Annotated in this window: 46 protein-coding genes and 1 riboswitch (2 of these 47 cut by a window edge); of the genes, 24 read left to right on the plus strand and 22 right to left on the minus strand. The window is 70.6% G+C overall.

Going from position 1 to position 57,671, the window contains the following annotated elements; all coding sequences use genetic code 11:
- The 4 genes in view from zwf to eda are tightly spaced (each overlapping or abutting the next) and all read left to right on the plus strand, a layout consistent with a single transcriptional unit that may run on beyond the window.
- A protein-coding gene (gene zwf, locus ACGFIV_RS23115; RefSeq protein ID WP_392837646.1) for a glucose-6-phosphate dehydrogenase crosses the window boundary here: on the plus strand, positions 1–227 show its 3' end. The gene continues 1,255 nt to the left of window position 1, outside the view; the window shows 227 of its 1,482 coding nt (coding positions 1,256–1,482); its start codon lies beyond the left edge, outside the window; the stop codon is at positions 225–227.
- Positions 224–2,245, plus strand: coding sequence for a phosphogluconate dehydratase (edd, locus tag ACGFIV_RS23120; protein WP_392837550.1), 2,022 nt, complete (start codon positions 224–226; stop codon positions 2,243–2,245). The genes zwf and edd overlap by 4 nt, the downstream gene beginning before the upstream one ends.
- A complete protein-coding gene (glk, locus tag ACGFIV_RS23125; protein WP_358555446.1) occupies positions 2,242–3,312 on the plus strand; it encodes a glucokinase in 1,071 nt (356 codons plus the stop codon). Before edd ends, glk begins: the two co-directional genes overlap by 4 nt.
- Complete coding sequence (gene eda, locus ACGFIV_RS23130; protein WP_358555449.1) at positions 3,309–3,932, plus strand: bifunctional 4-hydroxy-2-oxoglutarate aldolase/2-dehydro-3-deoxy-phosphogluconate aldolase; 624 nt, start codon at positions 3,309–3,311, stop codon at positions 3,930–3,932. The genes glk and eda overlap by 4 nt, the downstream gene beginning before the upstream one ends.
- Here the strand turns inward: eda and ACGFIV_RS23135 are convergent.
- Both ACGFIV_RS23135 and ACGFIV_RS23140 read right to left on the minus strand, forming a co-directional pair.
- Positions 3,929–5,371 carry an MFS transporter gene (locus ACGFIV_RS23135; protein WP_392837553.1) on the minus strand — a complete coding sequence of 481 codons (1,443 nt, stop codon included), beginning with the start codon at positions 5,369–5,371 and terminating at the stop codon, positions 3,929–3,931. The two genes, eda and ACGFIV_RS23135, sit on opposite strands and share 4 nt — an antisense overlap.
- A gap of 15 nt (positions 5,372–5,386) precedes the next feature.
- Complete coding sequence (locus tag ACGFIV_RS23140) at positions 5,387–6,850, minus strand: MFS transporter (RefSeq protein ID WP_358555455.1); 1,464 nt, start codon at positions 6,848–6,850, stop codon at positions 5,387–5,389.
- Between the two features lie 309 nt (positions 6,851–7,159).
- Between ACGFIV_RS23140 and ACGFIV_RS23145 the strand changes: the two genes are divergently transcribed.
- Positions 7,160–7,816 carry a choice-of-anchor C family protein gene (locus ACGFIV_RS23145; protein ID WP_358555458.1) on the plus strand — a complete coding sequence of 219 codons (657 nt, stop codon included), beginning with the start codon at positions 7,160–7,162 and terminating at the stop codon, positions 7,814–7,816.
- A 229-nt stretch (positions 7,817–8,045) separates the two neighbouring features.
- Positions 8,046–8,816 (plus strand): hypothetical protein, encoded by a 771-nt coding sequence (locus tag ACGFIV_RS23150; protein ID WP_392837556.1) that lies wholly within the window; start codon positions 8,046–8,048, stop codon positions 8,814–8,816.
- Between the two features lie 92 nt (positions 8,817–8,908).
- Here ACGFIV_RS23150 and ACGFIV_RS23155 read toward each other — a convergent pair whose 3' ends face one another.
- Together ACGFIV_RS23155 and ACGFIV_RS23160 are read right to left on the minus strand one after the other, a co-directional pair.
- Entirely contained in the window at positions 8,909–9,823 is a 915-nt protein-coding gene (locus ACGFIV_RS23155; RefSeq protein ID WP_392837558.1) for a carbohydrate kinase family protein, read from the minus strand.
- A gap of 442 nt (positions 9,824–10,265) precedes the next feature.
- On the minus strand, positions 10,266–10,721 hold the full coding sequence (locus ACGFIV_RS23160) for a hypothetical protein (RefSeq protein ID WP_392837560.1): 456 nt from the start codon (positions 10,719–10,721) through the stop codon (positions 10,266–10,268).
- 80 nt (positions 10,722–10,801) lie between these two features.
- Between ACGFIV_RS23160 and ACGFIV_RS23165 the strand changes: the two genes are divergently transcribed.
- Positions 10,802–11,323: an NUDIX hydrolase gene (locus ACGFIV_RS23165; RefSeq protein ID WP_392837562.1), complete on the plus strand. Its 522-nt coding sequence runs from the start codon at positions 10,802–10,804 to the stop codon at positions 11,321–11,323.
- A gap of 117 nt (positions 11,324–11,440) precedes the next feature.
- Here the strand turns inward: ACGFIV_RS23165 and ACGFIV_RS23170 are convergent, their stop codons facing one another.
- From ACGFIV_RS23170 to ACGFIV_RS23190, 5 genes are read right to left on the minus strand one after another with little or no spacing between them, the layout of a single operon-like run.
- Complete coding sequence (locus ACGFIV_RS23170; protein WP_392837564.1) at positions 11,441–12,283, minus strand: class I SAM-dependent methyltransferase; 843 nt, start codon at positions 12,281–12,283, stop codon at positions 11,441–11,443.
- Positions 12,284–12,339: 56 nt separating this feature from the next.
- The gene (locus tag ACGFIV_RS23175) at positions 12,340–13,266 is read right to left on the minus strand and encodes a DUF2797 domain-containing protein (RefSeq protein ID WP_392837566.1); all 927 of its coding nucleotides are present in this window, start codon (positions 13,264–13,266) and stop codon (positions 12,340–12,342) included.
- Positions 13,267–13,298: 32 nt separating this feature from the next.
- On the minus strand, positions 13,299–13,994 hold the full coding sequence (locus ACGFIV_RS23180) for a dTMP kinase (protein WP_392837568.1): 696 nt from the start codon (positions 13,992–13,994) through the stop codon (positions 13,299–13,301).
- Positions 13,991–14,410 carry a hypothetical protein gene (locus tag ACGFIV_RS23185; protein WP_392837570.1) on the minus strand — a complete coding sequence of 140 codons (420 nt, stop codon included), beginning with the start codon at positions 14,408–14,410 and terminating at the stop codon, positions 13,991–13,993. Before ACGFIV_RS23185 ends, ACGFIV_RS23180 begins: the two co-directional genes overlap by 4 nt.
- Positions 14,382–14,999, minus strand: coding sequence for a hypothetical protein (locus tag ACGFIV_RS23190; protein WP_392837572.1), 618 nt, complete (start codon positions 14,997–14,999; stop codon positions 14,382–14,384). Before ACGFIV_RS23190 ends, ACGFIV_RS23185 begins: the two co-directional genes overlap by 29 nt.
- Positions 15,000–15,209: 210 nt before the next feature.
- Here ACGFIV_RS23190 and ACGFIV_RS23195 point away from each other — a divergent pair, with 210 nt between their 5' ends.
- Positions 15,210–15,887: a DUF5753 domain-containing protein gene (locus ACGFIV_RS23195; protein WP_392837574.1), complete on the plus strand. Its 678-nt coding sequence runs from the start codon at positions 15,210–15,212 to the stop codon at positions 15,885–15,887.
- 26 nt (positions 15,888–15,913) lie between these two features.
- Positions 15,914–16,132 carry a DUF397 domain-containing protein gene (locus ACGFIV_RS23200; protein ID WP_358556405.1) on the plus strand — a complete coding sequence of 73 codons (219 nt, stop codon included), beginning with the start codon at positions 15,914–15,916 and terminating at the stop codon, positions 16,130–16,132.
- Positions 16,133–16,289: 157 nt separating this feature from the next.
- Here ACGFIV_RS23200 and ACGFIV_RS23205 read toward each other — a convergent pair whose 3' ends face one another.
- The 5 genes from ACGFIV_RS23205 to ACGFIV_RS23225 are packed head-to-tail and all read right to left on the minus strand — an operon-like array spanning position 16,290 to position 22,182.
- The gene (locus ACGFIV_RS23205) at positions 16,290–17,315 is read right to left on the minus strand and encodes a LacI family DNA-binding transcriptional regulator (protein ID WP_358556403.1); all 1,026 of its coding nucleotides are present in this window, start codon (positions 17,313–17,315) and stop codon (positions 16,290–16,292) included.
- Between the two features lie 10 nt (positions 17,316–17,325).
- Positions 17,326–18,942, minus strand: coding sequence for a glycoside hydrolase family 13 protein (locus tag ACGFIV_RS23210; protein WP_392837577.1), 1,617 nt, complete (start codon positions 18,940–18,942; stop codon positions 17,326–17,328).
- Positions 18,943–18,991: 49 nt separating this feature from the next.
- The gene (locus ACGFIV_RS23215; protein WP_392837579.1) at positions 18,992–19,894 is read right to left on the minus strand and encodes a sugar ABC transporter permease; all 903 of its coding nucleotides are present in this window, start codon (positions 19,892–19,894) and stop codon (positions 18,992–18,994) included.
- Positions 19,888–20,880: a sugar ABC transporter permease gene (locus tag ACGFIV_RS23220; protein ID WP_358556394.1), complete on the minus strand. Its 993-nt coding sequence runs from the start codon at positions 20,878–20,880 to the stop codon at positions 19,888–19,890. Before ACGFIV_RS23220 ends, ACGFIV_RS23215 begins: the two co-directional genes overlap by 7 nt.
- Before the next feature lie 3 nt (positions 20,881–20,883).
- A complete protein-coding gene (locus ACGFIV_RS23225) occupies positions 20,884–22,182 on the minus strand; it encodes an extracellular solute-binding protein (protein WP_358556391.1) in 1,299 nt (432 codons plus the stop codon).
- A 444-nt stretch (positions 22,183–22,626) separates the two neighbouring features.
- On the opposite strand from ACGFIV_RS23225, the gene ACGFIV_RS23230 reads away from it, so the two are divergent.
- Entirely contained in the window at positions 22,627–23,934 is a 1,308-nt protein-coding gene (locus ACGFIV_RS23230; protein WP_392837581.1) for an ABC transporter ATP-binding protein, read from the plus strand.
- Here the strand turns inward: ACGFIV_RS23230 and ACGFIV_RS23235 are convergent.
- Together ACGFIV_RS23235 and ACGFIV_RS23240 are read right to left on the minus strand one after the other, a co-directional pair.
- A complete protein-coding gene (locus ACGFIV_RS23235) occupies positions 23,931–24,563 on the minus strand; it encodes an amino acid-binding protein (protein WP_358556385.1) in 633 nt (210 codons plus the stop codon). The two genes, ACGFIV_RS23230 and ACGFIV_RS23235, sit on opposite strands and share 4 nt — an antisense overlap.
- A gap of 136 nt (positions 24,564–24,699) precedes the next feature.
- Complete coding sequence (locus ACGFIV_RS23240; protein WP_392837582.1) at positions 24,700–26,022, minus strand: hypothetical protein; 1,323 nt, start codon at positions 26,020–26,022, stop codon at positions 24,700–24,702.
- A gap of 228 nt (positions 26,023–26,250) precedes the next feature.
- On the opposite strand from ACGFIV_RS23240, the gene ACGFIV_RS23245 reads away from it, so the two are divergent.
- The 7 genes from ACGFIV_RS23245 (at position 26,251) to ACGFIV_RS23275 (ending at position 36,211) form a co-directional block, all read left to right on the plus strand.
- Positions 26,251–27,606, plus strand: coding sequence for a sensor histidine kinase (locus ACGFIV_RS23245; RefSeq protein WP_392837583.1), 1,356 nt, complete (start codon positions 26,251–26,253; stop codon positions 27,604–27,606).
- Between the two features lie 146 nt (positions 27,607–27,752).
- Positions 27,753–29,813 (plus strand): N-acetylneuraminate synthase family protein, encoded by a 2,061-nt coding sequence (locus tag ACGFIV_RS23250; protein WP_392837585.1) that lies wholly within the window; start codon positions 27,753–27,755, stop codon positions 29,811–29,813.
- 90 nt (positions 29,814–29,903) lie between these two features.
- Positions 29,904–30,866, plus strand: a complete 963-nt coding sequence (locus tag ACGFIV_RS23255) for a glycosyltransferase family 2 protein (protein ID WP_358561419.1) — start codon at positions 29,904–29,906, stop codon at positions 30,864–30,866.
- The gene (locus ACGFIV_RS23260; RefSeq protein ID WP_392837588.1) at positions 30,863–32,137 is read left to right on the plus strand and encodes a polysialyltransferase family glycosyltransferase; all 1,275 of its coding nucleotides are present in this window, start codon (positions 30,863–30,865) and stop codon (positions 32,135–32,137) included. The genes ACGFIV_RS23255 and ACGFIV_RS23260 overlap by 4 nt, the downstream gene beginning before the upstream one ends.
- A 195-nt stretch (positions 32,138–32,332) precedes the next feature.
- Entirely contained in the window at positions 32,333–32,830 is a 498-nt protein-coding gene (locus tag ACGFIV_RS23265) for a hypothetical protein (RefSeq protein ID WP_392837590.1), read from the plus strand.
- 227 nt (positions 32,831–33,057) lie between these two features.
- Positions 33,058–33,726: a hypothetical protein gene (locus tag ACGFIV_RS23270; RefSeq protein ID WP_392837592.1), complete on the plus strand. Its 669-nt coding sequence runs from the start codon at positions 33,058–33,060 to the stop codon at positions 33,724–33,726.
- Between the two features lie 661 nt (positions 33,727–34,387).
- Positions 34,388–36,211: an RICIN domain-containing protein gene (locus tag ACGFIV_RS23275; protein ID WP_392837594.1), complete on the plus strand. Its 1,824-nt coding sequence runs from the start codon at positions 34,388–34,390 to the stop codon at positions 36,209–36,211.
- A 52-nt stretch (positions 36,212–36,263) separates the two neighbouring features.
- Here ACGFIV_RS23275 and ACGFIV_RS23280 read toward each other — a convergent pair whose 3' ends face one another.
- Together ACGFIV_RS23280 and ACGFIV_RS23285 are read right to left on the minus strand one after the other, a co-directional pair.
- Positions 36,264–37,586, minus strand: coding sequence for a DUF6716 putative glycosyltransferase (locus ACGFIV_RS23280; protein ID WP_358561114.1), 1,323 nt, complete (start codon positions 37,584–37,586; stop codon positions 36,264–36,266).
- Positions 37,587–37,600: 14 nt separating this feature from the next.
- The gene (locus ACGFIV_RS23285; protein ID WP_358561111.1) at positions 37,601–38,587 is read right to left on the minus strand and encodes a hypothetical protein; all 987 of its coding nucleotides are present in this window, start codon (positions 38,585–38,587) and stop codon (positions 37,601–37,603) included.
- Positions 38,588–39,202: 615 nt separating this feature from the next.
- Positions 39,203–39,352, plus strand: a riboswitch (cyclic di-AMP (ydaO/yuaA leader).
- 14 nt (positions 39,353–39,366) lie between these two features.
- Here ACGFIV_RS23285 and ACGFIV_RS23290 point away from each other — a divergent pair.
- From ACGFIV_RS23290 to ACGFIV_RS23320, 7 genes are all read left to right on the plus strand, one after another.
- A complete protein-coding gene (locus ACGFIV_RS23290) occupies positions 39,367–40,047 on the plus strand; it encodes a CHAP domain-containing protein (protein WP_358561109.1) in 681 nt (226 codons plus the stop codon).
- 494 nt (positions 40,048–40,541) lie between these two features.
- On the plus strand, positions 40,542–41,888 hold the full coding sequence (locus ACGFIV_RS23295) for an extracellular solute-binding protein (RefSeq protein WP_392837597.1): 1,347 nt from the start codon (positions 40,542–40,544) through the stop codon (positions 41,886–41,888).
- 366 nt (positions 41,889–42,254) lie between these two features.
- Positions 42,255–43,232, plus strand: a complete 978-nt coding sequence (locus tag ACGFIV_RS23300; protein WP_358559008.1) for a sugar ABC transporter permease — start codon at positions 42,255–42,257, stop codon at positions 43,230–43,232.
- Entirely contained in the window at positions 43,229–44,110 is an 882-nt protein-coding gene (locus ACGFIV_RS23305) for a carbohydrate ABC transporter permease (protein ID WP_358559010.1), read from the plus strand. Before ACGFIV_RS23300 ends, ACGFIV_RS23305 begins: the two co-directional genes overlap by 4 nt.
- Entirely contained in the window at positions 44,107–45,540 is a 1,434-nt protein-coding gene (locus tag ACGFIV_RS23310) for a GH1 family beta-glucosidase (protein ID WP_358559012.1), read from the plus strand. Before ACGFIV_RS23305 ends, ACGFIV_RS23310 begins: the two co-directional genes overlap by 4 nt.
- 28 nt (positions 45,541–45,568) lie before the next feature.
- Positions 45,569–46,588, plus strand: a complete 1,020-nt coding sequence (locus ACGFIV_RS23315) for a LacI family DNA-binding transcriptional regulator (protein ID WP_358559013.1) — start codon at positions 45,569–45,571, stop codon at positions 46,586–46,588.
- Between the two features lie 15 nt (positions 46,589–46,603).
- Entirely contained in the window at positions 46,604–47,923 is a 1,320-nt protein-coding gene (locus tag ACGFIV_RS23320; RefSeq protein WP_358559015.1) for a GH1 family beta-glucosidase, read from the plus strand.
- Between the two features lie 46 nt (positions 47,924–47,969).
- On the opposite strand, the gene ACGFIV_RS23325 is transcribed toward ACGFIV_RS23320, so the two are convergent.
- The 4 genes from ACGFIV_RS23325 to ACGFIV_RS23340 form a co-directional block, all read right to left on the minus strand.
- Positions 47,970–48,338, minus strand: coding sequence for a signal peptidase I (locus tag ACGFIV_RS23325; RefSeq protein ID WP_358559017.1), 369 nt, complete (start codon positions 48,336–48,338; stop codon positions 47,970–47,972).
- Positions 48,339–48,505: 167 nt separating this feature from the next.
- Complete coding sequence (locus tag ACGFIV_RS23330) at positions 48,506–48,697, minus strand: MbtH family protein (protein ID WP_392837602.1); 192 nt, start codon at positions 48,695–48,697, stop codon at positions 48,506–48,508.
- Positions 48,694–54,393 (minus strand): amino acid adenylation domain-containing protein, encoded by a 5,700-nt coding sequence (locus ACGFIV_RS23335; protein WP_392837604.1) that lies wholly within the window; start codon positions 54,391–54,393, stop codon positions 48,694–48,696. The genes ACGFIV_RS23330 and ACGFIV_RS23335 overlap by 4 nt, the downstream gene beginning before the upstream one ends.
- Positions 54,390–57,671, minus strand: partial view of an amino acid adenylation domain-containing protein gene (locus tag ACGFIV_RS23340; RefSeq protein ID WP_392837605.1) — the 3' portion only. Its footprint extends 2,955 nt past the window's final position; only the last 3,282 of its 6,237 coding nucleotides appear in the window; the start codon falls outside the window, past its right edge — the gene reads right to left on this strand; its stop codon occupies positions 54,390–54,392. Before ACGFIV_RS23340 ends, ACGFIV_RS23335 begins: the two co-directional genes overlap by 4 nt.

Here is a 57,671-nt window from a genome sequence, read left to right on the forward strand (position 1 = left end):
AGGCGTACGAGCGCCTGCTCATGGACGTCCTGTCGGGCAACCCGACCCTGTTCATGCGGCGCGACGAGGTCGAGGCGGCCTGGAGCTGGATCGATCCCATCATCGCTACCTGGGAGTCGTCGGCGGCGCTCCCCGAGACCTACCCTGCCGGTACGAGCGGACCGGCCGCCGCCCACGAACTGCTCGGCCGCAGCGGCCGCGCCTGGCACGAGGAGGACCTGCCATGAACCGCACCGTACAGGAGGTCACCGAGCGCCTCGCCCAACGCAGCCTTCGCAGCCGCACGGCCTACCTTGAGCGCGTCGGCGCCGCCGCGAGCGAGGCCAGGGAGCGGGGGCCGGCCCGCGCGAGCCTCGGCTGCGCCAACCTCGCCCACGGCTTCGCCGCCTGCTCGCCCGGCGACAAGCTGGCCCTGCGCGGGAACGAGAGGCCCGGCGTCGCGATCGTGTCGGCGTACAACGACATGCTGTCGGCGCACCAGCCGTACGAGACCTACCCGGCGATCCTGAAGGACGCCGTGCGCGAGGCGGGCGGCGTGGCGCAGTTCGCGGGCGGCGTCCCGGCGATGTGCGACGGCGTCACCCAGGGCCGCGCGGGCATGGAGTTGTCGCTCTACAGCCGGGAGGTCATCGCGATGGCCACGGCGATCGCGCTCTCGCACGACATGTTCGACGGCTCGCTGCTGCTCGGCGTCTGCGACAAGATCGTGCCGGGGCTGCTGATCGGCGCGCTGCACTTCGGGCACCTGCCCGCGATCTTCGTGCCGGCCGGGCCCATGCCCTCCGGGCTGCCCAACAAGGTGAAGGCGCGCACCCGCCAGCTCTTCGCCGAGGGCAAGATCGGCCGGGGCGCGATGCTGGACGCGGAGGCCGCGTCCTACCACTCCCCGGGGACCTGCACGTTCTACGGCACCGCCAACTCCAACCAGGTGCTCATGGAGGTCATGGGCCTGCACCTGCCGGGCGCGACGTTCGTCAACCCCGGCACCGAGCTGCGCGAGGGTCTCACCCGCGCCGCGGCGAGGCGTGTGGTCGAGATCACCGCGCACGGGGAGGAGTACACCCCGGTCGCCGAGGTCGTCGACGAGAAGGCCCTGGTCAACGCGGCCGTGGCGCTGCTCGCCACCGGCGGCTCGACCAACCACACCATGCACCTGGTCGCCATCGCCGCCGCGGCCGGCATCGAGCTGCTCTGGGACGACCTGGCCGCGCTCTCGTCGGTCGTCCCCTTGCTGACCCGGATGTACCCCAACGGCCAGGCGGACGTGAACCACTTCCAGGCGGCGGGCGGCATGCAGGTGCTGATGGGCGACCTGCTCGACGCCGGGCTCCTCCACGAGGACGTGCTGACGGTCGCCGGGTGCGGACTCGGCCTCTACCGGGGCGGGCCGGAGCTGACGGAGACCGGGGTCGTCTGGGAGGAGCGGGCCACGCGGAGCGCCGACCTCGACGTGCTGCGCCCGGTCGCCGAGCCGTTCTCGGCCGACGGCGGCATCCACATGCTCAGCGGGAACCTCGGCCGCGCGGTCAGCAAGGTGTCGGCGGTCAACCCCGAGCACCAGGTGATCGAGGCCCCCGCCAAGGTCTTCGACGACCAGTCCGAGCTGCTGGCGGCGTTCGCGGCGGGCGAGCTGGACGCGCAGGACTTCGTCGCGGTGATCCGCTACCAGGGTCCGAGCGCCAACGGCATGCCGGAGCTGCACAAGCTGACCCCGCCGCTCGCCGTGCTGCTGGACCGGGGGCAGCGGGTCGCGCTCGTCACCGACGGCCGCATGTCCGGGGCGTCGGGCAAGGTGCCCGCGGCCATCCACCTGTCCCCGGAGGCGGCGGACGGCGGCCCGATCTCGCTGGTCAGGGACGGCGACCCGATCCGGCTCGACGCGAGGACGGGCACGCTGGACATCCTGATCCCCGAGGCCGAGCTGGCCGCCCGGACACCCGAGGGCCGGCCGCTGCGTGACGACGAGTGGGTGGGCACCGGCCGCGAGCTGTTCGCCGCCTTCCGCCGCGCGGCGGGTCCCGCCGAGCGCGGCGCCGGCATCTTCGCCCTCAACGGCGCGGAGGGTCGTGAGGGGGTCCTCACCTTCGACGACGCGGAAAGCCGTCTCGTCCTCGACGGCCCGGAAGCCCGTACGGAGGCCCTCGTCCTTGACGGCGCTGAAAGCCGTACGGAGGTCTTCTCCCTCGACGGCGCGGAAGGCCGTACGGAGGCCCTCGTTTCCGGCGGCGTGGAGGGGCGCGCGTGAGCCCGATCCCCCTTCCGTCCCCGCAGAGCCCCTGGCTGGTCGCCGACGTCGGCGGCACCAACGCGCGCTTCGGGCTGGTCACCCGGCCCGGCGGGCGTCCCGGCAGGGTCACCGTGCTGGCCGGGGCCGAGTACGACGGCCTGCCGGACGCGGTGCGCTCCTACCTCGACGACCACGCCGGAGGGGTGCGGGCCTCCGCCGCGTGCCTCGCGATCGCCGGCCCGGTGAACGCCGACCGCTACCGCCTGACCAACACCGGCTGGACCGGCTCAGTCGGCGAGCTGGACATCCCGCACGTCGAGCTGCTCAACGACTTCGAGGCGCTGGCGCTGGCCCTGCCGCACCTCGCCGCCGGCGATCTGGCCTCGCTCGGCGGCCCGCCCCCGGCGCCGGACATGGTGAAGGCGGTGCTCGGTCCCGGCACCGGGCTGGGCGTCGCCGGGCTGGTCCCCGTGGGGGACGGCTGGGTGCCCGTGCCGGGCGAGGGCGGCCACGTCGCGGTGCCCGCCGTCACCGGCCTGGAGATCGAGGTCGTACGGGCGCTGCGGGCCGACGGCATGTCGTTCGTGGACGCCGAGCACCTGCTGTCCGGCCCCGGGCTCGTACGGCTGCGCCACGGGCTCGCGCTGGTGAACGGCACCCCCGTGGCCCCGCTCCCCGCCTCGGAGATCGTGGCGCGGGTGGACGATTCGCTGTGCGCGCGTACGGTTGAAGTGTTCTGTGGTCTTCTGGGGAGCTTCGCGGCTAATGTCGCTCTCACGTTGGGCGCACGCGGCGGGGTGTATCTCGGGGGTGGGATCGTGCCGAGGATCGTCAGGCGCATCCAGGAGAGCGACTTCCGGCGCCGGTTCGAGGCGAACCTCGTGCTGTCCGACTACCTGAGCGAGATCGCGACCACGGTGATCGTGGCCGAGCAGCCCGCGCTGACCGGCGCGGGGGCCTGGCTCGCCCGGCGCGTGACGGGGCGGGAGCCCGCCGTCGCCTCCCCCCGAACACCCGTCACCCCCGAAACGTCGCTTAGCCCTGCAACGTCGGTTACCCCTGCAACAAGGAGCGCGGCCCCGTGACCATCCTCGATCTCGCCCCTGTCGTCCCGGTCGTCGTGATCGACGACGTGGAGACGGCGGTCCCGCTCGCCCGGGCGCTTGTGGCGGGCGGCCTTCCCGTCATCGAGGTGACGCTGCGCACGTCCTGCGCCCTCGACGCCATCGCGCGGATCGCCGCCGAGGTCCCGGACGCCGTGATCGGCGCGGGCACGGTCAGGACCCCGGCCGACGTCGCGGCGTCCACCGGCGCGGGCGCCCGGTTCCTGGTCAGCCCCGGCAGCACGCCGGCCCTCGTGGACGCGATGCTGGACAGCGGCGTGCCTTTCCTGCCGGGCGCGGCGACCGCGTCCGAGGTCCTGGCGCTCGCCGAGCGCGGGCTGACCGAGCTGAAGTTCTTCCCCGCCGGGCCCGCCGGCGGCGTCGCCTACCTCAAGGCCCTCGCCGGGCCGATCCCGGAGGTACGGTTCTGCCCGACGGGCGGCATCCGCCTGGAGACGGCTCCCGAGTACCTGGCGCTGCCGAACGTCGGCTGCGTCGGCGGCACCTGGCTGACCCCGGCCGACGCGCTCGCCTCCGGCGACTACTCCCGGATCGAGAAGCTCGCCTCGGAGGCCGCCGCCCTGCGGACCCGTACGAGCTAGCCGGCGTCGCGCATCGACAGGGGCGGCGCGAGGTGCTCCAGCGACCTGCGCTCGGCGTCCACCGCGAGGACGAGCGCGACCAGCCCGGCGAACACCATCATGGCGGCGGCGAACAGGTAACCGTAGAAAAGCCTGGTCGGATCCGGATGGTCGCGGTCGCCGATGAGCGCGCCGAAGATCGTCGGGCCGAGGGCCCCGAACGTCTGGGCCACCGCGAAGAACAGCGCGATCGCCAGCGCCCTGATCTCCAGGGGGAACAGCTCGCTGACGGTCAGGTAGCCCGAACTGGCCGCCGCCGAGGCGATGAAGAAGATCACCGACCAGAGCAGCGTCTGCGTGGTCGCGGTGAGCATGCCCTCCTTGAACAGCCACCCCGTGACCGCGAGCAGCGTCCCGGAGACGATGTAGGTGCTGGAGATCATCACCCTGCGGCCGAGCGTGTCGAACAGGCGCCCGAGGAGCAGCGGCCCGGCGAGGTTGCCGAGCGCGAACGCGAAGAGGTACTTCGAGGCGTCATGGGGGGTCACGCCGTAGAACGTGCTCAGCACCAGGACATAGGTGAAGAAGATCGCGTTGTACAGGAACGACTGGCTGATCATCAGGGTCGCGCCGAGGAACGTGCGCCTCGGGTACTCCCGCAGGAGCACCCGGGCGATCTCCCGGTACGACGGGGCTCCGTGCGGGCGGAACTCCATGGCGCGGCCCTCGTCCACCGGGGCGAGCGGCGCTCCGCCGTTCTCGACGGCGGCCTCGATCTCGGCGGTGGTGCGCTCGGCATCCTCCTGCCTGCCGTGCGTGAGCAGCCAGCGCGGGCTCTCGGGAAGGTGGCGGCGCAGCACCCAGATGGCCACCCCGAGCAGCGGCCCGATCAGCAGCCCGAGCCGCCAGCCCAGGTTGATGGGGAAGACGGCCGGGTTGAGCAGCACGTACGTGCTCGCCGTGCCAATCATGGCGCCCAGCCAGTACGTGCCGCTCACGGCGAGGTCGACCCTGCCCCGGTAGTGCGAGGGGATCAGCTCGTCGATCGCCGAGTGGATCGCGGAGTACTCACCGCCGATGCCCGCCCCGGACCAGAACCTGAAGAACAGCAGGAAGGCCAGGTTGGGCGAGAAGGCGGTGATCCCGTTCGCGACCAGGTAGAGCCCGAGCGTCAGGATGAACAGCCTGCGCCTGCCGAACCGGTCGGACAGCCGCCCGAACACCAGCGCCCCGATCACCTCGCCGACCAGGTAGACGGTCGCGGTGATCCCCACCTCGACCGCCGACAGCCCGAGGGTGCGGCTGTCCTCCAGCACCGACCCGACCGCGCTGGCGATCGTGATCTCCATCCCGTCCAGCACCCACGCGACCCCGAGCGCGGCCACGAACCGCGTGTGGAACCGCGACCACGGCAACCGATCGAGCCGCGCGGGCACCAGACTCCGGACGACCGTCTCCATGGTCACTCAGCGTAGCTACCCGGTCGCCGCGGCGCCCGCCTTGGCGTCGGTCATCGACAGGGAGGGCGCGAGGTCCTCCAGGGAGCGGCGCTCGGCGTTCACCGCGCAGAACAGCGCCACGATCCCGGCCGCCACCATCAGTCCCGAGGCGAGCAGGTAGCCGTAGAACAGGCGGGACGGGTCGGGGTGGTCCTGGTCGCCGATGAGCGCGCCGAACAGGACGGGGCCGAGGGCGCCGACCCCCTGGGCGATCGAGAAGAACAACGCGATCGCCAGCGCCCTGATCTCCAGGGGGAACAGCTCGCTGACGGTCAGGTAACCGGCGCTGGCCGCCGCCGAGGCGACGAAGAAGATCACCGACCACAGCAGGGCCTGCGTGGTCGCGGTGAGCATGCCCTCCTTGAACAGCCACCCCGTGACCGCGAGCAGCACCCCGGACACGATGTAGGTGCTGGAGATCATCGGCTTGCGCCCGATGGTGTCGAACAGCGGCCCCAGCAGGAACGGGCCCGCGAGGTTGCCCACCGCGAAGACGAGGAGGTACTTGGAGGCGTCGCTCGCGGACACGCCGTAGAACGTGTTGAGCACGATGACGTAGGTGAAGAAGATCGCGTTGTACAGGAACGACTGGCTGACCATCATCGTCACGCCGAGGAACGTGCGCTTGGGGTATTCCCGCAGGACCACCCTCAGGATCTCCCGGTAGGACGGGGCGCCGTGCGGGCGCAGTTCCATGGCCTTGTCCTCGTCCACGGCCGGCAGTTCGCGCCCGCTCTCGGCGACCGCCTCCTCGACCGTCCGCGTGGCCTCCTCGGCCTCCTCGTGCCTGCCGTGCATGAGCAGCCAGCGCGGGCTCTCGGGAAGGTGGCGGCGCAGCACCCAGATCATGGCTCCGAGCACCGGCCCGATCAGCAGCCCGATCCGCCAGCCGAGGTCCAGGGGCAGCACGTCGGGGTTGAGCAGCACGTACGTGCTCGCCGTGCCGATGATCGCGCCCAGCCAGTACGTGCCGCTGACCGCGAGGTCGACGCGGCCCCGGTATCGGGAGGGGATCAGTTCGTCGATGGCCGAGTGGATCGCGGCGTACTCCCCGCCGATGCCGGCTCCGGCGAAGAAGCGGAAGACCAGCAGGAAGGCCAGGTTGGGCGAGAAGGCGGTGATCCCGTTGGCGACCAGGTAGAGCCCCAGCGTCAGGACGAACAGCCTGCGCCTGCCGAACCGGTCGGACAGCCGCCCGAACACCAGCGCGCCCGCCACCTGGCCGATCAGGTAGACGGTCGCGGTGAACCCCACCTGGACGGCCGACAGCCCGAGCGTCTGCCTGTCCTGCAGCACCGACCCGATCGCGCTGGCGATCGTGATCTCCATCCCGTCCAGCACCCACGCGACCCCGAGCGCGACGACCAGCCGCGTGTGGAACCGCGACCACGGCAACCGGTCCAGCCGCGCCGGTACCAGGGTCCGTACTGCGTTCTCCATGATGACCTGCCTAGCGATGCGCTCCTGCGAGGTCCGCCGGACCGCCCGCGGAAGCCGGCGACGCCCAGCAGATGTTCTTGGCACCCGCCACTTCCCACGCCGCGCTCCCCCTAACAAGCGGAGAACAGCGAGCGGCTTTTCCGGATACCAATAATTGACTCCGGCGAAACGCGGGCCACCGGGGCTCGCATGGGGCCGGACGCTAATCTTCCTGATCGTGGCACCGCCCGGACCGTGAATTCACCGGTCCGGGAGTTGGTCGTCATGACGCTCCGGCGTGAACGCGGCGTACGGAAGGGAAGGACGACGATGACCGTTCCGAGCACCCAGATGGAAGGTCACGTGGCCGGGCGGCGCCCTCGCCGGGCACGGCTGGGCGACCGGTGGCTGCGGTTGCGCACCAGTGCCGGGATGGTGGGCGCCCTGGCCGGGCTGGCCACGGTGACGGCCGCGCCCGCCGACGCGACCGCGGGAAGCGACGGCAGCTTCGAGACCCCCGTGGTCAGGCCGAACACGTTCCAGACCTTCTCCTCGGGCCAGTCCATCGGGGCGTGGAACGTGACCGCCGGCACCGTGGACCTGGTGGGCCAGGGGTTCTGGGAGGCGGCCGACGGTGTCCAGTCGCTCGACCTGAACGGCTCAGGCACCGGCGCGGTCTCCCAGACCTTCAGCACGCTCCCGCTGGTCAAGTACGAGATCGGCTACCGGCTCTCGGGAAATCCGGCGGGCACACCGGTGGTGAAGACCGGGGACATCCGGATCGACGACCAGGTGGTGGGCAAGTTCTCGTTCGACACCACGGGGACGCGTCTCTCCGACATGGGCTACACCCGGCAGAAGGTGACTTTCGTCGCGAACGGCCTGTCCACCACCGTGCGGTTCTCCAGCACCGTCCCCGGCGGCTTTGGTCCCGTCATCGACGACGTCGAGATCAGAAGCTGCCTGGTCGTCATCTGCCATCTCTGAAGTTCTGCCACCTGTGAAGATCCGTCATCTGTGAAAGCGGAACACGCCTTCGGGTGAACCGGGATTCTCGTACGAGCCGGGGCCTTCACCGTGTAGATCAGGGAATGCTCCCCCGGTTCGTGGGCCTAGACCGCTCCGAACAGGGCAGACGGCTCTGACCGGCTCGTACGTCACGGGCCTGGCCGCGCGGCGCGCGGTGGTTGGCGACGACCAGGGAGAAGGCCCGGAGATGGCGCAGCGAGCCGAGCAGGACACGGGGCAGCGCGCTGACGATCAGCGTTCGGAGCAGGACGACGACCCGCCTCCGGGACAGCGGGCCGAGCGGCAGGGGCACCCCGGGGAGCCCCGGCTCCCGGCGGCGTGCGCGGTGGTGGTGGCCATCGCCCTCTATTCGGCGCTGCCGAGCCACCTCATTCTCGGGCCGAGGTTCGTCGTGCCCGCGCTGGAGCTGCTGCTGTTCGTCCCCCTGGTCGCGGTGAACCCCTGGCGGATGCGCCGCGAGAACCGCCTGCTGCGGCGCCTGTCCATCGGGCTCGTGCTCCTCATAGCGGTGACCAACACGGTGGCGCTGGTGCTGCTGGTGGAACAGCTCGTCGCCGGGCGGACCGACAACGGCAAGCAGTTGCTGCTCGCGGCCGGGCAGGTATGGCTCACCAACATCATCATCTTCGCGATGGCGTACTGGGAGCTCGACCGGGGCGGGCCCGTCCAGCGCACACAGGCGCGGGGCCGGAAGCTGCCGGTGGCCGACTTCCGGTTCCCGCAGGACGAGGACCACGACGCCATCGGCGAGGTGGCCGCGCGATCCTCGGTGAAGTCGGGCTGGACACCCGGATTCGTCGACTACTTCTACGTGTCGGTGACCAACTCCTCGGCGTTCAGCCCCACCGACACGATGCCGCTGTCGGCGCGCGCGAAGCTGCTCATGGCGACGGAGTCGGTGTCGGCCCTCCTGCTGTCGGTGCTCGTCATCGCCCGCGGAGTCGGCCTGCTGAAGTGAACCCGTCCTGAAGCGGGCCTGGCCTGACGCGGACCCGTCCTGAGGTGAGACCGTCCTGAGGTGAGACCGTCCTGAAGTGGGCCCGGTCGCGCTCAGGCCGGGGGCAGGCGCTTGAGCAGGGTCTCCTCGTCGATGGGGCTCTCGTGGGTGCCCTCGGAGGTACATGCGTGCGCGCCGGCGACCGCGCCGAGGCGTACACACTCCTCCGGCGGCAGGCCGCGCAGGCGCCCGTACAGGAACCCCGACACGAACGCGTCGCCCGCTCCGTTGCTGTCGGCCACCGGGCCGGGAAGCGGGGCGGCCGGGAGCAGCGCGGGCTCACCTGCGGCGTCACCGAGGAGGTACGCCCCGGAGGCGCCCGCCGTGCAGACGACCAGGGACGCACGGCCACGCGCCAGGATGTCGCGCATCACCGGACCCGGGTCGGGGAGCTTGACCGCCGACATGAAGACCACGTCGGAGGAGTAGGCGAAGTCCTTGTGGTGGTCGTTCACGCCGTCCCAGTCGTGCAGGTCGGTCGAGACCGGGACCCCCAGCTCCAGCAGCTCGGGGTACAGGTGGCGGGAGAAGTCGGTGATGGACACATGGACATGCCGCGCCCGGCTGATCGCGGGGAGGTAGAGGTCGCGGGGCAGGCGCTGCCCGGCCGCGGCGCGCGGGTCGTACAGCGAGAGCCGCCGCCCGTCGGGGCCGACCAGCAGCACGCTGCGCCTGGTGCCCTCGGGCACGATCTCCCACCCGAAGTCGGCGCCGCGCGCGGCCAGGTGGGCGCGGATGAGCGCGCCCTGCGGGTCGTCTCCGATCAGGTCGATCAGCCTGGCCCGCAGGCCGAGGGCGTGGCAGCCGAGGAGCACCCCGCTTCCGGTGTTGCCGATGCGATCGACCACGGGCGGCACGCCGTAGGTGTCGGCGTACGGCAGCGGCAACTCCGGCACGTACACCGTCGTGTCGACCCCGGCGCCCCCCACCACGACCACGTCGTACGTCACGGCGCCACCTGAACTCATCGCCCCCTCCAGAATCTCAGATGAGACCCCCGAACGCCCTTCAACCCAGCCGGCACACATATTTCGAGCGAAATGAACCTTACCTGCGGACCGGTCCCGCGCTCTCGTGGGTTTCGCGCCGGCCGGTGAACCGCGACTACGCACCCGGGGTGAACAGTTTTCGCGTCTAAACGATCAGTTCGGCCCACCCTCTCGGCGAAAGCGCGAGAGCCAAACTTGAGTAAAGGCCTGGTACTGACCCAAATCCGGTACTCCGGCTGGCAGCCGTCCAGGACGCCGTGACGCAGAGCCTTCAGCAGCTCCATGGCGGCGGCCCAGATATCCGTTCCCGGCACCAGGTTGTACTTGTGCTCCTGCTCGGTCCCGGCGAAGTGGGTCTGGAAGTACCGCTTGTGGTTGTTGAGGCGGAGTACTGCGGAGGCGTGGACGTCGAGTGCGGGGTTCAGCCAGCGCAGGGCCTCCACCGGTCCGTCGCCAACCGGCATGGGGGTGGTGCGGATGAAGCAGGCGTCCTCGGGGTGGAAGCGGATCTGGGCGAAGACGTGGTAGCCGCGGCGTGTTGCGCCAGGTAGCACAGCGGTACGAGGCCGGGAGCCGAGGTGGGGCCGGTCATCGCCATCAGGTCGGGGCCGGCAATGGCGTCGGGGAAGAGGGCGCTGCCGTCGATCTCACGGCCCGGTGCGAGCGCGTCGCCGGAGGCAGTCAGCGGGCGGACGGGGCAGGGGCCGAGCGCGTCCCAGTGGACGACCACGGTGGTAGTCGGGGAAGTGCTCACTTCCTGGGGTGGGACCTGGACCAGGACGATGGGGTCGTCCGGCTGGCGTGGCGCGGTCTGGTTGAGCAGGTGGATTCCGCCTAGGACGATCCAGGCCTCGCGTTTGGCCGTTTCACGATGCATGGCAAGTCTCCCTTTCCTGAGCCGTGTTCGTGTCGGTGGCTGGCGTTCCGTACGGAGGCTAACGACATAAGGTGTGCGGGGTGATCCATCGCGAGAACGAAGAGACGATCTTGAATGCGGCGGCCGTCGATGTCGGCCTGGCGGCCCTTGAGTTCGACGGTGCGCGGGCCTGGCTGGAGCAGGCGCGTCGACACCCGATGGAGCCGCTGGCGGCGGATGTCTGGGTAACCGATCCGGACTTCGGGCACGTCCTGCTGGTGAAGCACCGGGTGCGCGGCTGGGTGCCGCCCGGTGGCAAGGTCGAGCCGGGAGAGACTCCCCGTGCCGCCGCAGCACGTGAACTGGTCGAGGAGACCGGGCTGCACGCGGAACTGCTGGAGGTGCCGGCCGCGGTCTGTGTGCGTTCCTACCGCTCGGACTGGTCGCCGACGCTTGGCCTGTCGTACGCCGCGATCGTTGGTCTCGATGCGCCGCTGGGTGGGGAGAGAGGGCAGCCGCCGCGCTGGTTCGCCGTCAATGAGGAGTGGGAGTCGGTGTTTCCCGAGGATCGCGACCGGATCCAGGCGCACATGGCCCGGTTGGTGGCTGTCGGGGCGCGCTGACCATCGGCTGCGGGACATGGTCAGATCACCTCGCCGATCCGGTCGAGGGCCTCGCCGGGCATGGTGACGAGCTGGTGTGGTCGCAGCGCGCTGGCGCAGCCTCGGCAGGTTGCTGGGTCACAGCCGGCCCCCGGGGCGCTGGGCGACGACGACGAGCCAGCTCGTGACGGTCGGCGCGTCGGGGCTGGTCTGGGCGTACGCCTTAGCGAGGATGTCCATGCGCTGGGCGTGAGTGAAGTCGCCGTCCGGGCGGGCGAAGACGGGGATGGACAGCCACGCCTTCTTCTCCGCCATGGTGCTGTGCTGGGCCGTGACCTCGGTGTCGACCACGGTCAGCCCGGCGGCGGCCAGCTGCTCGGTGATGGTCTCCGGCGACAGCTTGGGGCCGTCCCGGTCGGCCGCCGGAGGCGGGGTGTAGCCGTAGTCGCGTGCGGCGATCTGGCGGATCAGCGTGTTCAGCGAGGGGCCGGTGCGGCCGGTCTGCTCGTTGGGGTGGGTCACGTCGGCGAAGCCGCCTCCGACGTTGAAGACGAACCGGCCGCCGGGCTGCAGGACGCGACGGACCGCGGCGAACACCGCCGGGGTGTTCGTCTTCCAGATCGCCGAGTTGCACACCACGGCGTCGACGCCGCCGACTGGGGCGTGTTGGGCGAGGTCCTCGGCCGGGGCGGTCACCCATGACAGCCGCGGGTCGGTCAGGGTGCGGCGGCCGATGCGCTGCATGGCCGGGACGCTGTCGAGGGAGATGACCCGGGCGTCGGCCGGCCCCAAGGCGAGGATCGCCTCGGCGGTCGCACCGGTCCCGCCGCACAGGTCGATCACCAGACGGCTGTCGGCGAGGTGGGCCCGGCGGGCGAGGTCGCGGCTGGTGGAGCTGTACATGGGATGGTCGCGGGTGAACGCCGCGTACGCCTCGGCGGTGGTGTCCTCGTCCCAGCCGAAGAGAGCATCCTGGGGCATAGTGTGTCTCGCTTCGCAGGGAGGGCCCGCCTGGTGCAGCGGGGGCGGGCCGGGGGTCAAAAGAGGGAGGCCTGGACGGCGGCGGCGGGCGAGGTGAACGCGCCACCGAGGGTGATGCGGCGTCCCTTGAGCGTGCCGATGTCCAGCAGGTAGCCCAGGTCGTTGTCGCTGTCCGATACGACGAGGGCCTGGGAGCCGATGCAGGAGATCAGGGTGAAGCCGTGCTCGCCCTCGTCCACCTTGTGCGGGTACAGCGCCCGCGCGCCACCGGGGTTGCGCAGCTGGTCGCCCTCGTGCGGCGGGGTCCAGGCTTCCAGGACGGTCGCGGTGCCGAGCTCGGCGAACGTCTTGGCCGCGCGGTCGACGGTCTTGCGGTGGGCTTCTTCGGCGGTCGGCAGGTCGGCGAGGTCGGCCAGGGCCTTGAGCTTGGCGGTTGCCCGGACGGTCTGGGGGATGCCCAGGTGGCGGGTGATGGCATCTTCGAGGTAGCGCACGGTGCGGCCGTCCGGACTGTGGGCCAGGTAGGTCGCGAACAGCGCCCCCTGTTCGTCGAGGCGGGAGCGCTTGCGCGGCTCGGCCGCAGTGCCGACCTTGGTGGTGCCGTCGGCGAAGGTTGCGGCGTACAGCCAGTGTGGCTGGGCCATGTACCGCTGGAGTGCTTCGGGGGCGTGGCCCCGCTGGTGGAACTGGTGGGCGAAGCGAAAATCGTCCCGTCCCGCGCACTGGGTGCACTGCCCGCTCTGGACGGCCGGTGCGCGGTCGGGGCAGGCGAGGGCCTCAACGCGGACGGTGTCGGCGAACTGGTACCGGCCGGTGCACCACCTGCCGGTACCGGTCACGCGGAAGCCGAGGCGCCGGTGCATGAACTCGGCGTAGACCAGCGGCCCGCCGGGCAGGGGGGCGAGCAGCAGCCGGGGGTCCCCGGTGGCCCAGGTGATGCCGTGGCAGATGTACTCGCCGCTGTCGGCAAGGGGCACTGGCATGGTGCGTTCCACGGGAGATGAGGCGGGCGCCATCAGACGGTGAGCTGGAGGCGGTCGGTGAGGGCGTCGGCTGCGGTCTTGAACACGGTGTCGCGGTCCATGCTGGTGACGTCCAGGGACAGCCAGCCGCCGCGCTCGCCCTGCTCCTGGAGCTGGGCGAGGACGGTGCTCTGGTAGCGGATGAAGTCCTCGTCGCCGCTGCCAGAATGGCCGGTCTCGAGGGAGGTGAACTCCCCCTTGCGCCGGAGGGCTTCGCGGGCGCCGATCCGCAGGAAGATCACCAGGTCGGATTCGGTGAGGTGGGCGAAGACCTGTTCGGCGAGGTGGGTGGGGACGTCCGGGTTGACCGCGTACCGGGCGAGGATCTTGTGGTGGGCGTTGTCGAGGATCACGTGGGTGCCGACGGCCAGGGCGGGCCGGATGACGAGCTTGTCCTGGAGGGTGTACCAGGCGGCCAGCGCCAGCAGCCAGTAGTGATCATCGCACGCCTGGGCGACGCGTGCGTCCCGGCGGTAGACCAGCGCGTTGAGGCGGTCGAGGTAGGCGGACAGCTCCGCGTCCATGGGGACTTCGGTACTGTGCTTGCCGACGAGGATCGCTGGGTGGCCGGCGTCGTTGAGGGCCTGGTGCAGGCGGGCGGCGAGGGTGGACTTGCCGGCCCCATCGATGCCGGTGACCGTGATCTCCCGCCCGCGTGCGGGGGCGGCGGAGTGCGCTGCGATCGTCATGGTCGACTTCCTCCAAGGGTTCGGATCGGGCGGCCGGCCAAGCGGTCCGCGATGATTCCGCGGATCCGGTCAACCAGAACGGTGCGCCGCCGGATGACGTCGCCGTGACGCTCATTGGACAGGTCAGCGGGGTAGTGCTGGGCCAGGTTGTTGGAAATGACGTGGAGGTAGCCGAATCTGATCCCCGCCTGGAGCGCGGCCGCCCCCATAGGGCCGATCTCCGGGTCGACGAAGGCGTACTCGGCATGCTTGGCCAGCCAGTCACGGTTCTCCAGCAGAATCGACGCGGAGGTGACGTGGAGGCCGCTGTGCACGCCGGGCTGGGCGGCGGCGAACTCACCGAAGAAGTCGTCCCAGGTAACGAGAGCACCGCCGACGAGGCTCTCGTTACCGGTGGCGAGGAGCGTGTTCGGCACGATCTCGGGGAACAGCGCCCCGACCTTGCCGACGTAGACGACGTCGCGGGCACCGAGCTCGGCCAGGCGTGCGACGACACGGCCGGCGACATCGCCCCCAGATGCTGTGCAGGAAGCCGAGGTAGACCACTCGGCGGCCGTGCACGACGGCGCGCTGCCAGGCGTAACCCTTTCCGCGGGTCCACACACCGTCGTCGGGGGCGAGGTGCTGAAGGCCCCAGCCGACGATCACGAGATCGCCGTCCAGATCGAGGTCGAGCCCTTCGATGGCAGCGCGGCACGCCGCCTCTTCCGGCGGCTGGTAGGTGACGGTCCCGGCCGCGCGACCGGTCATGGCCAGGTAGGTGGTGATGATCAGCGCGTAGTGGTGTACGTAGTCGGCACCGGGAAACGCCTTGATGACCAGGTCACGGCTGTGGACTTCGGCGGTGGGCCGCTCGATGTTGAACAGCTTGCCGATCTTCTCGTACCGAGAGATCACGGCCAGGCGGTCGTAGCCGCCGACGACGCGGATGCTTTCCCATTCCTGGTCCTGGATGAGGTGGTGGACCTTGATCTGTAGGTAGCGCAGCAGACTGTCAGGGTTCATGGTGTGCCCGTCGACAGGGATCGGGGCCGTGCGCAGCAGCCCGTGCCCGCCTGCGGCGCCGGCCTTGCGCGCCCAGTGGCTCGGGCGGCAACTTCGGGAACTACGTGAGGGGCCGGCCTCACACTCAAGGACGCCTCTGCACGCATCCAACGCGAAGGGCCGACCCTGAGCCGCTTCGAGGCAGGCATCTATCCGATCCGCCTCCCGGATGTGACCGCGCTGCTGGACCTCTATGGGGTCGTCGACCCCACCCGACGAGAGGGGTTGATTCAACTTGCGGCGGAGGTATGGCAGACGGGCTGGTGGGACGGGTACTCCGAAGACCTGCCCAAGTTGATCATCGACTACGCCTGGATCGAGAGCCGCGCCCGCCGCATCTACTCCTTCGATCTCGTGGTGATCCCCGGCCTACTGCAGACTCACGGTTACATGGAAGCGTTGATTCGCGGAGCTGACACCAACGCCTCCTTGACGCCCTTCGGCGCCCGATTTCGTCTGGATCGGCAGAGGATCCTCGCCGCCCCGGAGCCGCCCGACATCGAGGCCGTGCTCGACGAGAGCTTGCTCCATCGCGCACCCGGCGGGCCGCACGTTCTCAGGGAGCAGCTCAAACACCTGGTCGAACTGGCGAAACGTCCTAACATCGGTGTGCGGGTGCTGCCCTTCACTTCACATGTCCATCCCAGCCCCGAAGGCACGTTTCTCATCTTCGAGATGCCTGAACCGTTTCCCGAGGTCGGGTACGTGGACACCCCTGCGGGTGGCATTTACGTCGAAACAGAACGCGTCGAGCGACTTATCATGAAGTTTGACCGCGTTCGCGATCATTGCCTCGACTTGGACGAGTCGGCGATCCGCATCCGGGCGGCTGCGGACGCGATCCTGTAACCCACGGACGGAAGGCAGGGGCGACGATGTCAGCCTCCGATCAGCGGCCCCGTGTCGCGTGGCACATCAGTAGTTTCAGCCCGAACGGCGGCAGTGACTGTGTGGAGGCCGGCCCCGTCCTCGACGGCACCGGTCGCATCGCCGTCCGGCACAGCCATCACCCCGAGGGCACCGTCATCGTCTACACCCGAGCCGAGTGGGACGCCTTCCTCGTCGGCGTCCGCGCGAACGAGTTCGACTTCTGAACTCCTACTCACAAGGGCACCATCCAGATGTCCCTCAGCTTGACGTGGCGGCGCGGTCCTTGCGAACGGGTCATCGAGCCGTTGGATCGAGGTCCGAGCGTGCTGACACAGGGAATGGCCCGCACACTCGGCTTCTTCGATTCCCCGGTCCGCGTCGTCAGCGGTTGACGAGGGGGCCGGAGCCGGTGGAGCCGCGGACGACGAGCTCGGGCTGGAAGACCAGTTCGATGTTCTTGGGGGCCGCCCCGTTGATCTCCTCCAGCAGCGTCTGGACCGCCGCCGAGGCCATCGCGCCGATGGGCTTGCGCACAGTGGTGAGCGGCGGGTCGGTGAAGGCGATCAGCGGGGAGTCGTCGAAGCCGACGACCGAGACGTCACCCGGCACCGAAAGGCCCCGCTCGCGCGCGGCCCTGATCGCGCCGAGCGCCATGAGATCACTCGCGCAGACGATGCCCGTGCAGCCGCGCTCGATCAGCGCCGCCGCCGCGGCCTGCCCGCCCTCGACCGAGAACAGCGAGTGCTGGATCAGCTCGTCGCAGCCGGAGACGCCGAGCAGCTGCGACATCGCCTGGGTGAACCCCTCGATCTTGCGGATGACCGGCACGAAGCGCCGCTGGCCGAGCGCGAGGCCGATGCGCTCGTGCCCGAGGTCGACCAGGTGCTGCACGGCCAGGCGGGACGCGAGCCGGTCGTCCGGCGAGATGAACGGCGCCTCGATGTGCTCGCTGTAACCGTCGACCAGGACGATCGGCAGCCCCCGGTCGGTCAGCCTGGTGTAACGATCCATGCGGGCGGTGGTGTCGGCGTGCAGGCCCGAGACGAAGATGATGCCGCTGACGTCGCGCTCCAGCAGCAGCTCGGTGAACTCGTCCTCGGGGGCGCCGCCCGGGCTCTGCGTGCAGAGCACGGGCGTGTAGCCGTGCTGGGTCAGCGACTTCTCGATGGCCTGGGCGAACGCCGGGAAGATCGGGTTGTCCAGCTCGGGGGTGACCAGCCCGACAAGGCCGTTGCTGCGCTGCCGCAGCCGCTGCGGGCGCTCGTACCCCATGAGGTCGAGCGCGGTCAGGACGAGCTGGCGCGTGCCGGCGGACACCCCCGACTTGCCGTTCAGCACGCGGCTGACCGTGGCCTCGCTCACGCCCGCCTGGGCCGCGATGTCGGACAGCCGGGCGTTACCGTTCATGGCCGCTACTTTACGCAACGCCGAGCGCCCACCACGCGGCGGAATCCGGCGCCAGCCGTACGACGTCGCCCTCGATGGCCACGGGAGCGCTCGCGATGAGGAGCTCGCCCGGCCGGGGCAGCTCGACCGGCTCGCCGGTGGTGTTCACCGTGCAGACGAACGTCTCCCCCCGGGCGAAGACCAGGGTCCCGGCGGGAGACTCCATCCACCGCAGGGAGCCGTCGCCGAGGTCCGGGTGCTCGCGCCGCAGGCGCAGGGCGCCCCGGTAGAGCGACAGCGTCGAGCCCGGATCGCCGAGCTGGGCCTCCACGCTGAGCGTCCCCCAGGTGGCAGGGACGGGCAGCCAGGTCTCCTCGATCCCCGGCGGGCTGAACCCGAAGGGCGGCTCGGAGTGGGCCCACGGGATCGGGACGCGGCAGCCGTCGCGGCCGTCCTCGGGGCCCCGCAGGCGCTGCGGGTCCTGGCAGACCTCGTCGGGCAGGTCGAGCACCTCGGGGAGGCCGAGCTCCTCACCCTGGTAGACGTAGGTGGAGCCGGGCAGGGCGAACATCATGAGGGCCGCCGCGCGGGCACGGCGCAGGCCGAGTTCGCCGTCACCGTACCGGGTCACGTGCCGCTTGACGTCGTGGTTGGAGAGCACCCATGTCGTCGGGGCGCCGACGGGGCCCACGGTGGCGAGCGACTCGTCGATCACCTCGCGCAGCATCTCCGCGTCCCACGGGGTCTTCATGAAGTGGAAGTTGAAGGCCTGATGCAGCTCGTCGGGCCGTACGTACCGGGCGAGGCGCTCCTGCGTGGGCGCCCATGCCTCGGCGACGCCGATGCGCTCGCCGTCGTAGGAGTCCAGCAGGCGGCGCCAGGCCCGGTGGATCTCGTGGACGCCGTCCTGGTCGAAGTAGGGCAGCACCGTGGTGCCCAGCATCTCGATCTGTTCCCTGGACCCGATGTCCGGGAGCCCCTCGGCCTTCACCATGCCGTGGGCGACGTCGATGCGGAAGCCGTCCACGCCGAGGTCGAGCCAGAAGCGCAGGATGGCGTCGAACTCCGCGTGGACCTCGGGGTTCTCCCAGTTCAGGTCGGGCTGCTCGGGGGCGAACAGGTGGAGGTACCACTCGCCGTCGGGCAGCCGCGTCCACGCCGGGCCGCCGAAGATCGACTCCCAGTCGTTGGGCGGCAGCTCCCCGCCCTCGCCGCGTCCGGCGCGGAAGATGTACCGCTCGCGCTCGGGGCTGCCGGGGCCCGCCTGCACGGCCGCGAGGAACCAGGCGTGCCGGTCGGAGGTGTGGTTCGGCACCACGTCGGTGATGATCTTCATCCCGTGGCTGTGCGCGTCCTCGATCAGCGCCCTGGCGTCGGCCAGCGTTCCGAAGATCGGGTCGACGTCGCGGTAGTCGGCGACGTCGTAGCCGAAGTCGGCCATCGGCGAGGTGTAGAAGGGCGTCAGCCAGATGGCGTCGACACCCAGCCCGGCCAGGTAGTCGAGGCGGCTGCGGACCCCGAGCAGGTCGCCGACGCCGTCGCCGTTGCCGTCGGCGAAGCTGCGCACGTAGACCTGGTAGATCACCGCGTCACGCCACCAGCGCGTGCCGGTCTCGACGGGACGGGCTTCACGGACCACGTCGGTCATTGGGATCCCCCGATTCTCCGAAATATCAGGTTCCGATACCACGGTGGTCTTACGACTTCGTGGCTCCGGCCGTCAGGCCGGTTACGAGGTTGCGCTGGACGAGCAGGAAGACCACCGCCGCCGGCACCGCGATCAGCACCGAGGACGCGGTGAGCAGTCCCCATTCGGCCTTGTGCTGGCCGACGAACTGCCCGATGCCCACGGCCAGGGTGTACTTGTCGTCGCCCGTCATGAACGCGGTCGCGTACGCGACCTCCGCCCAGGCCGTGATGAAGGAGTAGAACGCCGCGACGGCGAGTCCCGGCTTGGACAGCGGCAGGATGAGCCGCCAGAAGGTGCCGAAGGGCGTGAGCCCGTCGACCCGTCCGGCCTCGTCGATCTCGACGGGCACCGTGTCGAAGTAGCCCTTCATCATCCAGGCGCAGAACGGGATCGTCGAGGTCAGGTAGGCGATCACCAGGCCGGGGAACTGGTTGATGAGCCCGAGCCCGGCCATGAGGTTGTAGATCGGCACGATCAGGATCGCCACCGGGAACATCTGCGTGATCAGCAGCATCCACATGATCGACCGGAATCCCGGGAAGCGGAAGCGGCTGACCGCGTAGCCGGTGGTCGCCGACAGCACCACGCCGAGCAGGGTCGTCAGGGCGGCGACGAACAGCGAGTTGAACAGCCAGCGCGGGAACGCCGTCTGGCCGAGCACCTGCGTGTAGTTGTCGAGGCTCGGGTGGTTGAAGAGCTCGACCGTGGTGGACTGCCAGGCGTCCCTCGGCTTGAGCGAGGTCAGGACCAGCCAGGCGACCGGGAAGACCGCGATCAGACTGGCCAGGAACAACGTGACGTGCAGGGCGGCGGACGCCCCGGCTCCGCGCGAGCCACGACGCCTGCGCCGCGGCGCCGCGGCGTGACCCGCGGTGCTCACCGTGCTCACCGTGCTCACCGTGCTCACCATGCATCTCCCTGCTGACGCAGCGCGCGGCGGTAGACCACGGCCATGACGACGAGCAGCGCGAGGATGAGCACACCCCACGCGGCCGATCCCGAGTAGTTCCTGATGCCTTCGAAGGCCTGCCGGTAGGCGTAGGTCACGAGGATCTCGCTGGACCCGCCGGGCCCGCCCTTCGTGACCAGGAAGATGACCGGGAACTGGTTGAAGGTCCAGATGGTGCCGAGCAGGACCACCGTGCTGGACACCGGCCGCAGTCCGGGCAGGGTGATGTTCCTGAAGCGCTGCCAGGGAGTGGCGCCGTCGACCTCGGCCGCCTCGTACAGCTCGCGGGGGATGGCCTGCAGGCCTCCCAGCAGCGCGAGCATCATGAACGGCACGCCGAGCCAGACGTTCACGGTGATCACCGAGACCTTGGCCCAGAACGGGTCGTCCAGCCAGTCGAGCCCGCCGAAGCCCGCGGCCCGCAGCATCGCGTTGACGACGCCGAACTCGCCGTTCAGCAGATACCGCCAGATGAACGCCGAGACGAACGCCGGCACCGCCCACGGGAGCACGAGCATCATGCGGTAGACCGACCGGAACCGCAGCGGCCGGTTGAGCAGCAGCGCGAGCCCGAGGCCGATGCCGTAGTGCAGGGCGACGCAGACGAGGGTCCAGACGACCGTCCACAGGAGCCGGGACAGGAACGCGCTGGAGCCGACGATGTCGACGTAGTTGGAAAGCCCGACGAACTCGTACGTCGAGGGGATGGTGTTCATCCCGATCGTACGGCCCATGTTGGCCTCGGTCGCGTCGGTGAGCGACAGGTAGACGCCGCGCACCAGCGGGTACCCGATAAGCACGAGCGTCACGATGACGACCGGGGCGCACATGGCCCACGCGTACCAGTGCCGGGAGAAGAACCGTCCGGCCCTCCCCGGCCCCGGGCGGCGGGTACGGCCGCGGGCGCTCGTGCCCGCGGCCGTACCGTCAACGACCTGGGTCGTCATCGGTCACAGGCTCCAGCCCTTGAGCAGGCCCTGGTAGGCCTTGGCCACGTCCTGGGCCATCTGCTCGCTGGTGGTGCCGCCGGTGGCGAGCTTCTGGTAGCCCTCCACGAGCGGCTGGAAGAGCTGGCCGGCCTCGGGGATCCACGGACGCTCGACGGCGGCGGTCATGGGCTCCTTCCAGCGGCCGATCATCTCGTTGCCCTGCGCGTCGGGCAGGCTGTAGGCCGACTGGCGGGTCGGCAGCAGGCCGAGCTTGCCGGCGATCTTGGCCTGGCTCTCGGCGGAGTCCATGAACTTCACGAACAGGTAGGACGCGTCCAGGCTCTTGGAGCCCGCGTACACGGTGTAGTCGTGGCCGCCGGTCGGGGCTCCCGCCTTGACCGAGCCGGCCGGGACCGGGGCGATGCCGAAGTTGTCGGGCTTGTCCTTGAAGACCTTGCCGCCGAGGTTGTCGGTGTTCGACCACGGACCATTGAAGATCATCGCGGCCTTGCCCTCCTTGAAGGCGGTCTCCGCGTTGGTGTAGCTGTCCTGGATCGCGGGCTTGGACGCCGCGCCGGACTTGATCAGGTCCTCGACCACCTTCAGGCCCGCCACGGACTGCGGCGAGGCGACGGTGATCTTCTTGGTGGCGACGTCGAGCAGGTCGCCGCCCTCGCCGTAGATGAACGGCAGCAGGAAGTAGGCGTCGACGTTCAGCGCGAGGCCCTCGGCCCCGGCCTTGGACTTGACGTCCAGCGCGAACTGCTTGAGCTCCTCGAAGGTCTTCGGCGGGGCGTCGTGGCCGGCCTTCTTCAGCAGCTCCTTGTTGTACAGCAGGCCGAGCGTGTCGGTGACCTGCGGGATGCCGTACGTCTTGCCCTCGTACTTGCCGCTGCCGGCCGGGCTCGGGAGGAAGTCCTCGGGCTGGTCGAGGGCCGGGGTGCCGTCAAGGGGCGCGAGGTAGCCGAGGGAGGCGAACTCGGCCACCCAGCCGACGTCGGCGCGGAGCACGTCCGGCGCGCCGGCGCCGCTCTGCGCGGCGGTCTTGAACTTGTTCTGCGCGTCGGCGAAGGGGACGTTGACGTAGTTGACCTTGACCTTCGGGTACTTCGCCTGGAAGTCCTTGATCAGCTCCTGGAACACGGGACCCTCGTTGGTGGCGTCCGAGGTGTCCCACCACGTCACCTCGCCGGAGACGTCAGCGGCGCCGGCGCTTGTGGCCGGAGCGGCCGACTGATTGGTGGTGTCCTCGCCGCCACAGGCGGAGACCGCCAGCGCGAGCGCCGCGGCTGTCGCCGCGACCGAGATGCCTCGCCGCATGTTGTGCACTCCTTGCTCAGCTTCATTGCCCTAAGGATCGGCCGATCCCGCCCGCGTCCCCGACGGCGGACGGGATCACCGGGGTACGCGGAACGTAACAGCCATGTGAACAGACATGAAAGACCTTTCGGAAACTTTCTGCAAATTGTGACACGTCTGTCATTACATCCGCGTTACCCGGGCGGGGGGCCAGCGCCCGGCCCTCGCGGACCAGTGCCCGGCCCGCGCCGGCGCGTCCGGTGGCAGGCGGCCGGGCTCCACCGCCGGCGCCGCCCTTTCCCTATCTGTCCTGACCTCTACAGACAGGCAACGGTCAAGTAACCAGCAGATGAGCAATTTCTCACCTCATGTATGGACACAGTGGCCCACTACGCGATGTACTACCTCATCAATCACAATGACGGCTGGGATCCGGGTTCTGATGCCCGGGAGGAACGAGTGACGATGAGTACCGTCGTTCTCGACAGCGTGACAAAGGTGTACCCCGGGGGGCATCTCGCGGTCGATCGCATGAGCTTGCGCGCGGAAGAGGGCGAACTGCTCGTCCTGCTCGGCCCATCCGGATGCGGTAAATCCACGCTGCTGCGGATGATCGCGGGACTCGAAGAGATCACTTCCGGGGACCTCTACCTCGACGGGCGGATCGCCAACGACCTGGCACCCCGTGACCGCGACGTCGCGATGGTCTTCCAGAACGGCGCCCTCTATCCCCACCGCACCGTGCGGGGCAACATCGCCTTCCCGCTGGAGATCGCCAAGGCCGACCCCGCCATGGTCAGGGAACGCGTGACCGAGCTTTCCAAGGCGCTTCACATCGACGAGACGCTGGACCGCCGTCCTGGAACGCTCTCCGGTGGCCAGCGGCAGCGCGTCGCGATGGGCCGGGCCATCGTCAGGCAGCCGTCGCTGTTCCTGATGGACGAGCCGCTGTCGAACCTCGACGCCGGGATGCGCACCGAGTTACGCATGGAGATCTCGTCGCTGGTGCGGGCGCTCGGCGTGACGACCATCTACGTCACGCACGACCAGGTGGAGGCCCTCACCCTGGCCGACCGAATCGCGATCATGAACCGCGGCGTCCTGCAGGACGTCGGCACCCCCGGGCAGATCTACAACGACCCGGCGACGGCGTTCGTGGCGGCCTTCCTCAGCTCGCAGCAGATCAACCTGCTGGCGGCGACGGTCAAGACCCCGCAGAACCAGTACATCATGCTGGACTTCGGGCTCCACCAGATCACGATGCCCTGGACCGACCCCCGGGCCTACGCGGTCTCCCAGCACACCGGCAGCCAGATCATCGTCGGCATCCGCCCCGACGCGCTGACCCCCATCCCCGAAGGCGTCGACAGCCCGCACTTCAGCGGCAGGGTCAGGACGCTGGAGTACCACGGTCACGAATGGCTCGCCTACCTGGAGGTCGGCATCCCCGTCGTGCCCGCCCCCGAGCCCGCGCCGAGGGCGGCCGCCAACGGGCACGTCAACGGCAACGGCGACGGGCACGCCGCCGGCGGCACGGCGGGCAGGGTGCGGTCGATGATGCGGCGCCTCATCTCCGGCGAGGAGGAGCACGCCCCCGAGTACATCGCCCCCTCCGCGGCCGGCAGCGGCACCCACCGCCGGGCCGACCTCGTCGTGCGCCTGGGCTCGCGGCCGGTGTGGCGTGCCGGCGAGCACGGCCGCGTCGCCGTGGACCTCAGCAGGCTCATGCTGTTCACCCTCGAAGGCAACAGGATCGACCCGCCCCGCCGCTAGGCGACCGTACGGTCGGCCGCCGAGCCGGCGAGCTGGGACACGATCTCCACCACCCGCACCACCTTGTCCAACTCCACCTGGTGGAAGGCCGGGCCCTCCGTGCGCGCCACGACGAGATGCAGGCCCGCGGTCTTCATCGGCAGGCTCAGCAGGTGCAGCGGCCCCTCGCTGAACGCCGCCGGGCGCAGGGGCGTGAGGTCGGGCATCTCGTCCACGCCGGGAGCCTGCCAACTGCCGTGCACGACGGCGCCGGTGTCGGAGTCCACGGCGACCGCCCACTCGGCGCTCACCAGGTCGGGGGCGGCGTCGACCAGGGTCACGAAGGCGCGCTCGGAGTCGGACACCACGTGGCCGAGCAGGTCGTAGTCGGGGCTCGTCCCCGGGGCCTCCCTGGTGGGCCACACGCCCTCGATGCGCACCCCGGGCACGACCGACAGGCGTTCGCGCAGCTCGTCGGCGGCGAACCCGCCCGGCCACGACAGGGTGAAGTCGTCCACCGCCCGGCCGCCCTCCCGCTCAAGGACCGTCACCTGGAGGATGTCCGCGCCGAGGACCCCGAAGGATCGGGCCACCTGCCCCAGCACCCCCGGCCGATCGGGAAGCGAAACCCGGATCCGTAGCACCGTCACCACCACCTCTGTATATCCAGCCGAACCACGTATACGGGCCGACCTCCTGTTTCTTTCATCTACTGCACCACGGCACACAGCGTCCTGGATCGAGGTTTCGGCGATGTTCCGAAGATATGTCCGAAATAAATCCAATTCAGTATTGATAGGCGCCCGCATCCGTGTTCCTCGACCGGGGGATGGCCCGTCCCGCCGCGTCGTGCGCCAGCCCCGTGCCTCCGTACCACGAGGGCCCGAGCGGCACCCCCTGGCCGATGGAGGCCGCTCCGGGACGTAGCCGCAGGTCATGGCGGCTGTGGAAGCCGGGATCCTCGCGGATCGAACGGTGGCCGAGCTTGATGCCCGTGGACCTGCCATCGTAGACGCCGCCAGCGTCGTCGATTCCCGAGCCGTCCTCGTATCCCAGCACCCCACCGACCTTGATGGCGTTGTTGCGCAGCCTCAGGATCTTCGCGGAGCAGCCGTCGGCGCAGGAGACGCCGATGGTCTTGCGCGCCGGGAGGTACACCGAGTTGTTGACCGCCACCGTGCCCGTGACCGGCCCCACGGCGTGCCCGGCGCCGCGGGTGATGAGGAACGAGCCGCGTTTCTCCCCAGAGGTCACCACGTTGTTGGCGAACAGGTTCCCCTTGGCGGTCCCGCCGGGGCTGTGGCCGAGCTCGGTGAAGGTCTCGTTGTCGCGCGCGACGTTGTGGGCGACGAGGTTCCGGTCGCCGTCGTACACCTCCACGGCCGCGCCGTCGGACACGTAGTCCTGGCTGGAGGCGTAGCTGCCGACGATCAGGTTGCCGATGACGCTGTTGTCGTCGCCGTTCAGCAGCACGCCGAACGCGCCGGAGTCGTTGTCCGGCTCGCTGTCGTCGACGCTCATCCGGTCGTTGCCGATCATCTGGCTGTCGCGGATGACGTTGTGGGAGCCCCGTTCCGTCACCCAGACGCCCGCCACGTTGCGGTCGGCGTACACGTCCCACAGGTCGTTGTGGCGGCCGTCGATCCTGAAGCCGCCCCACCCGCAGTCGCTCGCCCGCAGGTCGGAGATCCGCCAGTAGGACCCCTCGACGACCACGCAGTCGCCATTCCTTCCGCTGATCTTCGGCCGGGCGCCCCTGCCGTACGAGCCGACCGTGATGTGCCGCGCGGCCGTGCCCCTGCCCCTCAGCGTCAGGGTGCCCTTCCACCGGCCGCCCCGCCGCAGGAGCAGCGTGTCACCCGGCCGCAGGCGGGCCGAGCTCGCCCGGCCGAGCGAGCGCCAGGCCTTGCCGGGAGAGGTCCCCGGCGCGTCGTCGTCGCCCTCGCGGCCGTCCACGTAGTAGACCCTGCCCGCCGCGGACCCGGAACGTTCCAGCGGGGACGCCCGCGCGGGTCCCTCGGACAGGGCCCGCGCCGCCGCCTCCGGGACGGCGAGCAGCAGGAAGGTCAACGGCAACGACAGGCCCGCTCGCCAGAGGTTCGGCGTCATAACACCACACTTAGGGTTAAAAGATCGCTGTCGCTCACGGTAGCGGTCAGAGGTCATCACCGGGAGGCCCACAACCGGCCGGCGACCGGATCGGGTGACCCGGCACGCCGGACGGTAGGCTCCCCCGGCGTGCGGCCCGGTCCCGCGCCCGGCGGCTTTGCCAGGGCTTGGTGACCTCTTTCCCGGCTCGCGGATCTTGGATGAGATCCACGCCAGTAGCCTTTGCCAATGTCCCTCCCATGGGCCGCCGTGTGGCCTCGATCCATCCGGGGGCAGGTCACCCTTCTCGCGCTCGTGCTGGCGGGCCTCTTCCTGATCCCCCTGGGCCTCGCGGCCGACATGGTGATCAGGGGCGCGGTCGCCACCTCCATCTGGCGGGAGACCAGGGAGGCCGCCTCCCGGATCGTCGTGGCCTACCGGAACGCGACCCTGCTCAACCCCATCGCGCCCGGCCCCGGCGGCGTGGACGTCATCCAGGTGATCGGTCCAGGGGGCCACCTGCTGGCCGCGACGGCGAAGGCCGGCGGGGCGCCCCCGGTCAGCGACGTACGGCCCGACCTCCCCGACCGGCTCGTGGACTTCACGACGTGCCCGAAGGCCTCCAGGGGCTGCTACCACGTGACGGCGACCCTGGCCGACGCCAGGCCCGGCTCACCGGTCGTGTACGCCGCGAAGCGCACCCCCGCGGTGCTGTCCACCCGCGTCCTGGACGTGGCCGTCGGCCTCCAGATAGCGGCCCTCACCGGCCTGATCGGCTGGATCGCCTGGAAGGGGGCCGACCGGGGGCTCCGCACGGTCGACAACATCCAGGCCGAACTGGCCCACATCACCGTGAGCGACCTGTCGCGCCGGGTCCAGGAGCCGCCGGGCGAGGACGAGATCTCCAACCTGGCGAGGACCGTCAACAGCACGCTCGCGCGCCTTGAGCACTCGGTCGAGCAGCAGCGGCGGTTCGCCGCCGACGCCTCCCACGAGCTGCGCACCCCGATCGCCGGGCTCCGCGCGCAACTGGAGGAGGCGCGGCTGCATCCCGGGGACACCGACCTTCCGAGCCTGGTGGACGGCGCCCTGCGCGACACCGACCGGGTGGAGGCCATCATCACCGACCTGCTGTTCATGGCGAGGCTCGGATCGAGCGGCCCTGCCGTGCAGGAGTGCGTCGACCTTGGCCACCTGGCGGCCGAGGAGATCGCCCGGCGGCCGGCGCAGGTGCCGGTCACCACCGACTTCAAGGAGGAGGTGGTCGTGCTCGGCGTGCGGACGCAGCTGTTCCGGGTGATCGGCAACCTGCTGGACAACGCGCGGCGCCACGCCTCCAGCATGATCAAGGTGGAGGTGAGCGGCGCGAACCGCACCGCCGTCCTCGCCGTCACCAACGACGGCGACCGCATCGCCGAGAAGGACCGGGAACGCGTCTTCCACCGTTTCGCCCGGCTCGACGAGTCGCGCAGCAGGGACCGGGGCGGCACCGGCCTCGGGCTCGCCATCGCCCGCGACGTCGCCATCGCGCACGGCGGGACGCTGCACGTCGAGGACGTCCCCGAGGGCACCAGGTTCGTCCTGCGGCTGCCGATGATGGATTAGCGCCCTCGCCAAGAGTTAACAGGAGCGACGCTGGGCGTTCAGCTCAGGCTCCCCTTGAGGGACGGCACCGGTGGTTAGCGTGCGTGACACCTTACGAGCGTGTCGCCGCGACGACCGCTCGTCACGCCGCATATCGAGGAGTCACCTTGCGAGTCCTGGCCGTCGTCCCCGCCCGTGGTGGTTCTGCGGGCGTCCCGCTCAAGAACCTGGCCAAGGTCGGGGGCACGCCCCTGGTCGCCCGCGCGGTGGCTTCCTGCACGGGGACCGCGCTCATCGACGAGGTCGTGGTCAGCACCGACCACGACGGGATCGCGGCCGTGGCCAGGGACGCGGGCGCCCGCGTCATCGAGCGTCCCGCCGAGCTGAGCGGCGCCACCGCCTCCAGCGAGTCGGCCCTGCTGCACGCGCTCGACCAGCTCGACGCCGACCCCGAGGTCGTCGTGCTCGTCCAGTGCACGAGCGCCTTCATCGACGCCGCCGACCTGGACGCCGCGGTCGCCAAGGTCCTCGACGGGACGGCCGACGTCGTCTTCTCCGGCCTCGCGACCCACGAGTTCGTGTGGGCCGCCCGCGACGGCGGCGTGAGCGGGATCAACCACGACCCGGCCCACCGGCCGCGCCGCCAGGACCGCGAGCCCGAGTACCGCGAGACCGGGGCCTTCTACGCCATCCGCACCGCCGGCCTGCGCGAGCACGGGCACCGCTTCTTCGGCACCGTCGCCGTCCAGCCCGTTCCCACCCGCCACGCCGTAGAGGTCGACACCCCCGAGGACCTGGAGATCGTACGGGCGCTCGCGCCGTTCGTGGACCAGCCGGGGCCGCTCGACGTGGACGCGGTCATCACCGACTTCGACGGCGTGCACACCGACGACCTGGTCTACGTCGACCAGGACGGCCGCGAGTCGGTCGCCGTCAGCCGCTCCGACGGCCTCGGCGTCTCCCTGCTCAAGCGGTCGGGCGTGAAACTGCTGATCCTCTCGACCGAGCGCAACCCGGTCGTGGCCGCCCGCGCCCGCAAGCTCGGCGTGCCGGTCCTGCAGGGGCTCGCCTCCAAGCACACCGCGCTGCGCGACTGGCTGAGCATCGAGGGCCTGGACCCCGCCCGCGTGGCCTACGTCGGCAACGACGTCAACGACCTCGGCTGCATGGACCTGGTCGGCTGGCCGGTCACCGTGCCCGACGCCCACCCGCGCGTACGGGCCGCCGCCCGCATCGTGCTCGACCACCAGGGCGGCGCGGGCGCCGTACGCGAGCTGTGCGACCGCGTGCTCGCCTCGCGGCCCGTCGACGCCGAGCCCACGGCCGCGGGCCCGCGCGCCACGCTCCGGGTCAAGGGCGCCCCTGTGCGGATCGGCGAGTCGCTGGTGGGCCCCGGGCAGCCGGTGTACGTCATCGGCGAGATCGGCATCAACCACAACGGCGACCTGGACATCGCGCGCCGGCTCATCGACGTCGCCGCCGACGCCGGCTGCCAGGCCGTGAAGTTCCAGAAGCGCACCCCCGAGATCTGCGTGCCGGTCGAGCAGCGCGGCCAGATCCGCCAGACTCCGTGGGGCGAGATGACCTACATGGAGTACAAGATCCGGACCGAGTTCGGCCGCGACGAGTACACCCAGATCGCCAAGTACTGCGCCGAGCGGGGCATCGACTGGTTCGCCTCCCCGTGGGACGTGCCCTCGGTCGACTTCCTGGAGGACATGAACGTCGTCACGCACAAGGTCGCCTCGGCCAGCGTGACCGACCACGAGCTCCTGCGCCGGCTCGCCGCCACGAACAAGCCGATCATCCTGTCGACCGGCATGTCGACGCTCGCGGAGATCGACGAGGCCGTCGAGATCCTCGGCACGTCCAGGCTCGTGATGATGCACGCCACCTCCACCTACCCGCTGCCGCCGGAGGAGGCCAACCTCCGCACGATCATGACCCTCCAGGACCGGTACGGCGTCCCTGTCGGCTACTCCGGGCACGAGCGCGGCCTGCAGATCTCGCTGGCCGCCGTCACCCTCGGCGCGGTGACGGTGGAGCGGCACATCACGCTGGACCGCACCATGTGGGGTTCGGACCACGCGGCCTCCCTGGAGCCGAGCGGCCTGGAGCACCTGGTCAGGGACATCAGGATCATCGAGTCCGCTCTCGGTGACGGCGTCAAGCGGGTGTTCCCCGGCGAGGAGGCCCCCAAGGCCCGGCTGCGCCGCGTCACCGTCTGACCCGAGCACACCCCCGTCCGCCGGAGGGCCTCGCACGAGGCCCGAGGGCCAGAGGAGAGTTCACGAATTGACGCACGCTGGGGGGCGCCGGTGATCACGCTGTCCGTCGTGGTGCCGGTGCGGGACGCCGAGCCGTACATCGCCGACGCGCTCGCCTCGCTGCGGCGCAACGCCCGGCAGGACTTCGAGTTCATCGTCGTCGACGACGGGTCGGCGGACGCGACCCCGAGGATCGTCGAGGACTTCCGCGACGACCTGCCGGGCCTGACCGTGCTGCGCAACGCCTCGCCGGCGGGGCTGGCGGACGCCCGCAACCTCGGCGTCTCCCTCGCGTCCGGCCGGTACGTCACCTTCATGGACGGCGACGACTGGCTGGCGCCGGGGTACCTGCCCCACCTGGTGGCCGCGATCGACGGCCTCGGCTGCGACTTCGTCCGGGTCGACCACGTCCAGGTGGAGGGGCGCAAGCGGGTCGTCCACCGGGCGCCGGAGGCCAGGCGGGGAGTGGTGCTCACGCCCAGGGACCGCATCCTGCCCGCCGGCGTCAAGACGATGGTGGACTACCCGTACGCCTGGGCGGGGATCTACCGGCGCGACCTCGGCGACCTGCTGGCCTTCCCCGGCCACCTGCACACCGCCGAGGACCGTCCCTGGATCTGGAGGCTGCACCGCGAGGCGCGCTCGTTCGCGGTGGTCTCGCTCGCCGGCGTCTTCTACCGGCGCATGGTGCCCTCGTCGCTGACCCAGATCGGCGACGAGCGGCAACTGCATTTCTTCGACGCGTTCGAGCTGGTGTTCAAGCAGGTGGAGAACGAGCACGACCTGCTGCCCAAGGCCGTGCGCACCTTCTGCGCCCTGCTGGCGCACCACCTGGAGCTCGGCGACCGCTTCTCCCCCGCGCTCCGCGCCCGCTTCGAGGCCAGGGCGCGGGACGTCCTCGCCGGCCTTCCGCCGGACCTGGTCGCGGAAGCGGGGCTGGAGCCCGAGCGCGCGGCACTGCTGCACCCGCTGCTTCCCCGGCACCTCCGAGAGCCCGAGGAGAGCTTCCCGTGACCCAGGTCTTCTACAGCTCGACGCTCTTCGGGGCGATGACGCTCGCCGCGGCGATGGACGCCGGCAGGTTCGGTCCCCACTCGGGGCGCAGGATCCTGCTGGTGTCCAACAACGCCGCCATCCCGGAGGTCACCCCGTCCCTGGACGAGGCTCCGGGCTTCGCGGCGCTCCGCGGGCGCTTCGACGAGGTCTGGTCCTGGAACGACATCGTGGCGCCGCTGCACCCTTCCGACTGGAAGGCCCGCGTCATCGAGGTGCCCATGCTCGGGCGCCTGCTGAGCTCGCACCTGTCGCTGGGCGACGGGCCCGCCGAACTGGTCCTGGAGTCCGTCGCGGTCCCCCCGTCGAGGACGGTGGCGGCGCTCATCCGGGACTGCCCGATCACGGTGTACTCCGACGGGCTGATGAGCTACGGGCCGACCCGCGACCCGCTGCCGCAGGAGACCTCCGGAAGGATCACCCGGCTGCTCCACCTCGACCTGGTGCCCGGCCTCGTCCCGTTGCTGCTGCGGGAGGCCGGCGTCGCGCCCGACCCGCTGCCCGACGCGGCTTTCCGGGGAGTCCTTGACGCGATGCCCGCGCCGGACGGCCTTTCCGGCGACGCGATGATCCTCGGCCAGTACCTGTCGGCCCTGGAGATCGTCACCCCCGAGGAGGAGGCGGAGCTCCACGCCGCCATGCTGCGCGCCCTGGCCGCGCGCGGGCACCGGAAGGTCCTGTTCAAACCGCACCCGGCGGCGGGGCGCCGGCACGCCCAGCGGCTCCGCGCGGTGGCGGGCGAGCTCGGCGTGGAGCTGAGCGTGGCCGGGGAGACCGTCCCGGCGGAGGTCTGCTTCCAGGCCCTGCGGCCCGAGCTGGTGGTCGGCTGCTTCTCCACCGCTCTGATGACCGCGCACCGGCTGTTCGGCATCCCCGTCGCCACGATGGGCTGCGACACGGTGCTCGAACGGCTCGCTCCGTACGAGAACAGCAACCGGATCCCGGTCACGATCGTCGACGCCACCGTGCCCCGTCTCGCCCCCGACGGGTCGATCACCGACCCGCCGGAGGCCGACCTCCCCGGACTGGTCGAGGCGGTGGGCTATTGCATGCAGAACGAGGCGTACCCGGCGCTGCGCGAGCCGGCCGCCCGCTACATCGACACCCACGGCGCCCAGGCCCGCTACTTCAAGAACCGCCGCCTGGCCTCCGTCGGCCTCATCCCCACCCCCGAACCCCCCACCAAGGCCAAGGGCCTCACCACCCGCCTCCGCCGCGCCCTCACCCGCTGACCGGTACGGCCCCGCGATCGATCGGCGGGCCGGATGACAGGCCGTACGACCTCACGCTCGCCCTAAACCGTGGCCGCAAGCCGACGCCAAGCCATGTTAAGTCGGTTCCAACCAGCCATGGTGATCCTTGTCGGCATGAATCCACTTAAGAGCCTCCTTCGGGTCGTCGCGGGGGCGGTCCTCGCGATGCCCCTCGTGGCCACCGCCTCCGTCGCCTCCGCCTCCTCGGTGGAGGCCGCCCCGTATGTTCGGGTCATCATCAACTCGATCACCATCTGGCGTACACAGGAGAGCGGTGCTGACGAAATCTTCGTCAAGGTCGGCGGCCCCAGCATCGTGCCGCCCTTGAACGTGACCTACCGTGTCTGGCCGAGAGCCGAGGGCTCGATCTCGTCGGTCCAGTCGGGCTCCTGCGTGAGCTTCCTCGCCTCCCCTTGCCCCTCAGGTGTGCGCGCCTACTACATGAGGGACGCGGGTCCGGCACAGCCCGTTTTCAGGTCCTCTGGCAGGATCACCGTCAACATCCGGGAAGAGGACGCCTTGTTCTCGGACGATGACGTCTTGCTCGAGTCCTTCAACATCAGCCCGGCGACCAGCAACGCCACTTACATGTTCCGGCCGAACGCGGGCAGCCAGAGCGGCCCTGACTACCAGATCAATCTCACGGTGGTTCCCAGCACCACGCCGTTCTGACCCCACCGCCAAGACTCGGGGCTTGGCGACGGAACGCAGACCACGTCCGGGCGGCACGCACACGCGGAAAAGCCCGCCGCCGCGGGAGCAGACCCCCTCGGCGAAGTAGATCGAACCGGCGGCTCCATGATCACGCCCGTGATCATGGAGCCGCCGCCCACCGCGCCCTCACCCGCTGACCGGTGACAGAGACAGCAGGATCGGTACGGCGCCTGCGATCGACCGGCGTGCCGGAAGAGCACGGCCCGACGATCTCACGCTCGCCCGAACCCGTGGCCGAAAGCCGTCTCCTAGTCATTGTCAAGTTAGTTCCAACCGGCCGCGGTGATCCTTTTCGCATGAACCCACTCAAGAGCCTTTTCCGGGTCGTCGCGGGGGCGGTCCTCGCGATGCCCCTCGTGGCCACCGCCTCCGTCGCCTCCGCCTCCTCGGTGGAGGCCGCCCCGTATGTTCGGGTCATCATCAACTCGATCACCATCTGGCGGACACAGGAGAGCGGTGGTGACCATATCTTCGTCAAGGTCGGCGGCCCCAGCCTCGTGCCGCCCTTGAACACGACCTACCGTGTCTGGCCGAGAACGGATTGGTCGGTCTCGTCGGTCGAGTCGGGCTACTGCATGAGCTTCCTCTACTCCCCTTGCCCGTCAGGTGTGCGCGTCTACAACATGAGGGACGAAGCTCCGTACCAGCCCGTGTTCAGGTCCACTGGCAGGATCACCGTCAACATCCGGGAAGACGACCCCATACTCTCGGACGACGACCTCTTGCTCGAGTCCTTCCCCATCAGCCCGGCGACCGGCGACGCCACTTACATGTTCCGGCCGAACGCGGCCAGCCAGAGCGGCCCTGACTACCAGATCGATCTCAAGGTGGTTCCCAGCACCACGCCGTTCTGACCCCACCGCCACGACTCGGGGCTTGGCGACGGAACGCAGACCACGTCCGGGCGGCACGCACACGCGGAAAAGCCCGCCGCCGCGGGAGCAGACCCCCATCGGCGAAGTAGATCGAACCGGCGGCCCCATGATCACGCCCGTGATCATGGGGCCGCCGTCGTCATGGACGTGCCCACCGTCGCGGCGCTTCAGGGAGTTTTCCATCGCCGGCCGGCCTCCGTCGGCCTGATCCCCACCCCCGAGCCCCCAGCCAAAGACAAGGGCCTCACCACCCGCCTCCACCGCGCCCTCACCGGCCGACCGGCGACATTTCCCTCCGTCCGAAGCCGCAGAGCACAGGGGCATGTCTCGCCTTTTGAGAAAGGCCGTGGACCGGCTCGCTCGGACGTGATAGGTGCGTACACGGCCGCCATGGCTCACGCCTGTGAGCTGGAGGTTTCCCACCGGTGAATGCTTTGTTCGGCGTCGAGGTTCCATTATTTGCGTTTACTGGAATTATCACACGAGGCTACAAATCACCCGATTGGGTCGTTTGAATGCGTTGCCGTCACGGGTTTTTGTGATAAATCTTACAATCAGTCGGACTTGCGTGTTTATGATGTGATCATTACCGATGAGTCGCCCTCTAGGGCGTATCCGCACCCGATCGGAGTTCATCGGAATGCAGCTCAGGCGAAACCTCTCCCTGGTCGCCGCGTCGGTCCTCCTCGCGGCCGGTATGGTCGCCTCACCCTCGGCGGCGTCGGCCGCCCCTCCGCCGGACGACGGCCCCTCCTCCCACGCCGTGTACGACACCTTCCCCGGCGCCAAGCTCGGCGAGCACGCCGGCCCGGCGGCCCTCGCGCCGAGCCAGGCCAAGGCGCGGGTCAGCCCGCAACTGGTGGCCTGCGACGGCGACGGCACCAGCGGCAAGCGCGTCGAGGTCCTGTACGTGCGCGAGGCGTCGATGCCCGACCGCTACACCCAGTTCCTGCCCATGTTCCGGGCCTGGCTGGCCAACGCCGACGACGCGTTCAACGACGGGGCGGCCACCTCCAACCGCAGCCGGCACATCCGTTACGTCACCACTGCGGTGAGCGGCGGCTGCGCCGCCGTCGTGCGCAACGTGGTGGTCCCCGCCGGGTCACTGGCCGACTTCGCCACCAGCATCACCGCCGTGAAGGCCCTCGGCTACACCAGCACCGACCGCCACTACCTCATGCTCACCGAAGCCACGGTGATCTGCGGCGTGGGTGAGATCAAGAGCGACGACCTGACGACCGGGGCCGCCAACCTCAACAACGGGCTCGCCTTCGCCCGCGTGGACGCCATCCCCGGCTGCTTCGGCGCGAACGCCATCGCCCACGAGCTGGGGCACACCTTTGGCGCCGTGCAGCTCAGCTCGGCCCACTCCGACGGCACCTGGCACTGCCTGGACCAGTGGGACCTCATGTGCTATGGCGGCACGCCCTCGTGGAACTGCCTGCAGTGGAACGACTACCGGCTGCCCGACTGCAACCGGGACGACTACTACAACGCCGCCCCCACCGCCGGAACCTACCTGGCCACGCACTGGAACGTCGCGAGCAGCGCCTACCTCATCGCGGGCGGCACGGCCGACAGCGACGCGCACCCCAAGGTCGGCAACACCTACGTCATCACGAACGTCTCCACGGGAGGCGCGCTCGAACCCATCGGCGCGTCCACCGGGGCGCTTACCGAGCTGAGCCAGCGCGCCCGCGTCGACACCCCCAGCCAGAAGTGGCTGATGGGCTACACGACCGGGCTGCAGTTCGTCAACGTCGGCAGCCGCCTGTGCGCCGACAGCTCCTACAGCGGCACCACGCCCGGCACGACGCTCCTGCAGTACATCTGCGCCGGCCAGGACGGCATGCGCTTCGCCTACCTTCCGACCGGCGGGAACACCTACGCGATCTTCGACTGGCTGTCCGGGCTGGCGCTGACCGCGAGCGGCGCCTACCCGGCGCCCGTCACGCAGCAGACCTACACCGGCGCTACCAACCAGCAGTGGGTGTTCAACCAGGTCACGGGCATCGCGCCGGTCAACAACAGCGTCTACTACCTGCAGGGGCTCGGCAGCCGCGACAACGCGGAGCCCGCGGGCGGCTCCACCGCGTCCGGCGCGCTGATCACGCACAACGCCCCGTCCGGAGCCACCAGCCAGCGGTGGACGCTCCAGGCCACCGGGTCGTACTGGAAGCTGGTGAACGTCAACAGCGCCAAGTGCCTGGACCTGGTCTCGGCGAGCACGTCCACCGGCGTCCAGATCAGGCAGGCGACCTGCGGCACCGCGACCAGCCAGCAATGGACCTTCCAGCGGGTCGCGGACGGGACGTCCTTCCTGGTCAACCGCTTCAGCGGCAAGGTGCTCGACACACCTCCCGGCGGCGGCACCACCCTGGACCAGCAGACGGTCACCGGCAACACCGACTCCGGCCTCGGCATCGTCGCGGGCGACCAGATCTGGTATCTGAACCCCGTCTGACCCGTGCGGGCCGCCCGGTCTCCCCGGGCGGCCCCCGGCCGCGGCGTACCTGCTAGCCGAGCGCCTTGAGGTAGCGGCGGACGCGGCGGCCGGCGCGGTAGCCCACGCGCAGGACGTCCGGCGGGACCTCGACGCGCAGGCGGGCGCGGCGACGGGCCGCGGCGTGCCCGGGACCGTCGAGCAGCGGCCGGACCGGGGGCAGGCCGCCGGCGCGCGCCCGCTCCACCAGCACGGCGAGCTTGACCACCCAGTCGCTCACGGCCGGGTCGTGGAAGTAGTTGGCGTCGCGCCAGGCGGCGGCGGGCTGCCGGAATTCGCCGCGGGTGAGCTCCTCCAGGGTGCCGAGGCATCCGCTGTCCTCGAACACCAGGTTGATCATCTCCGCGCTCACCCCGAAGTCGGACAGCACCAGCAACGGGACCCTCCCCGCGATCGCCTCAAGCGCCGCCGTGGAGCTGACCGTCACGAACGCCGCCGCCTCGGAGAGGTGCTCGCGCATCGCGCCCGCCGCGAACCTCACGCCGCCGTCGCGCACCGCGCCCGTCTCGACGAGCCCGCGCCACAGCCGCTCGTAGTGGTACCGCTCGTTGTGGGTCTGGCGCTCGGTCGGAAGGGCCCGGAGCTTGACCACCACGTCCAGGTCGGGGCGGGCCTCGGCGAGCCGGGCCAGGGCGAGCAGGATGCCCTCCCGCTCCTCGCGCCGCTTCGGCACCTTCGCCTGGGTCGCGAACACCACCCGCCTCCCGCCCTCCTCCGCCACGGTCTCGCCGGCCTCGGACGGCCCGGTCTCGCCCGCCTCGGACGGCACGGCCCGCGCGGTGAGCGGCGCGGGGCCGGGCCGCCCGGTCGTCGAGGGGAAGACGAGCCGGTCGGCGGACGTGGGGCGGGCGAGGGCGTGGTCGAGGTAGGGCAGGCGGGCGAGCGCCATCTCGCCCTCGGCGCCCAGCTCCCTGCCGATGCGGGCGAACTCCTCGACCTCCCTGCCGCTGTGCACGACGAAGAGATCGCATCCGCCCCGGTACAGCCAGGCCTTCTCCGTCGCGGGGATCGAGATGCCAGGAAGGCCCGACACGAAGACCGGGCGGGGGCTCAGCCCGTCGAACACCTCGCTCACCAGCACGTCGACCACGGGCCCCGTGCAGGAGACCAGCACGACGTCCGGCCTGATCCGCTCGGCGAGGCGGCGAAGGCCCCGCGCCGGCACCACCGCCGGCGGCTCCTCGGTGTCGAACCGCGTCCCGTTGACGGCGGCGGCGATCTGACCCGGGGACGGGACGATCGGCGTGCGCACCACGGCCAGCGTCGACGTCCACCCGGCGGGGAGCTGGTCGAGGAGACCCGCCGCCCACTTCAGGTAGGAGTCCGAATCGGCCACAGCGAGAACCCGGGTCAAGGAGAAGCCCTTTCGTGCGCGAACATCTGGAGGTGTGATCGGAGGGAGACCGTCGCCGTCGGCGTCCACCAGTCGTCGGGGACCTCCACGGTCTCCACGGGGACGCCGCGCGCCGACAGCAGGACGCGCAGCGAGGTGACCGCCGTGGAGGGCAGGCTCAGCACCCGCTGCCCCGGCCGCAGGTCCCGCAGGGTCATCTCGACGGGGACCCCGCCGTCGTACACGGTGACGCCCGGGTGGCCGCGGACGGCCGCCAGGTCGCCGGGGTCCTCCCGCCTGTGCGGGTAGTAGGCCAGCGGCCCCTTGAGGGCGAAGAGCCAGGCGAGGTAGCGGTCGCGGTGGATCAGCCCGTTTCGCACCAGCGACGTGCCGAGGACGACCGTGCTCTCGGCGGGCCGGGGATGGGCGACCGCGGGCTGGGAGCGCAGCCAGGCGAAGTCGTGGGTCACCAGCTCGGCCCCGATCTCCCGTACGGCCTTCGCCAGCTCGGCGGGCACGGGCAGCGCGGTGAACACGGTGAGCCGTCCGGCCCGGGCGGCGGCCCGCAGCCGGATCGCGGCGGCCGCCCCCAGCATCCGCCGCGTCGGGCTCGCCTTGGCGCGGGCGCGCACGAGGGGGGTGCCGAGCCTCGCGGTGAGCAGCTCAAGGAGGCGGATCGTGGCCAGGCCGTCGTCCACCAGGACCATGCGCGTGGGCGCGGCGGTGAGCGAGGTGAGCTGCATCCTGCCGGAGAAGGCGTCTCCGAGGACCCACGCGGAGTCGCGGCCCGGACGGGGCATCCCGCCCTCGGCGGTCTCGATCTCCAGCCCGGCGGGCAGGTCGAGGGTGGTCAGCTCCGTGCGGGTGACGCGGAGCCCGGGCAGCTTGGCGCGGGTCACCACGCGCGTGCCCGCCCCGACGACCCCGGCGTACCGCGCCTCGACCGCGCACAGCAACTGGAGGGGCGACTCCACCCAGGCTACGGCCGGCACCTGCTCCCGCACGCGGCTTCGACCGTTCCTCTCCACGCCGGGCATTGACACTTTCACGACGCAAGCAACGTAACCGGGTGACCCGACGCAGGGGGGAACAACCGATGAACGGAGGACAACGACGGATCAGCCAGGTCTCGCTGTTCTCGTTGTGGTCCGGCCGGGCCGCCTCCCTTCCGCGGGGTCGGTGCCGGAGATCCCGGTTCCCAAGGCGGACCTCCGGTGCCTCGTGCCTCACGCACCATCCGTGTGCCCTCGTCACTCCAGCCCGCTTGACACCAGCGGTGCGAGGCATCACAACTATCACTTTCGCCCGGCTCATCCCGACTCTCCGCACCGGTGCCGCCGATGGCGCCGAGGTCGCGCCCGGCGGCAGGAGCGCTCCTCCGTACCCAGGTCAAGGCGGGTGAACCCCAGCCCGGAGGCCACCGGCCCCGGCGCGGTCAAGGCAGGTTTGCCCTCCAGTCCCCCGTCATAGCCCAGAGGTTTGTCCTGTTTGCATGTGTTTGTCCGATGTATTACTCTGAGTGGACTCCTGGCACAGGTACTGCCCGTTTGAGTACCCCGCTCGTGCCGTGGAGATTGCACAGCGCGGCTCGGTCCACTGCGGAGATCCCTCTCCCGCCGCTACGCGCTACGCCGAGTCCGCATCGCGCGGAGCCGGGGACCCACCTCCTCTGGGGTGAATCGGGATCGTCACTCCCACGGACGATCCCGTAGGGCGAACTTCCACGCCCGAACCCGTCAGCTAACCCGGTAGGCGGCTTGGAAGAAGGAGTATCCCCTTGTCAATGTCGATACATCGGCTTCTGGACGCCCCGAAGAACCATCTCAAAGCCTTCGCCTTCGGCGGCCTGGTCCTCGCCCAGGCGGTGACGGGCACGGCCCTCGCGGCCAACGCCTCCGCCGACGACACGATCCACAACCTCGCCGGCGCCGAGGCGCCCATGACCGTGCAGGCTCCGGAATCCGTGAGGCGGGTCTCCGCCGAGCAGCTGCTGAGCCTCGCGGAGCGACAGGTCGGCATCTCCGAGAACAGCGCCGGTGGCGGCACCAAGTTCCACTCCTGGTACATGAGCACTCCGAGGGCCAGGGAGACCGTGGCCCGTGACAGCGGCACCATCGCCGGGTACGCCGACGCCGCCTGGTGCGACATGTTCGTCTCCTGGGTCGGCACCCAGCTCGGCATGCAGGACACCGTCGGCACCGACGCCTACACCGTCGCGCACGCCAAGTGGTTCGCGTCCCAGGACCGCTGGGGCAGCACTCCGAGGCCCGGCGCGGTCGTCTTCTTCGACTGGGGCCGCGGCAAGAGCCTGGACGACATCGACCACGTCGGCTTCGTCGTCAAGGACAACGGCGACGGGACGATCAAGACCGTCGAGGGCAACACGGGCAACGGCAAGGTCGAGATCCGTACCCGCCCGACCTCCCAGGTCGTGGGCTACGGCTACCCGAGCTACGCCGCCTGACAACCACCTCCCTGGCGCCCCTCTCGCAGGGGGTCGCCCCTCCGGACCATCGAAGGCGCCCTTCCCCTCCCATGGAGGACGCCCGTCCACCCCGGTGCCGTACGGCCGGCGACCCACTCCGCCGGCCGTACGGCATCGGGCTTTCCGGGCCCTGGGACCTTGATGATCTTGTGTGAGCCGTGGCGCATGGATGATTTGCGCCCGACTGTGCCAGTAGCGATGGGAGCGCTCCCAATAACTCCAATGGCCCTTATCGCGCTCAACGTCTGATTTCAAGCTCCTAACAGCCCCAGGAGTAACAGTTAGGTTTCAGCATATTGACGTCAGCATTGCCTATCGGGGACTCTTCGTGGGAGCGCTCCCAAACTTCGCTCGCGAGGAAGCCCTCGCGGGATCACGACTGAGGGATCCAGCACATCGCGGGGCCCGACTGTCGGGGCCGGCCCTCGATGCCACCTCCCAACGATCGGGCAACCACCTGAGAGGGGTCCGGAATGAAGAACAACATGCGCCGCGGCAGAATGCTCGCGGTCGCATCGGTGATGACCGCCGCGCTCGGTATCACCACCGCGTGCTCGTCCAGCGACACCGGCAGCACCGCCGGCAGCTCGTCATCGGCCGCACCCGCTGAGAAGATCACCCTCACGCTGCAGACCTTCGGCGGCGGCACCAACTTCGGCTACAAGGCCGCCGTTGAGAAGTGGAACACCGAGCACCCGAATGTGCAGGTCAAGTACAACAACCTGACCGACAGCTTCGAGAACGTCTATTGGCCCCAGATGCTGCAGTGGTTCCAGTCCGGCACCGGCGCCGGTGACGTCATTGGCATCGACGAGGGCGGCATGGGCCTGGCCAAGGCCCGGCCCCAGTTCTTCACCGATCTCGGTCAGTACGGCCTGCAGAGCCGTCAGGCCGACTTCCCCGCGTGGAAGTGGGAGAACGGCATCAACTCGGAGGGCAAGCTGTTCGCCCTCGGCACCGACGTCGGCGGAATGAGCATCTGCTACCGCACGGACCTGTTCAAGAAGGCCGGACTGCCCACCGACCGGGACGAGGTCTCGAAGCTGTGGAGCGGCGGCTGGGACGCCTTCGTCAAGGCCGGCGAGGACTTCCAGGCCAAGGTCAAGGACGCCAAGTTCGTGGACAGCGTCAACACCATCTACAACGTGGTGCTGTCGCAGGAGGCCGCCAAGAACGGCAACGTCACCTACTTCGACAAGAACCAGCAGCTGATCCTGGACAAGAACCCGGCCGTCAAGACCGCGTTCGACTTCACCACGAAGATCAGCCAGGCCGGTCTGACCGCCAAGCTCCAGAACTTCACCGACCCGTGGAACACGGGCTTCGTGAAGTCGCAGTTCGCGACCCTCGGCTGCCCCGGCTGGATGCTCGGCGTGGTGTCGGGCACCGCCGGCGACAAGTTCAAGGGCAAGTGGGACGTCGCGACGGTTCCCGGCGGCGGCGGCAACTGGGGCGGCTCCTGGCTCGCGGTGCCCAAGCAGTCCAAGCACCCGAAGGAGGCCGCCGAGCTGGCCAGCTACCTGACCAGCCCCGAGGCGCAGCTGCTGGCGTTCAAGGAGGGCGGCAACCTGCCCAGCACCATCCCGGCGCAGGACAACCCCGAGCTCCAGAGCGCGACCAACGAGTACTTCGACAACGCGCCCATCGGCAAGATCTTCGGGCCGTCCATCAAGTCGCTCCAGCCGACCTTCCTCGGTGAGAAGCACGCACAGGTGAAGGCCGCCGTGGAGCAGATCATCATCGGCATGGACCAGGGCGCCGTGCCCTACGGCGAGGCATGGCAGAAGTTCGTCGAGGCGGGCCAGAAGGCGGCGGGCTGATCGTTCCCGAACGTCACCGGCCCCCCGTGGCAACCCTCCGGCGGGGCCGGTGACCTCCCCTCCTGAGCGGCAGGCGGCAGCGGAACCACGCTGCCGCCCTTCGCTCCGAGCGCCGAAAGGTAGATCGTTGACCTCCTCCCGACGGACAGGCCCCGTAGTGCCCACCCCACACGGGCCGAAAGTTCGCGGCTCATCGACCGGAGGACCCCCCATGCCGCCGCAAGGGCAGCCCCTGCCTCCGTGGCACTCCCGCCGATCGTGCTCATCGCGCGGCGGCGGGCACACCACACATCGCTTTCGACGAAAGAAGGAGAATGGGGCACTCTCCCCACGGCTGAAGGCCAGGGGACCCGCCCCGGAATTCCGATGAGCGTCAACGTCCGCGCCCAACGTGCGGATCCCGCGCCTCCCCCCTACCGGCCGGGGCGCCACCAATCGGGATCCTCACGCCGCTTCCTGTCCCAGCTCGACCTGAAGGCCACGCCCTACTTCCTCATCTCGCCGTACTTCATCCTCTTCGCGATCTTCGGCCTGTTCCCGCTCGTCTTCACCCTGTGGGTCTCGCTCCACGACTACGAGCTGGCCGGCGGCGACGCCAAGTTCACCGGCCTCGCGAACTACGGCAACCTGCTGACCGACGCCGACTTCTGGAACGCGGTGATCAACACCGTCGGCATCTTCGTCCTGGCGACGGTGCCGCAGCTGGTCCTCGCGCTCATGCTGGCCAACGCCCTCAACAAGCGGATCCGGGGGCGGCTGTTCTTCCGCCTTGGAGTGCTCCTCCCCCTGGTCACCTCGGTCGTCGCGGTCGCCATCGTCTTCACCCAGCTCTACGGCCGCGACTTCGGCCTGATCAACTACGTGCTCGGGTCCCTCGGCGTGGACAACATCAACTGGCAGAACGCCAAGTGGTCGTCCTGGACCGCGATCGCCACCATGGTCGACTGGCGCTGGACCGGCTACAACGCGATCATCTACCTCGCGGGCATGCAGACGATCCCCCGCGACCTCTACGAGGCGGCGTCGATCGACGGGGCCTCGCCCCGCCGGCAGTTCTGGAGCATCACGCTGCCGATGATCCGCCCGACCATCATCTTCACGGTCTTCGTCTCCACGATCGGCGGGCTGACGCTCTTCGCCGAACCGGTCATGTTCGGCAGCAACCGGATGGAGGGCGGCAGCACCGGTCAGTTCCAGACGATCGCGATGTACATCGTCAAACAGGGGTTCAGGGACTTCGACTACGGCTACGCGGCGGCGGCCGCCTGGCTGCTGTTCATCCTGATCCTCCTCGGCGTCGCGATCAACTACGCGTTCGTCCGCCGGATCGGGGGCAGCAAGTGACCGCCATCACGCAGGTCAGGCCCGGCCGGGCCGCCGCCAGGAGCAAGCGGGACCCCTTCCGCGCCACACCGCTCACCAAGATCTCCCTGCTGTTCACCATCCTGCTGTCGATCTTCCCGATCTACTGGATGGTCATCATCGCGTCGCGGACCAACTCCGACGCCGTCGAGGTGCCGCCGCCGCTGCTTCCCGGAGGCAACCTCGGCGAGAACGTCCAGCGGGTGCTCAGCACCGAGGACGCGCACTTCCTCGCCGGCCTGACGAACTCGCTGATCGTCACCTCCACCGTGACGATCTCCGTCGTGATCATCTCGACGTTCGCGGGCTTCGCCTTCGCCCGGCTCCACTTCCGCGGGCGCAACCTGCTGCTCGGCTCCATCCTGATCACGATGATGGTCCCGCTGCAGCAGATGGGCATCGTCCCGCTCTACCAGCTCATGGTCAGCCTCGGCTGGGTCGGGACGCTCAAGGCCGTCATCCTTCCGTACCTGCTCAACGGCTTCGGCGTGTTCATGATGACGCAGTACACCCACCAGGCCGTTCCCGAGGAACTGGTCGAGGCGGCCCGGGTGGACGGCGCGTCCACGATGCGCATCTGGTGGAACGTGATCCTGCCCGCCGTACGGCCCGGCATGGCCGTCCTGGCGTTGCAGACCTTCATGTTGAACTGGAACGAGTTCATGTGGCCCCTGATCGTCCTCACCCCGGACAACCCCACGGTGCAGGTCTCGATCAGCTTCCTCACCGCGGCCCACACCACCGACTACGTGCTGATCTTCACCGGCACGGCCCTCTCGGTTCTACCCCTCATTGTTGTTTTCGTCGCGTTCGGCCGGCAGATCGTCGGCGGACTCATGGAAGGTGCGGTCAAAGCGTGACCACGCAGGAGACTCAACCCGAGACCGACGCCCCTGCCCTGGTGTTCCCGACCGGCTTCGTCTGGGGCGCCGCCACCTCGGCGTACCAGATCGAAGGCTCGATCGACACCGACGGGCGCGGGACCTCCATCTGGGACACGTTCGTCCGGCAGCCGGGCCGCGTGCTCAACGGCGAGAACGCCGAGGTCGCGATCGACCACTATCGCCGCTACCGCGACGACGTGGCGGTCATGGCCGACCTCGGCCTGACCGCCTACCGCTTCTCGGTCTCCTGGCCGCGGATCCAGCCGGACGGGGCGGGCAAGGTCAACGAGGCCGGTCTCGACTTCTACCGCCGCCTGGTGGACGAGCTGCTCGCCCACGGCATCGAGCCCTGGCTGACCCTGTACCACTGGGACCTGCCCCAGGCGCTGGAGGACCTAGGCGGGTGGCCGGTACGCGACACGTCGAAGCGCTTCGCCGACTTCGCGGCCTGCGTCCACCAGGCCCTCGGCGACCGGGTCCGCAACTGGAGCACGGTGAACGAGCCCTGGTGCGCGGCCTTCCTCGGGTACGCCTCCGGCGAGCACGCTCCGGGACGGCGCGAGCCGGCCGCCTCCATCAGGGCCGCCCACCACCTCAACCTGGCCCACGGCCTGTCGGTCCAGGCGCTGCGCGCCCAGGGCGCCGGCGCCCAGATCGGGGGGTCGGTCAACCTGTACGCGATCACCCCTGCCTCGCAGGACGAGGCGGACCTGGACGCCGCCCGCCGCATCGACGGCCTGCAGAACCGGTTCTTCCTCGACGCGCTGCTGAAGGGCTCCTACCCCGAGGACGTCCTCGCGGACCTGAGCGCCGTCACCGAGATCGACTTCATCCAGGACGGCGACCTGGAGACGATCTCCACGCCGTTCGACACGCTGATGGTGAACTACTACAGCCGCTTCACCGTGTCGGGGAAGCCGGGCGGGGCCGCCTCCGCCGCCGCCGCGCCGACCGGCGCCGGGTCCCCGTGGCCGGGCAGCGAGCACGTGTCCTTCGTGAACGGCGGACGCCCGGTCACCTCGATGGGCTGGGAGATCGACGACATCGGCCTGTACGAGGTGCTCCAGCGGGTCTCCCGCGACTACCCGAGCATCCCCCTGGTCATCTCGGAGAACGGCGCCGCCTTCGACGACGTCGTGACCGGGGAGACGGTGGACGACCAGGAGCGCCTGGCCTACATCGAGGCGCACCTGCGCACCTGCCACGCCGCCATCGAGGCGGGGATACCGCTGAAGGGATACTTCGCCTGGTCCCTGATGGACAATTTCGAATGGGCATGGGGATACGGCAAGCGTTTCGGGCTCGTCTACGTCGACTATCCCACTCAGCGCAGAACCCCCAAGGCCAGTGCGTATTGGTACGCCGACACTATTCGCCGAGGCGGCCTTCGCGGTCCGGCAGAATAAGGCTGAACTCTAGGAGGGGGCACTTCTCATGAACGGGGACCGCCGCTCGGGAGCGCGACCGACCCTCGAGGCCGTCGCCGCTCGCGCCGGCGTCGGCCGCGGGACGGTTTCACGCGTCATCAACGGCTCGCCGAAGGTGAGCGACAAGGCGCGCGAGGCCGTGCAGCAGGCGATCGACGAACTCGGCTACGTGCCCAACCGGGCGGCGCGCACCCTGGTCACCAGGCGCACGGACACGATCGCGCTGGTCGTGTCCGAGTCCGAGCAGCGCATCTTCGACGAGCCGTTCTTCGCGGGCATCATCCGCGGCATCGGCTCGTCGCTGTCGGAGACCGGGCTCCAGCTGATCCTGACCATGGCGCAGTCCAACGACGAGCACGAGCGCCTGGAGCTCTACCTCACCGGCCAGCACGTCGACGGAGTCCTGCTGATCTCGCTGCACGGCGCCGACCCGCTGCCCGGCCGGCTGGAGGAGATGGGCGTGCCCACCGTCCTCGGCGGCCGGCCGGTCGGGTTCACGCCCTTCAGCTACGTCGACATGGACAACCGCGCCGGTGCCAGGCAGGCGGTCAAGTACCTGCTCGCCAGGGGGCGGCGGCGAATCGCCACCATCGCCGGCACGCAGGACATGGGCGTGGGCGTCGACCGGCTCGCCGGGTACCGCGACGCGCTGCTGGCGACCGGCATGCCCGAGCTCGTCGCGTATGGAGACTTCAGCGAGAGCAGCGCCGTCGAGGCGATGGAGCGGCTGCTCGGCGAGCATCCGACCCTCGACGCGGTGTTCGCCGCCTCCGACGCGATGGCGATCGGTGCGATGCGCGTGCTCAAGGAGCACGGCAGGGCGATACCCGGCGACGTGGCGGTGATCGGCTTCGAGGACTCCGCCATCGCCGCCCAGACCGTGCCGCCGCTGACCAGCGTCCACCAGCCCACCGAGGCCATGGGCCGCCAGATGGCGCAGCTCCTGGTCTCCCGTATCAACGGCGAGCGCCTGGAGCAGCCCGTCGTGATACTGGACACGCATCTGGTCGAGCGCGGCTCGGCCTGACACGAGGAGCAGACCGTGCCCGAGCAGCGTTTCCCCGAGGAGTTCGTCTGGGGCGCGGCGACCTCCGCCTACCAGATCGAGGGCGCCACCGAGGAGGACGGGCGCGGGGTGTCCGTCTGGGACACCTTCGCGTCCGGCCCGGGCAACGTCAAGGACGGCGACACCGGGGCCGTGGCCGCCGACCACTACCACCGGCTCGGCGAGGACCTCGACCTGATGTCCTCGCTCGGCCTGCGCGGCTACCGGTTCTCCATCGCCTGGCCGCGCGTCCAGCCCGACGGCGCAGGCAGGCCCGACCGGCGGGGGCTCGACTTCTACCGCCGGCTGGCCGACGGGCTCCGCGAGCGCGGCATCCACCCCATGGCCACGCTGTTCCACTGGGACCTGCCCCAGGCGCTGCAGGACAAGGGCGGCTGGGAGAACAGGGACACGGCCGAGCGGTTCGCCGACTACGCCGAGATCATGTTCGACGCCCTGGACCTGCGCGACTGGCTGACCGTCAACGAGCCCAAGACCGTGGTCGAGTGCGGGTACCGCTGGGGCGTCCACGCTCCGGGCGTCCAGGATGACGGGCGGGCGTTCGTGGCCCTCCACCACCTGCTGCTCGCCCACGGGCGGGCGTCCCGCGTCCTGCACGACCGGCATCCCGGCCGCCGCATCGGCCCCGCGCTCAACCTGCACCCCACCTACGCGGCCGACGACGACCCCGAGACGGCGAAGGCCGTGCGACACCAGGACGGCCTGGAGAACCGGCTGTACCTCGACCCCATCTTCACCGGCGCCTACCCCGAGGACATGCTCGCGTGGATCGCCGAACGCAGCCCCATGGCCGACCACATCCTCGACGGGGACCTCGCCGTGATCAGCGAGCCGGTCGACGTGCTCGGCGTGCAGTACTACACCCCGAGCTTCGTCGACGCCGGGGGCAACCGCGTCCTGAAGCACCCCACCGCGCAGCTCGACTGGCTGGAGATCTACCCGAGGGGCCTGTACGACACGCTCACCCGGCTGAGGGCCGACTACCCCGAGGTGCCGATCGTGGTCACCGAGAACGGCGTGCCCGCCCCGGACGTGGTGGGCCCGGACGGCGGGGTCGCCGACGCCGGGCGCGTCGCCTTCCTGCGCGACCACCTCGCGGCCGTACGCGACGCCCTGAACGAAGGGGTCCCCGTGGAGGGGTACTACGTGTGGTCGCTGCTGGACAACTTCGAGTGGGCCGAGGGTTACAGCGCGCGCTTCGGCATCGTCCACGTCGACTTCGCCACCCAGCGGCGCACCCTGAAGGACAGCGCCCTGTGGTACCGCGACGTGATCTCCACCGGCCGCCTGACCTGACGCCCGCTCCCACCGACCCGCCAAACGGGCCATGACCTCATGGCGCTCACGGGGTTTTCACCGCGTAGCCGGGGACGGAGGGCCAGCGGACGGTGAGGACCACCGACCGATCCTCGGCGCGCCAGGAGTGGTCGACGCCGTGGCCCCACACGACGTAGTCGCCCGGCTTGGCCAGCAGCACGCTGCGGCCGGGCAGCTCCACCCGGAAGCGCCCGCTGATCAGGATGAGCAGGGCGGTGCGCTTCTCGCCGGTGACCCACTCGGCACGCTCGTCGCCAGGGGGGTGCACGCCCCACTTGATCTCGACGTCCTCGCTGTGCCGCATGTCGCCGAACGGCTTGAAGTGCCCGAGCAGCCACCCCTTGTCGGCCGCCGCGTCGACGTCCGCGCTACCCACGTACACGTTCTCACTCACGACCGCCGACGCTAGCAGCCCAAAGGCCGAGCCCGCCGCTGTCTGAACAGTCGAGCCCGCAACTCCCGGTGTGCCTGCGACACCTCGGCCGAGACTCCGGGAAGATCATAAACATATTCGACGGTAACCGCCGTGTCCTGGGGACGCCCAGGACGACGGGGGTGTGGTCAGTGGGTGGCGGGTGTTCTCGCGCTAAGGGGGCGCATGTCGGTCCAGACCTCCTCGATGTGGGCGAGGCACTCCTCCTGGGTGCCCTCGAAGCCGTCGGGGCGCCAGCCGGCCGGGATCTCACGGTCCGACGGCCAGAGGGAGTACTGCTCCTCGCCGTTGAGGACGACGCGGTGCGGGGCTTCTGTCACGGGGTCTCCTTGAGAGCGGGTCGTCGGTCGGTCGGGTGCGAGTCGTCGCCGGCCGAGCCCACCGGGGTACGGCCCGGCGAGGCCGGCGCGGTGGGGACGGGCAAGGTCGGCGCGGTGGGGACGGGCGAGGATGGCGCGGTGCGGGCGCGCAGGGCCTCGACGCCGACCAGGTCGTCGGGCAGCGCGTCCGGGACGACGTCGTCGAAGCGGGCCAGCGCCTTGACGCGCATCGCCACCAGCGCCGTCACCGCCATGGCGAGGGCGAAGCAGATGTACATGAAGCCGATGCCGCGCCCCGCGCCCGTGCCGATCAGCGTGCCGACGGTTCCCGCCAGTGGGCCGTCGTGGGCCAGCAGCGGCTCGAACACCGCCGTGCCGTACGGGGCCACGAGACCGAAGCCGACGGGGAGGGTGGACCAGGCGACCAGCGTGTTCAGCGCGATCACCCGCCCGTGGAACCGCTGGGGCACCTTGACCTGGATGATCGTGGCGTAGACGCCGTTGAGGAGCGTGAGCCACAGCGACATGCCGAAGGCTCCGGCGCCGATCACGACCAGGTCGTCACGCAGCCCGGTGACCAGGCAGAAGACCGACAGGGCCAGGGTCGAGAGCAGGACGCCGCGAAGGCGCTTCCTGCGCGGCCCGCCCCACACCGTCATGGCGAGGCCGCCGAGGAACGCGCCGAGCCCGCCCGCGAAGGCGACCCGCCCGACGTCGGCCAGCGTGCCGGTCGCCAGCACCAGCGGCGAGATCATCAGGAAGAGCGGCGACAGGAAGATGTTGAGCACGGCGAAGAACGCCAGCATGGAGCGGAACGACCGGTTCCCCCACGAGTACCGGAAGCCGTTCACCATCTCGGTCACCACGGACTCCCGCCGCTTCCACGCCATCGAGGACGGGAACCGGATGAGCGCCACGCTCAGGATGGCCACGGCGTAGCTCGCCACGTCGATGACCAGGATGCCGGACAGGCCGATCGTGGCCATCAGCCCGGCGGCGACCAGGGGGACGATGAGCTGTGAGGTGCCGATGACCATCTGCACCACGCCGTTGGCGTGACCGAGGTAGCGCTTGGGCACCAGTTGCGGGATCGCCGAGCCGTACGCCAGCCGCTGGAAGCTGAGCGCGACCGACAGGCACACGATCAGCGGGTAGATGTGCCAGGTCCGCAGGTGGTCGGTCCACAGCAGCACGCCGAGGATCACCTGCGTGGAGCCCGCCCCGATGTCCCCGGCGAGCATGACGCGGCGGCGGTCCGACCGGTCGACGATGGCGCCCGCGAGCGGGGACACCAGCATGCCGGGGACCAGGCCGAGCACGGCGAACAGCGCGAAGCTGACCAGCGAGCCGGTGGTCAGGTATATCCAGATGGGGATCGCGAACTCGGTGAGTGCCGATCCGGTGATCGAGACGAGCTGGCCCGCGGCCACGACCGCGAACCGCCGCATGCTCGGCCTCGGCCCCGCCGAGGACATCCCCGAGCCGGGGTACGCCGGAGCCGGCCCGCCCCCGCCGCCTCCGGGAGCCGCCGAGCGCTCGCCGTTCGCGGGGGTGGCTGTTTCAGCGGCGCCGGGGGTGGCGGTGGAGACGTCGTGCAGCCACCAGGTGGAGTCCTCACGGCGGAGGTACGGCTCGGTACGGCCGTCCGCGACGGCCGGGTGGATGCCGGTGAGGATCGCCGCCAGTTCCTCCGCCCGATATTTCATGAAGAAGTGGCCTGCTTCGTCCAGCACGACGAGGGCCGTCGAGGCCGAGACGCAGTGCCACTCGCGGAAGCGTTCCTGGTAGAACTCGGTGGCGGGGTCGCGCTCGCCCACGACGGCGACGACCGGCGCCCTGAACGGAGCCGTCCGCTCCTCGAACAGCCGGCCGAAGTACCGCTCCGCGGCGCGCGTGCCCTGCCGCCGGTTGCGGATGATGAGCCTCAGCTGCTCGGGGTCGACCTCCTCGATGTCCATCCCGGCCGCGGTGAGCGCGTTGGCCATCGCCTGGTCACTGCGGATGCGCTCCATCCAGTCCGACACCCGCGACATGAGCCCCTTCGGACGGGCGAAGGGGAAGATGCCGCCGAGGTAGACCGCGTCGACCTCGCGCCCGGCGGCCTCCAGGCGGCGCACGATCTCCGCCGCCAGCATCACCCCGAGCCCGCAGTGCCCGTACAGGACAAGGGGGCCCTCGACCGTGGCGAGGATCTCCTCGACGCACTCGCTCGCGACCTCGGGGATCGGCCGTGACTCCTCCCCCAGCTCGTGCCCGGGGACCGCGATCGAGTACAGCGCCCAGTCGCGCGGCAGGGCGTCGGCCAGGTGCTTGTAGATGACCGCGCTGCCTCCTCCGTACGGGGCGCAGACCAGGGTCGCGGTCGCGCGACGGGCGGGGGTGAGCCGGTGCAGCAGCTTTCGCGGACCGTCGTCGCCGGCCCGCATGAGGTGCGCGAGCGAGCGCACGGTGGAGTGCTTGAACAGGTCCATGATCGTGACCGGGTGCCCGGCCATCGAGCGCAGCCGCGCGATGACCTGCATGGCGAGCAGCGAGTGCCCTCCGAGGTCGAAGAAGTCGTCCAGGGCGCCGACGCGGTCCAGCCCGAGCACCTTCGCCCAGATCTCCGCGACGGCCTCCTCCAGCGGGGTCTCCGGCGGGACGTACCCGGCGCCCTCACCGGGCCGCTCGTCGTCGGGCTCCGGCAGGGCGGCCCTGTCGACCTTGCCGTGGGACTTGAAGGGCACCGAGTCCAGCCAGACGTACTTGACGGGGACCATGTAGTCGGGCAGCCGCTCGCGGATCCAGCCCCGCAGTTCGCCGGCGCCCGGCCGCTCGTCCCCGCTCGCGGCGACGAGGTAGGCGACCAGCCCCCGGGCGCGCAGGTCGACGACGGCCTGGGCGACGGCGGGGTGCTCCTGGAGCAGGGTCTCGATCTCCCCCAGCTCGACGCGGTAGCCGCGCACCTTGACCTGCAGGTCGCGGCGGCCGAGGAACTGCAGGTCGCCGTCCGGAAGCCACCGGCCGAGGTCCCCGGTGCGGTACATGCGCGCGCCGGGCTCGCCGTACGGGTCGGGCAGGAAGCGGTCGGCGGTCAGGCCGGGCCTGCCGAGGTAGCCGCGCGCCAGCCGCTCCCCGCCGAGATGGATCTCTCCCGGCACGCCGACCGGCACGGGCCGCAGGTGCTCGTCCAGTACGTACGCGCGGGCGCCGGGCAGCGGCCGCCCGATCGGGAGCGTGGGCGCCACGTCGGGGACGGCCGGGTCGGCGCGCAGGGTGGTGACGCCGACCGTGGCCTCGGTGGGCCCGTAGTGGTTGACCACGGCGCACCCGCCGAGCGCGGCCAGCTCCTTCGCCCAGGCCCAAGGCGAGGCCTCGCCGCCGAGGATGAGCAGGCGCCGGGGCAGCAACTCGCGCGGGCTCGCCTCGGCCAGCAGCGCGGCGAGGTGCGACGGGGTGATCTTCAGGTAGTCGATGCGCGCCTTGGCGAAGCACGCGGCGAGATCGGGCGCGGCCGTGCGGGAGGGCACCAGGTGCAGCGTGCCGCCGGTCATCAGGGACAGGTAGAAGACGGTGACGCCGAAGTCGAAGGCGAGCGACTGCAGGAGCGCGAACGAGCCTCCGGGCTCGAACCCGGTGCCGCGCGCGACGCCGTCCGCGCCGGAACCGGCCGCCGCGGCGTCGCGCATCCCTGCGGCGAACCGCTCCCGCACGCCGGCCAGGTAGAGCAGCACCTCGCGATGCTGGACGGCGACGCCCTTGGGCCTGCCGGTGGTGCCCGAGGTGTAGATGACGTAGGCCAGGTCGCGGCCCGTGACGCCGGTGTCCACGGGCCCGGGTTCCACGCCGTCGAGGACCCCGGTGTCCAGGGCGACGGCCGTCAGCTCGCAGGCGGGCCCGGGGTCCGCGACCTCGCGGGGCAGCCGGGAGCGCAGCGCGGTGGTGGTGACCGCGACGCGCACGCCCGCGTCCGCCAGCGCGTACGCCAGCCGCTCCCCGGGGTGCTCGGGATCGAGCGGCACGTAGGCGCCGCCCGCCTTCAGCACGCCGACGACGGCGACGGCCAGCTCGGCCGACTGCTCCAGGCAGATGGCCACCCGCTGGTCGGGGCCGACGCCGAGGCCCACCAGGTGCCGGGCCAGCCGGTCGGACCGTTCGTCCAGCTCGGCGTAGGTGAGGGCGGTGCCGCCGCACACGACGGCGGTCGCGGTGGGCGTGCGGGCCGCCTGGGCGGTGACGAGCCGGTGCAGCAGGTCGTGCTCGGGCGGCTCGGGGGCCGGCGAGCCGGCGAACTCCAGCGCCCGGCCGTACGGGAGCTCGATCTCGGAGATCCGGGTCGCGGGGGCGGCGACGACCGAGCGGAGCAGGCTCTCGAAATGGCCGGCCATCCGCTCCACCGTCTCCGGCAGGAACAAAGAGGTATTAAAGGTGAAATTTCCCCATAAACCGCCGTCTGGGGTTTCGGTCAGATATAGCGCCAGGTCGAATCGGGCGATGGTGGTGTCGAACGGGAAACCGGTCATCGAAAAGCCCGGCGGCGGCTCCGGAGCCCTGCCGTCCTTCCCCCGGTAGTTCTGCAGCGCGAAAAGCACCTGGAAAACCGGCGAGCGGCTGACGTCACGCTCGATGGCCAGCTCGTTCACCATCTGGTCGAAGGGCAGTTCCTGGTGCGAATACGCGTCCAGCGCCGTCTCCCTGCACCGGCCGAGCAGCTCGGTGAAAAGGGGGTCGCCGGAAAGGTCGGCACGCATCGGGAGGGTGTTCACGAACACCCCGACGGCCGCCTCAAGCTCCGGCAGCCCGCGCCCGCTGATCGGCGACCCCACCGCGAAGTCCGCCGACCCCGAGTGGCGCGCGAGCAGCGCCTCGAAGGCCGCCAGCAGCGTCATGTACGGCGTCGCCCCGTACGCGTCGCCGAGCCGTGCGACCGCCGAGGCCAGGTCCGCGTCGAGGGGGAAACCGTGCTGGGAGCCGCCGAAGCCCTGCGTCGCGGGTCGCGGCAGGTCGGTGGGCAGTTCGAGCGGGGACAGGCCGGAAAGCCGCCCCTTCCAGTAGGCGACGTCGCGGTCGTAGTCGGGCGAGCCCATGCGCCGGCGCTGCCAGATCGCGTAGTCGCCGTACTGCGCGGGGGGTGGCGGAAGCGAGGGCGGACGCCCGGCACGGTGGTCGTCGTGCAGCGTCAGGATCTCGCGGATCAGGATGTCGCAGGACCGGCCGTCGGTCACGGCGTGGTGCATCGCCAGCAGCAGCACGTGCTCGCGCGGGCCGAGCCGGACGAGCAGCGCCCGGAGCAGGGGCCCGTCCTCCAGGTCGAACGGGCGGACGATCTCCTCGTTGACCAGATCGCGGGCCCGGTCCTCGTCCTCGGCTTCCACGACGCGGAAGCCGGCGCGGGGCTCGGCGTCCACGACCGCCTCGGGCCGTCCGTCGCCGGTGGTGACGAACCGGGTGCGCAGGCTCTCGTGGCGGGCCACGACGCCGGTGAGGACGCGGTGGAGGCACTCCTCGTCCAGCTCGCCGGTCAGCCGCACCGAGAAGGGCACGACGTACGCGGCGGTGCCGGGCACGTACTGCTCCAGGAACCAGAACCGCTCCTGGGCGTGCGAGAGGGGCGGGGCCGTGCCCTCGGGGCGGGCGGCGATCGTCGTCACGGCCGTACGCCGTCGCAGGCGCTGCGCCAGCAACGCCTGCTTGGCCGCCGACAGGTCCGTGGTCACGGGTTCTCCAGGGGGTCGGGCGTGGTTTCGAGCAGTCCGAGGACCTCCTCGTCGGAGAGGCCGGTCAGCTCCTCCATCAGGAGCTCCTCCAGCGCGGTGGCCAGCTCGGCGACCGTGCGGCGGGCGAAGATCGTGCGGATCGGCAGGTCGATCTCGACGTTGGCCCTGATCCGGGCGGTCACCTGCACGGCGAGCAGCGAGTGCCCGCCGAGGTGGAAGAAGTCGTCCAGCGCGCCGATCTGGTCCAGTTCGAGCACCTCGGCCCAGATCTCGGCGACCAGTCGCTCGGCGTCGGTGCGCGGCGGCACGAACCGGGTCTCCCGCTCGGGCTCGACCTCGGGCAGCGCCGCACGGTCGACCTTCCCGCTGGTCGTCAGCGGCAGCCGGTCGAGCCGCGCCCAGAGGCCGGGCACCATGTACGGCGGCAGGGTCTCGGCCGCGTGACGCCGCAGGGTCTCCAGCGGCGCGGGCCCGGTGACGTAGGCGATCAGCGTGTCGTCGCGGACCGCCACGGCGGCCTCGCCCACGTCCGGATGGGCCAGCAGCCTGGCCTCGACCTCGCCGGGCTCGATGCGGTAGCCGCGCACCTTGACCTGGTCGTCCAGGCGTCCGAGGAACTCCAGCTGGCCGTCGTTCCGCAGGCGGGCCCGGTCGCCCGTGCGGTAGAGCCGGGAGCCGGGCGGCCCGAAGGGGTCGGGCACGAACCGCGCGGCGGTCAGGGCGGGCCGTCCGAGGTAGCCCCAGGCGACGCCCGCGCCGCCGACGCACAGCTCGCCTGGCACGCCGGGCGGCACGAGGTCGCCCCGGGCGTCCATCACGTACACCTCGGTCCCGGCGATCGGCCGCCCGAGCGGCGGGCGCGCGCCGCGGTCGTCGCCGAGGTCGGCGGCGGTGGCGATGACGGTCGTCTCGGTCGGGCCGTAGGTGTTGACCAGCCGTACCCGGTCCCCGAACCGCGCGCGCCAGCGCTCCACGGCGCCCGCGTGCACCTGCTCTCCGCCGAGGATCACCAGGCGCAGCGACGCCGGCCACCGGATCTCGTCGACGAGGTCCACCAGGCGGTGCCAGTAGGCCGTGGGCAGGTCGAGCACGGTGACCCCGTCCGACGCGGCCAGGTGGTCGGGCAGGGACGCGCCGCCGTCCGGCAGCATGACCACGGTCGCCCTGGCGGCGAGGGCCGGGTAGATCTCCTCGGCGTGGGTGTCGAAGCCGAGGGACGCGAACTGCACGACCCTGTCACCCGGCCCGAGCCCGTAGTACTCCGCCATCCACCGGACCCGCTCGGCGAGGCCGGTGTGCTCCACCACCACGCCCTTGGGCGTCCCGGTCGACCCGGAGGTGTAGATGACGTAGGCCCCCGTGCCCGGCCCGCCCGATCCCGCGCCTTCGGGGACCGGGGCTACGGGCCGGCCCGCCGCGTCGACCCCCACCGTCCTCAGGGCGGGGAACGACAGCTCGCGCGTCCCGTCGGTGACGACCAGCGAGACGCCCGCGTCGCGGACCAGGCCGGCCAGCCGCTCGTCCGGGTGCTCCGGGTCGAGGGGGAGGTAGGCGGCGCCCGCGTGCCAGACGGCCAGCAGGGTGACGATCGTGCCGGGCGACCGTCCGAGGCACACGCCGACCACATCGTGGCCGCGCAGGAGCGGGGCGAGCCGGCGGGCGCGTTCGTCAAGCTCGGCATAGGTGGTCGCCTCGCCCCCGCACTCCACCGCGACCGCCTCCGGAGCACGGCGGACCGCGTCCGCGACCAGCTCGGGCACGGTACGGGCCCCGCCCCGCCCGGCTGCTCCGGCGCTCGCGGCGAGGTGGCGCAGGGCGGCGGCGTCGGATCCGGTGAGCATGGGGAGCGCCGAGACGGGCAGCGCCGTGCCGGTCACGACGTTCCGGAGCAGGGCGGCCATGCGCCCGGCGAGGTTCTCGATCGTCTCGGCGTCGAACAGGCCGGCGTCGTAGCCGAACAGCAGCGTCAGGTCGTCCTCGCCCCGCCAGGCCTCCAGCATCACGTCGAACTTGGCGAAGTCGCCGCTCGCCTCGAACGGCTCGGACGGCAGGCCGTCGAACGGCTCGGGCGCGAGGCTCTCCTGGCTGTGCAGGATCAGCATGGTCTGGAAGAGCGGCGTCCTGCTGGTGTCGCGGTCCACGCCGAGATCCGCCAGCAGCCGCTCGAACGGGATCTCCTGATGGGTGTGGGCGTCGAGCACGGCCTCCCGCACCCGTCCGAGGAACTCCCCGAACTCCGGGTCGCCCGCGAGGTCGGCGCGCATCACCAGCGTGTTGGTGAGGTAGCCGACGACCCGCTCCAGCTCGGTGCGGTCGCGTCCCGCCGTGGGCGATCCGACCGCGAAGTCCTCCTGCCCGCTGTGGCGGGACAGCAGCACCTGGTAGACGGCCAGCAGCACCATGAACAGCGTGGCGCCGTGCTCCCTGCCGGTCCTCTCCAGCCCGGCGGCGAGGTCGCCGGGCAGCACCAGCCGGAGGGACCCGCTCCGGTGCGCGGAGGCCGCCGCGCGGGGCCGGTCCGTGGGCAGGTCGAGCGCGGGCAGCGCGTCCAGGCGCTCCCGCCAGTACGCGAGGGCGGCCTCGTGGCCGTCGCGGCCGTCCCGCAGGCGCTGCCGGTAGGCGACGTCGCCCGGCTGGAGGGCCTGCGGGGGAAGGTCCGGGGCCACGCCGCGCCGCGCCGCCCCGTACAGGCGGGCCAGGTCGTCGAACAGGATGGTGAGGGACCAGCCGTCGGCGGCGATGTGGTGCGACACGGCGCACACGACGTGGTCCACCGGCGAGAGCCGGATCAGCGTGGCGCGGAACGGCGGCGCGGCGGCGAGGTCGAACGGCGCGTTGACCCGCGCGCCGACCAGCCTCCTGGCCGCCTCCTCGTCGGCGGCGTCGGCCCGCTCGAACCGCAGGGGCGCCACCGGCTCGACCACGGCGAGCGGCCTGCCGTCGTCGTGCGGGTAGCGGGTGCGCAGGCCCTCGTGGCGGGCCGTGAGCCCCGTGAGCGCCGTGTCGAGCAGGGCGGCGTCGAGGGGCCCGGAGATCCTGCGTACCAGGTAGACGTTGTAGGAGGCGTCGCCCGGATCGAAGCGGTGCAGGAACCACAGCCGTTCCTGGGCGGCCGACAGCGGCGCCGGCGCCCCCTTCGGCCTCGGCTCGTACGGCGCCACGCTCGCGTCGGACCGCTCGGCGACGGCGGCGAGCCCGGCCACCGTGGGATGGGCGAACAGCTCGCGCACCGGGACGCGCACGCCCAGCGCGTCTGCGAGCCGGGCGACCACCTTGGT

This window comes from Sphaerisporangium sp. NPDC049003 (genome assembly GCF_043197795.1).
Classification (GTDB): Bacteria; Actinomycetota; Actinomycetes; order Streptosporangiales; family Streptosporangiaceae; genus Sphaerisporangium.

Coding starts and splice junctions, on each gene's coding strand:
- ACGFIV_RS23175 (WP_392837566.1), bottom strand. CDS start 13,266: ATGCCAGTGCCCCTTGCCGACAGCGGCGAGTACATCTGCCACGGCATC.
- ACGFIV_RS23205 (WP_358556403.1), bottom strand. CDS start 17,315: ATGAACGGTAACGCCCGGCTGTCCGACATCGCGGCCCAGGCGGGCGTG.
- ACGFIV_RS23215 (WP_392837579.1), bottom strand. CDS start 19,894: ATGGTGAGCACGGTGAGCACGGTGAGCACGGTGAGCACCGCGGGTCAC.
- edd (WP_392837550.1), top strand. CDS start 224: ATGAACCGCACCGTACAGGAGGTCACCGAGCGCCTCGCCCAACGCAGC.
- ACGFIV_RS23155 (WP_392837558.1), bottom strand. CDS start 9,823: ATGAGTTCAGGTGGCGCCGTGACGTACGACGTGGTCGTGGTGGGGGGC.
- ACGFIV_RS23210 (WP_392837577.1), bottom strand. CDS start 18,942: ATGACCGACGTGGTCCGTGAAGCCCGTCCCGTCGAGACCGGCACGCGC.
- ACGFIV_RS23180 (WP_392837568.1), bottom strand. CDS start 13,994: ATGACGATCGCAGCGCACTCCGCCGCCCCCGCACGCGGGCGGGAGATC.
- ACGFIV_RS23245 (WP_392837583.1), top strand. CDS start 26,251: ATGTCCCTCCCATGGGCCGCCGTGTGGCCTCGATCCATCCGGGGGCAG.
- ACGFIV_RS23145 (WP_358555458.1), top strand. CDS start 7,160: ATGACCGTTCCGAGCACCCAGATGGAAGGTCACGTGGCCGGGCGGCGC.
- ACGFIV_RS23135 (WP_392837553.1), bottom strand. CDS start 5,371: ATGGAGACGGTCGTCCGGAGTCTGGTGCCCGCGCGGCTCGATCGGTTG.
- ACGFIV_RS23230 (WP_392837581.1), top strand. CDS start 22,627: ATGAGTACCGTCGTTCTCGACAGCGTGACAAAGGTGTACCCCGGGGGG.
- ACGFIV_RS23150 (WP_392837556.1), top strand. CDS start 8,046: ATGGCGCAGCGAGCCGAGCAGGACACGGGGCAGCGCGCTGACGATCAG.
- ACGFIV_RS23170 (WP_392837564.1), bottom strand. CDS start 12,283: ATGCCCCAGGATGCTCTCTTCGGCTGGGACGAGGACACCACCGCCGAG.
- ACGFIV_RS23290 (WP_358561109.1), top strand. CDS start 39,367: ATGTCGATACATCGGCTTCTGGACGCCCCGAAGAACCATCTCAAAGCC.
- ACGFIV_RS23240 (WP_392837582.1), bottom strand. CDS start 26,022: ATGACGCCGAACCTCTGGCGAGCGGGCCTGTCGTTGCCGTTGACCTTC.
- ACGFIV_RS23295 (WP_392837597.1), top strand. CDS start 40,542: ATGAAGAACAACATGCGCCGCGGCAGAATGCTCGCGGTCGCATCGGTG.
- ACGFIV_RS23225 (WP_358556391.1), bottom strand. CDS start 22,182: ATGCGGCGAGGCATCTCGGTCGCGGCGACAGCCGCGGCGCTCGCGCTG.
- ACGFIV_RS23160 (WP_392837560.1), bottom strand. CDS start 10,721: ATGCATCGTGAAACGGCCAAACGCGAGGCCTGGATCGTCCTAGGCGGA.
- ACGFIV_RS23220 (WP_358556394.1), bottom strand. CDS start 20,880: ATGACGACCCAGGTCGTTGACGGTACGGCCGCGGGCACGAGCGCCCGC.
- ACGFIV_RS23275 (WP_392837594.1), top strand. CDS start 34,388: ATGCAGCTCAGGCGAAACCTCTCCCTGGTCGCCGCGTCGGTCCTCCTC.
- ACGFIV_RS23315 (WP_358559013.1), top strand. CDS start 45,569: ATGAACGGGGACCGCCGCTCGGGAGCGCGACCGACCCTCGAGGCCGTC.
- ACGFIV_RS23200 (WP_358556405.1), top strand. CDS start 15,914: ATGTCAGCCTCCGATCAGCGGCCCCGTGTCGCGTGGCACATCAGTAGT.
- ACGFIV_RS23190 (WP_392837572.1), bottom strand. CDS start 14,999: ATGAACCCTGACAGTCTGCTGCGCTACCTACAGATCAAGGTCCACCAC.
- ACGFIV_RS23140 (WP_358555455.1), bottom strand. CDS start 6,850: ATGGAGAACGCAGTACGGACCCTGGTACCGGCGCGGCTGGACCGGTTG.
- ACGFIV_RS23300 (WP_358559008.1), top strand. CDS start 42,255: ATGAGCGTCAACGTCCGCGCCCAACGTGCGGATCCCGCGCCTCCCCCC.